Origin of the sequence: Thalassobacillus hwangdonensis (genome assembly GCF_042675915.1) — a bacterium.
GTDB classification, from domain to species: Bacteria; Bacillota; Bacilli; order Bacillales; family Halobacillaceae; genus Thalassobacillus_A; species Thalassobacillus_A hwangdonensis.
Genome location: NZ_JBHTKL010000001.1, coordinates 1,147,387 through 1,205,057 on the forward strand (window position 1 = coordinate 1,147,387; position 57,671 = coordinate 1,205,057).

General features: G+C 44.1%; 61 protein-coding genes (2 of these 61 only partly in view). 9 read left to right on the forward strand and 52 right to left on the reverse strand.

Annotated elements, in window-relative coordinates:
• Positions 1 to 777: the 5' portion of a DEAD/DEAH box helicase gene (locus ACFQ2J_RS06165; RefSeq protein ID WP_386057541.1), read on the reverse strand. It extends 543 nt beyond the left edge of the window; only the first 777 of its 1,320 coding nucleotides appear in the window; the start codon lies at positions 775 to 777; its stop codon lies beyond the left edge, outside the window.
• A gap of 170 nt (positions 778 to 947) precedes the next feature.
• On the opposite strand from ACFQ2J_RS06165, the gene ACFQ2J_RS06170 reads away from it, so the two are divergent.
• On the forward strand, positions 948 to 1,895 hold the full coding sequence (locus ACFQ2J_RS06170; protein WP_386057542.1) for a 4-hydroxy-3-methylbut-2-enyl diphosphate reductase: 948 nt from the start codon (positions 948 to 950) through the stop codon (positions 1,893 to 1,895).
• An 86-nt stretch (positions 1,896 to 1,981) separates the two neighbouring features.
• On the opposite strand, the gene ACFQ2J_RS06175 is transcribed toward ACFQ2J_RS06170, so the two are convergent.
• The 26 genes from ACFQ2J_RS06175 to ACFQ2J_RS06300 all read right to left on the reverse strand — a co-directional run bounded on the left by ACFQ2J_RS06175 (position 1,982) and on the right by ACFQ2J_RS06300 (position 25,928).
• Positions 1,982 to 3,115, reverse strand: coding sequence for a Nif3-like dinuclear metal center hexameric protein (locus ACFQ2J_RS06175; RefSeq protein ID WP_386057543.1), 1,134 nt, complete (start codon positions 3,113 to 3,115; stop codon positions 1,982 to 1,984).
• Positions 3,108 to 3,818, reverse strand: coding sequence for a tRNA (adenine(22)-N(1))-methyltransferase (locus ACFQ2J_RS06180; protein WP_386057545.1), 711 nt, complete (start codon positions 3,816 to 3,818; stop codon positions 3,108 to 3,110). Before ACFQ2J_RS06180 ends, ACFQ2J_RS06175 begins: the two co-directional genes overlap by 8 nt.
• 75 nt (positions 3,819 to 3,893) lie before the next feature.
• A complete protein-coding gene (gene cccA / locus ACFQ2J_RS06185; RefSeq protein ID WP_386057547.1) occupies positions 3,894 to 4,247 on the reverse strand; it encodes a cytochrome c550 in 354 nt (117 codons plus the stop codon).
• Between the two features lie 105 nt (positions 4,248 to 4,352).
• Positions 4,353 to 4,901: a hypothetical protein gene (locus ACFQ2J_RS06190; RefSeq protein ID WP_386057549.1), complete on the reverse strand. Its 549-nt coding sequence runs from the start codon at positions 4,899 to 4,901 to the stop codon at positions 4,353 to 4,355.
• Positions 4,902 to 5,021: 120 nt separating this feature from the next.
• Positions 5,022 to 6,143 (reverse strand): RNA polymerase sigma factor RpoD, encoded by a 1,122-nt coding sequence (gene rpoD / locus ACFQ2J_RS06195; RefSeq protein ID WP_386057550.1) that lies wholly within the window; start codon positions 6,141 to 6,143, stop codon positions 5,022 to 5,024.
• An 88-nt stretch (positions 6,144 to 6,231) separates the two neighbouring features.
• A complete protein-coding gene (dnaG, locus tag ACFQ2J_RS06200; RefSeq protein WP_386057552.1) occupies positions 6,232 to 8,049 on the reverse strand; it encodes a DNA primase in 1,818 nt (605 codons plus the stop codon).
• Between the two features lie 32 nt (positions 8,050 to 8,081).
• Positions 8,082 to 8,549, reverse strand: a complete 468-nt coding sequence (locus ACFQ2J_RS06205; RefSeq protein WP_386057554.1) for a YaiI/YqxD family protein — start codon at positions 8,547 to 8,549, stop codon at positions 8,082 to 8,084.
• Between the two features lie 228 nt (positions 8,550 to 8,777).
• A complete protein-coding gene (locus tag ACFQ2J_RS06210) occupies positions 8,778 to 9,584 on the reverse strand; it encodes a pyruvate, water dikinase regulatory protein (RefSeq protein ID WP_386057555.1) in 807 nt (268 codons plus the stop codon).
• A gap of 27 nt (positions 9,585 to 9,611) precedes the next feature.
• Positions 9,612 to 10,241, reverse strand: a complete 630-nt coding sequence (locus ACFQ2J_RS06215; RefSeq protein ID WP_386057557.1) for a helix-turn-helix transcriptional regulator — start codon at positions 10,239 to 10,241, stop codon at positions 9,612 to 9,614.
• A gap of 80 nt (positions 10,242 to 10,321) precedes the next feature.
• Positions 10,322 to 12,406: a glycine--tRNA ligase subunit beta gene (gene glyS, locus ACFQ2J_RS06220; protein WP_386057559.1), complete on the reverse strand. Its 2,085-nt coding sequence runs from the start codon at positions 12,404 to 12,406 to the stop codon at positions 10,322 to 10,324.
• Complete coding sequence (gene glyQ / locus ACFQ2J_RS06225; protein WP_386057560.1) at positions 12,399 to 13,283, reverse strand: glycine--tRNA ligase subunit alpha; 885 nt, start codon at positions 13,281 to 13,283, stop codon at positions 12,399 to 12,401. Before glyQ ends, glyS begins: the two co-directional genes overlap by 8 nt.
• Before the next feature lie 266 nt (positions 13,284 to 13,549).
• Positions 13,550 to 14,293 (reverse strand): DNA repair protein RecO, encoded by a 744-nt coding sequence (gene recO / locus ACFQ2J_RS06230; protein WP_386057562.1) that lies wholly within the window; start codon positions 14,291 to 14,293, stop codon positions 13,550 to 13,552.
• Positions 14,294 to 14,315: 22 nt separating this feature from the next.
• Positions 14,316 to 14,459: a YqzL family protein gene (locus ACFQ2J_RS06235; protein ID WP_386058363.1), complete on the reverse strand. Its 144-nt coding sequence runs from the start codon at positions 14,457 to 14,459 to the stop codon at positions 14,316 to 14,318.
• A gap of 147 nt (positions 14,460 to 14,606) precedes the next feature.
• Positions 14,607 to 15,512: a GTPase Era gene (gene era / locus ACFQ2J_RS06240; RefSeq protein WP_386057564.1), complete on the reverse strand. Its 906-nt coding sequence runs from the start codon at positions 15,510 to 15,512 to the stop codon at positions 14,607 to 14,609.
• Between the two features lie 375 nt (positions 15,513 to 15,887).
• Positions 15,888 to 16,274 (reverse strand): diacylglycerol kinase family protein, encoded by a 387-nt coding sequence (locus tag ACFQ2J_RS06245; protein ID WP_386057566.1) that lies wholly within the window; start codon positions 16,272 to 16,274, stop codon positions 15,888 to 15,890.
• A complete protein-coding gene (ybeY, locus tag ACFQ2J_RS06250) occupies positions 16,249 to 16,716 on the reverse strand; it encodes an rRNA maturation RNase YbeY (protein WP_386057567.1) in 468 nt (155 codons plus the stop codon). Before ybeY ends, ACFQ2J_RS06245 begins: the two co-directional genes overlap by 26 nt.
• 2 nt (positions 16,717 to 16,718) lie before the next feature.
• Complete coding sequence (locus ACFQ2J_RS06255; protein ID WP_386057569.1) at positions 16,719 to 18,866, reverse strand: HD family phosphohydrolase; 2,148 nt, start codon at positions 18,864 to 18,866, stop codon at positions 16,719 to 16,721.
• A gap of 66 nt (positions 18,867 to 18,932) precedes the next feature.
• Positions 18,933 to 19,904 (reverse strand): PhoH family protein, encoded by a 972-nt coding sequence (locus ACFQ2J_RS06260; protein ID WP_386057570.1) that lies wholly within the window; start codon positions 19,902 to 19,904, stop codon positions 18,933 to 18,935.
• Positions 19,905 to 19,906: 2 nt separating this feature from the next.
• On the reverse strand, positions 19,907 to 21,091 hold the full coding sequence (gene yqfD, locus ACFQ2J_RS06265; protein WP_386057572.1) for a sporulation protein YqfD: 1,185 nt from the start codon (positions 21,089 to 21,091) through the stop codon (positions 19,907 to 19,909).
• A 26-nt stretch (positions 21,092 to 21,117) separates the two neighbouring features.
• Positions 21,118 to 21,399 carry a sporulation protein YqfC gene (gene yqfC / locus ACFQ2J_RS06270; protein ID WP_386057574.1) on the reverse strand — a complete coding sequence of 94 codons (282 nt, stop codon included), beginning with the start codon at positions 21,397 to 21,399 and terminating at the stop codon, positions 21,118 to 21,120.
• A gap of 80 nt (positions 21,400 to 21,479) precedes the next feature.
• Positions 21,480 to 22,043 carry a hypothetical protein gene (locus tag ACFQ2J_RS06275; RefSeq protein WP_386057575.1) on the reverse strand — a complete coding sequence of 188 codons (564 nt, stop codon included), beginning with the start codon at positions 22,041 to 22,043 and terminating at the stop codon, positions 21,480 to 21,482.
• A 28-nt stretch (positions 22,044 to 22,071) separates the two neighbouring features.
• Positions 22,072 to 23,064: a flotillin-like protein FloA gene (floA, locus tag ACFQ2J_RS06280; protein ID WP_386057577.1), complete on the reverse strand. Its 993-nt coding sequence runs from the start codon at positions 23,062 to 23,064 to the stop codon at positions 22,072 to 22,074.
• A gap of 11 nt (positions 23,065 to 23,075) precedes the next feature.
• Positions 23,076 to 24,419, reverse strand: coding sequence for an NfeD family protein (locus tag ACFQ2J_RS06285; RefSeq protein ID WP_386057578.1), 1,344 nt, complete (start codon positions 24,417 to 24,419; stop codon positions 23,076 to 23,078).
• Between the two features lie 196 nt (positions 24,420 to 24,615).
• Entirely contained in the window at positions 24,616 to 25,062 is a 447-nt protein-coding gene (locus tag ACFQ2J_RS06290; RefSeq protein ID WP_386057579.1) for a GatB/YqeY domain-containing protein, read from the reverse strand.
• A 19-nt stretch (positions 25,063 to 25,081) separates the two neighbouring features.
• Entirely contained in the window at positions 25,082 to 25,255 is a 174-nt protein-coding gene (rpsU, locus tag ACFQ2J_RS06295) for a 30S ribosomal protein S21 (protein WP_386057581.1), read from the reverse strand.
• A gap of 106 nt (positions 25,256 to 25,361) precedes the next feature.
• Positions 25,362 to 25,928 carry a flavin reductase family protein gene (locus ACFQ2J_RS06300; protein WP_386057582.1) on the reverse strand — a complete coding sequence of 189 codons (567 nt, stop codon included), beginning with the start codon at positions 25,926 to 25,928 and terminating at the stop codon, positions 25,362 to 25,364.
• Between the two features lie 42 nt (positions 25,929 to 25,970).
• On the opposite strand from ACFQ2J_RS06300, the gene ACFQ2J_RS06305 reads away from it, so the two are divergent.
• Complete coding sequence (locus tag ACFQ2J_RS06305) at positions 25,971 to 26,894, forward strand: Na/Pi symporter (RefSeq protein ID WP_386057584.1); 924 nt, start codon at positions 25,971 to 25,973, stop codon at positions 26,892 to 26,894.
• Positions 26,895 to 26,941: 47 nt separating this feature from the next.
• On the opposite strand, the gene deoC is transcribed toward ACFQ2J_RS06305, so the two are convergent.
• The 13 genes from deoC to gpr form a co-directional block, all read right to left on the reverse strand.
• Entirely contained in the window at positions 26,942 to 27,613 is a 672-nt protein-coding gene (deoC, locus tag ACFQ2J_RS06310; protein ID WP_386057586.1) for a deoxyribose-phosphate aldolase, read from the reverse strand.
• A 205-nt stretch (positions 27,614 to 27,818) separates the two neighbouring features.
• Positions 27,819 to 29,171, reverse strand: a complete 1,353-nt coding sequence (gene mtaB, locus ACFQ2J_RS06315; RefSeq protein WP_386057587.1) for a tRNA (N(6)-L-threonylcarbamoyladenosine(37)-C(2))-methylthiotransferase MtaB — start codon at positions 29,169 to 29,171, stop codon at positions 27,819 to 27,821.
• A 5-nt stretch (positions 29,172 to 29,176) separates the two neighbouring features.
• Entirely contained in the window at positions 29,177 to 29,932 is a 756-nt protein-coding gene (locus ACFQ2J_RS06320; RefSeq protein WP_386057589.1) for a 16S rRNA (uracil(1498)-N(3))-methyltransferase, read from the reverse strand.
• 15 nt (positions 29,933 to 29,947) lie between these two features.
• Positions 29,948 to 30,886, reverse strand: coding sequence for a 50S ribosomal protein L11 methyltransferase (gene prmA / locus ACFQ2J_RS06325; RefSeq protein ID WP_386057591.1), 939 nt, complete (start codon positions 30,884 to 30,886; stop codon positions 29,948 to 29,950).
• A 159-nt stretch (positions 30,887 to 31,045) separates the two neighbouring features.
• Complete coding sequence (dnaJ, locus tag ACFQ2J_RS06330; protein WP_386057592.1) at positions 31,046 to 32,170, reverse strand: molecular chaperone DnaJ; 1,125 nt, start codon at positions 32,168 to 32,170, stop codon at positions 31,046 to 31,048.
• 146 nt (positions 32,171 to 32,316) lie between these two features.
• Positions 32,317 to 34,149: a molecular chaperone DnaK gene (gene dnaK, locus ACFQ2J_RS06335; RefSeq protein ID WP_386057594.1), complete on the reverse strand. Its 1,833-nt coding sequence runs from the start codon at positions 34,147 to 34,149 to the stop codon at positions 32,317 to 32,319.
• A 61-nt stretch (positions 34,150 to 34,210) separates the two neighbouring features.
• Positions 34,211 to 34,753 carry a nucleotide exchange factor GrpE gene (gene grpE, locus ACFQ2J_RS06340; protein ID WP_386057596.1) on the reverse strand — a complete coding sequence of 181 codons (543 nt, stop codon included), beginning with the start codon at positions 34,751 to 34,753 and terminating at the stop codon, positions 34,211 to 34,213.
• Between the two features lie 144 nt (positions 34,754 to 34,897).
• Positions 34,898 to 35,929, reverse strand: a complete 1,032-nt coding sequence (gene hrcA, locus ACFQ2J_RS06345; protein WP_386057597.1) for a heat-inducible transcriptional repressor HrcA — start codon at positions 35,927 to 35,929, stop codon at positions 34,898 to 34,900.
• Positions 35,930 to 36,035: 106 nt separating this feature from the next.
• A complete protein-coding gene (hemW, locus tag ACFQ2J_RS06350; protein ID WP_386057599.1) occupies positions 36,036 to 37,178 on the reverse strand; it encodes a radical SAM family heme chaperone HemW in 1,143 nt (380 codons plus the stop codon).
• Between the two features lie 103 nt (positions 37,179 to 37,281).
• Entirely contained in the window at positions 37,282 to 39,102 is a 1,821-nt protein-coding gene (gene lepA, locus ACFQ2J_RS06355; RefSeq protein WP_386057601.1) for a translation elongation factor 4, read from the reverse strand.
• Positions 39,103 to 39,229: 127 nt separating this feature from the next.
• Positions 39,230 to 39,574 carry a DUF3679 domain-containing protein gene (locus ACFQ2J_RS06360; RefSeq protein ID WP_386057603.1) on the reverse strand — a complete coding sequence of 115 codons (345 nt, stop codon included), beginning with the start codon at positions 39,572 to 39,574 and terminating at the stop codon, positions 39,230 to 39,232.
• Positions 39,575 to 39,598: 24 nt separating this feature from the next.
• Complete coding sequence (gene spoIIP / locus ACFQ2J_RS06365; RefSeq protein ID WP_386057605.1) at positions 39,599 to 40,762, reverse strand: stage II sporulation protein P; 1,164 nt, start codon at positions 40,760 to 40,762, stop codon at positions 39,599 to 39,601.
• Positions 40,763 to 40,858: 96 nt separating this feature from the next.
• Positions 40,859 to 41,956: a GPR endopeptidase gene (gpr, locus tag ACFQ2J_RS06370; RefSeq protein WP_386057607.1), complete on the reverse strand. Its 1,098-nt coding sequence runs from the start codon at positions 41,954 to 41,956 to the stop codon at positions 40,859 to 40,861.
• 161 nt (positions 41,957 to 42,117) lie between these two features.
• Here gpr and rpsT point away from each other — a divergent pair, with 161 nt between their 5' ends.
• Positions 42,118 to 42,378: a 30S ribosomal protein S20 gene (gene rpsT, locus ACFQ2J_RS06375; RefSeq protein WP_386057609.1), complete on the forward strand. Its 261-nt coding sequence runs from the start codon at positions 42,118 to 42,120 to the stop codon at positions 42,376 to 42,378.
• 114 nt (positions 42,379 to 42,492) lie between these two features.
• Here rpsT and holA read toward each other — a convergent pair whose 3' ends face one another.
• Positions 42,493 to 43,539: a DNA polymerase III subunit delta gene (gene holA, locus ACFQ2J_RS06380; RefSeq protein WP_386057611.1), complete on the reverse strand. Its 1,047-nt coding sequence runs from the start codon at positions 43,537 to 43,539 to the stop codon at positions 42,493 to 42,495.
• A 366-nt stretch (positions 43,540 to 43,905) separates the two neighbouring features.
• Between holA and ACFQ2J_RS06385 the strand changes: the two genes are divergently transcribed.
• Complete coding sequence (locus ACFQ2J_RS06385) at positions 43,906 to 44,040, forward strand: YqzM family protein (protein WP_386057613.1); 135 nt, start codon at positions 43,906 to 43,908, stop codon at positions 44,038 to 44,040.
• 79 nt (positions 44,041 to 44,119) lie between these two features.
• Here the strand turns inward: ACFQ2J_RS06385 and ACFQ2J_RS06390 are convergent, their stop codons facing one another.
• From ACFQ2J_RS06390 to ACFQ2J_RS06400, 3 genes are all read right to left on the reverse strand, one after another.
• Entirely contained in the window at positions 44,120 to 46,420 is a 2,301-nt protein-coding gene (locus ACFQ2J_RS06390; protein ID WP_386057615.1) for a DNA internalization-related competence protein ComEC/Rec2, read from the reverse strand.
• Positions 46,417 to 47,001 (reverse strand): ComE operon protein 2, encoded by a 585-nt coding sequence (locus tag ACFQ2J_RS06395; RefSeq protein WP_386057617.1) that lies wholly within the window; start codon positions 46,999 to 47,001, stop codon positions 46,417 to 46,419. Before ACFQ2J_RS06395 ends, ACFQ2J_RS06390 begins: the two co-directional genes overlap by 4 nt.
• Before the next feature lie 75 nt (positions 47,002 to 47,076).
• Entirely contained in the window at positions 47,077 to 47,655 is a 579-nt protein-coding gene (locus ACFQ2J_RS06400) for a helix-hairpin-helix domain-containing protein (protein ID WP_386057618.1), read from the reverse strand.
• 80 nt (positions 47,656 to 47,735) lie between these two features.
• Between ACFQ2J_RS06400 and comER the strand changes: the two genes are divergently transcribed.
• The gene (comER, locus tag ACFQ2J_RS06405) at positions 47,736 to 48,548 is read left to right on the forward strand and encodes a late competence protein ComER (RefSeq protein WP_386057619.1); all 813 of its coding nucleotides are present in this window, start codon (positions 47,736 to 47,738) and stop codon (positions 48,546 to 48,548) included.
• Between the two features lie 104 nt (positions 48,549 to 48,652).
• Here the strand turns inward: comER and ACFQ2J_RS06410 are convergent, their stop codons facing one another.
• From ACFQ2J_RS06410 to ACFQ2J_RS06445, 8 genes are read right to left on the reverse strand one after another with little or no spacing between them, the layout of a single operon-like run.
• A complete protein-coding gene (locus ACFQ2J_RS06410) occupies positions 48,653 to 49,396 on the reverse strand; it encodes a class I SAM-dependent DNA methyltransferase (RefSeq protein ID WP_386057621.1) in 744 nt (247 codons plus the stop codon).
• A gap of 3 nt (positions 49,397 to 49,399) precedes the next feature.
• On the reverse strand, positions 49,400 to 49,750 hold the full coding sequence (gene rsfS, locus ACFQ2J_RS06415) for a ribosome silencing factor (protein WP_386057623.1): 351 nt from the start codon (positions 49,748 to 49,750) through the stop codon (positions 49,400 to 49,402).
• Between the two features lie 21 nt (positions 49,751 to 49,771).
• Complete coding sequence (yqeK, locus tag ACFQ2J_RS06420; protein ID WP_386057627.1) at positions 49,772 to 50,341, reverse strand: bis(5'-nucleosyl)-tetraphosphatase (symmetrical) YqeK; 570 nt, start codon at positions 50,339 to 50,341, stop codon at positions 49,772 to 49,774.
• Entirely contained in the window at positions 50,331 to 50,897 is a 567-nt protein-coding gene (locus ACFQ2J_RS06425) for a nicotinate-nucleotide adenylyltransferase (RefSeq protein ID WP_386057629.1), read from the reverse strand. Before ACFQ2J_RS06425 ends, yqeK begins: the two co-directional genes overlap by 11 nt.
• A 12-nt stretch (positions 50,898 to 50,909) precedes the next feature.
• Entirely contained in the window at positions 50,910 to 51,200 is a 291-nt protein-coding gene (gene yhbY / locus ACFQ2J_RS06430) for a ribosome assembly RNA-binding protein YhbY (RefSeq protein WP_386057631.1), read from the reverse strand.
• A 15-nt stretch (positions 51,201 to 51,215) separates the two neighbouring features.
• Positions 51,216 to 52,046: a shikimate dehydrogenase gene (aroE, locus tag ACFQ2J_RS06435; protein WP_386057633.1), complete on the reverse strand. Its 831-nt coding sequence runs from the start codon at positions 52,044 to 52,046 to the stop codon at positions 51,216 to 51,218.
• Between the two features lie 14 nt (positions 52,047 to 52,060).
• Positions 52,061 to 53,161 carry a ribosome biogenesis GTPase YqeH gene (gene yqeH, locus ACFQ2J_RS06440; protein ID WP_386057634.1) on the reverse strand — a complete coding sequence of 367 codons (1,101 nt, stop codon included), beginning with the start codon at positions 53,159 to 53,161 and terminating at the stop codon, positions 52,061 to 52,063.
• Positions 53,162 to 53,683, reverse strand: a complete 522-nt coding sequence (locus ACFQ2J_RS06445; protein WP_386057636.1) for a YqeG family HAD IIIA-type phosphatase — start codon at positions 53,681 to 53,683, stop codon at positions 53,162 to 53,164. It abuts the gene before it with no gap.
• A gap of 362 nt (positions 53,684 to 54,045) precedes the next feature.
• Between ACFQ2J_RS06445 and sda the strand changes: the two genes are divergently transcribed.
• From sda to ACFQ2J_RS06465, 4 genes are all read left to right on the forward strand, one after another.
• Positions 54,046 to 54,186 (forward strand): sporulation histidine kinase inhibitor Sda, encoded by a 141-nt coding sequence (gene sda / locus ACFQ2J_RS06450; RefSeq protein WP_386058366.1) that lies wholly within the window; start codon positions 54,046 to 54,048, stop codon positions 54,184 to 54,186.
• Positions 54,187 to 54,471: 285 nt separating this feature from the next.
• Positions 54,472 to 56,814, forward strand: a complete 2,343-nt coding sequence (locus ACFQ2J_RS06455) for a Na+/H+ antiporter subunit A (protein ID WP_386057638.1) — start codon at positions 54,472 to 54,474, stop codon at positions 56,812 to 56,814.
• Positions 56,814 to 57,152 (forward strand): Na(+)/H(+) antiporter subunit C, encoded by a 339-nt coding sequence (locus tag ACFQ2J_RS06460; RefSeq protein WP_386057640.1) that lies wholly within the window; start codon positions 56,814 to 56,816, stop codon positions 57,150 to 57,152. Before ACFQ2J_RS06455 ends, ACFQ2J_RS06460 begins: the two co-directional genes overlap by 1 nt.
• Positions 57,145 to 57,671, forward strand: partial view of a Na+/H+ antiporter subunit D gene (locus ACFQ2J_RS06465; protein WP_386057642.1) — the beginning only. The gene runs 955 nt beyond the window's last position; the window shows 527 of its 1,482 coding nt (coding positions 1–527); the start codon lies at positions 57,145 to 57,147; its stop codon lies off the right edge, out of view. Before ACFQ2J_RS06460 ends, ACFQ2J_RS06465 begins: the two co-directional genes overlap by 8 nt.

A 57,671-nucleotide genomic window follows, 5' to 3' on the forward strand; every position in this document is an offset into this window, starting at 1 on the left:
TGCATGTTCTTTACCATTTGTGAAAATAATCGCCAGGTATGGCTGGATTACTTCTGAAATTCGGACGATCATTTCAGCAGGTTCACGATGCTTCAAAGGCACCAGGCGGTGTTCCATCAGTTCCGGCGCTGGTTTGTCATCTTCAATCTGGATGTGCGTCGGGTTCGTCAAATATTTCTTCAGGAATGGGTGCAATCTTTCAGGAATCGTTGCAGAAAAGACCATCAGCTGAATATTAGGATTGGCCCGAACCAAAATCTGATCCACCTCTTCGATGAAGCCTAAATCAAGCATCAAATCTGCTTCATCCAGGACAAAGCTGTTTGCGTGATGAAGGTCAAGCGCTTCTTCTTTCACCATATCCAGGATACGCCCTGGCGTACCAACAACGATATGAGGCTGATCCCTCAGCTTCTCCATCGCTTTCTTTTTGTCCGTGCCGCCAATAAGTAATCTTGCTTTCCAGCGCTCATCCTTGTTGGCATGATGAATGCATTTTCTTACTTCATCATAAATTTGTGTAGCTAATTCACGGGTCGGTGCCGTGATTACACATTGGACATGTGCTTTATTTTCATCGAGCTTATTCAATAACGGCAATAGAAACGCATGCGTTTTCCCGGATCCGGTATGGGATTGCCCGATCAGGCTTTCCCCTCTAAGTGCAGCAGGGATGACCTTCTGCTGGATCGGGGTGGGCTCATTGAACCCGAGTTTGTCAACGATTTCCTTTACAACCGGATGAATCGCATATTGATTGAATGAATGTTTGGTCATGTAATTTCTCCTTTTTCTTCAGAAACAAAATCTCCATCCTCTATTATAGTAGAGGAACGAAGGAATTGCACGATAGTTATCATTGTCTTCTTTGTCAATCAGCCATAGAACCTTTATAATGGAATGGAGATCCAACACTTTATTGGTATGAACAAAGGGGGAACCGATTCATGGAAGTAATCAAAATTGCACCTCGCGGCTATTGCTATGGCGTGGTCGATGCCATGGTGATTGCACAGAATGCAGCGAAGGACCCGAACCTTCCCCGTCCTATATATATTTTGGGTATGATTGTCCATAATACTCATGTGACTGAAGCATTCAAAGAAGAAGGCATTATTACGCTGGACGGTGAAAACCGCCTGGAAATACTGGAAGGAATCAACGACGGCACCGTCATTTTCACCGCTCACGGTGTCTCACCCGAAGTGAAAGAACGTGCAAGAAACAAAGGTTTGACAGTACTTGACGCAACATGTCCTGATGTTACGAATACGCATAACTTGATTCGCGAAAAAGTAGCAGAAGGCTTTGAAATCATCTATATCGGTAAGAAAGGACACCCGGAGCCTGAAGGAGCAATCGGAGTGGCACCTGGAAAGGTCCACTTGATTCAGACAGAAGAGGATGCAGAAAATCTGGACGTCGACCATGACAAACTGCTCGTAACGAACCAGACAACCATGAGTCAGTGGGATGTGTACGATGTCATGCAAAAAGTGAAAGAGAAATATCCTCATGTGCAACTTCATCAGGAAATCTGTATGGCGACTCAAGTGAGACAGGAAGCTGTTTCAGAACAAGCGAAAGATGCCGACCTTACCCTTGTCGTAGGTGATCCCAAGAGTAATAACTCCAACCGGCTTGCTCAAGTTTCCAAAGAAAAAGCTGGAACCATGGCCTACCGTATCGCGGATGTGACAGAAATCGATCTCGATTGGTTGGAGGGTGTCAAAAAAGTAGCAGTCACAGCTGGTGCTTCCACTCCTACACCGATTACAAAAGAAGTAATCAAATTCATTGAAAATTACGACCCTGAAAACGAAGAAACATGGGTGCTGGAATCGAAAGTGGAACGTAAAAAAATCCTTCCGAAAGTCAAAGCGAAGAAAAGATAATATTTTTGTTATAGAAAACCCGAACTTCGCGTTCGGGTTTTCGTTTTTATATTAGCGATTAAATAGCGAATTTTACATTCATCTTATTACCTTTGATTATATAGAAATTGAAATGGCTCCGTATTGGCATTGGATTCGTAGATAGTTAACTGTTTATTTTCAGCATTGAAGCGAGCATCCAAGTACGATTTGACGACCTGTTTCATCACTTTCTCCACATGGTGGCCAGGGTCGATGATACTCAAGCCCATTTCAAGTGCCTCTTGAGCAGGATGAAGTGTCATATCGCCGGTAATATAAACATCTGCACCATTTCGTTTTGCAAGATGAATATACTTTTCTCCACTTCCACCTAGCAATGCAACCTTTTTCACTTTTTTGTCCAAGTTGCCGACTACCCTCAGATTCGGGATGTCATACCCACGCTTCACCTGCTCACTGAAATCCTTCAACGTCATCGGCTCAGGTAATTCACCGATCCTACCTACTCCAATCGAACGCCCTTCATTCAGTAATGGATACAAGTCATAGGCTACTTCTTCATAGGGGTGCGCTTCTTCCATCGCCTGCAGAACTGGTTTTAACAGGCGCTGCGGCAAGATCGTCTCCACCCGCTTTTCTTCCACTTTTTCAAGTTTTCCTTGTTCACCAATGAATGGATCAGATGCATCAGATGGCTTGAATTGTCCTTGACCGTCTATTGAAAATGAACAATGGCTATACGCACCGATATGCCCGGCACCTGCCTGATGGATCGCTTCCTTCAATGCATCTGCATAATCTGCAGGTACGAATACAGTCAGCTTGATCAGTTTTTCTTTATCTGTCTTAAGCAAAGGACTGGTCGTTTCCACACCCACGGCTTTTGCCATTGCATCATTCACACCACCTTCGACCACATCAAGGTTCGTATGGGCTGCGTAAACGGAAATATCATGCTTAAGCAGCTTCTGTATCGCCCTTCCCTTCGGCTGGTCAGGATTGATTTGCTCCAATGGTTTGAAAATGATCGGGTGATGGGAAATGATTAAGTCGACATCTTTTTCAATTGCCTCATCTACGACATTTTCAAGTACATCCAACGTCACCATTACATTGTCCACTTTCTTGTTCAGAGTACCGATCTGCAGTCCAACCTTATCCCAATCGAATGCCAGATGCTTCGGACACCACTCTTCAAAAGCTTTGATAATGTCGTTACCCGTAATCGTATCACCCATTACCAAGTACCTCCTCGATCCAGTGAATTTTTTTCTTAAACTCTTCTACTTTTGATGGATCTGGTTGTTTTGCCTTTTCTATTTGTGAAAGTACACGCTGTTTTTTAGTTAGCTCTTCTTTCCACTTTTCTATGAAAGGTTGCGTTTTTGCACTAGTCAAAAATGGTCCGAAATAAAGCTGCTTTTCTTTATTATCTGGTTCATAAGGGCTTTCCTGGCCATCTGCATCAGCAACAAGCACCTCATAAATATGTCCCGATTCCTCAAGGATATGTTCATCGGTTAACATGAAGCCATTCTGGTCAAACCAACGTCTGCAGGATTCTGCATCGACATTCGGCTGGACAATGATTCGTTTTACTGCACCTAATTTTTCTTTTCCATTTTCGAGGATCGAGCTAATCAATGTTCCACCCATGCCGGCTACGATAATATGATCGACTTCCCCTTCATGAAGCACATCCAATCCATCCCCTTTTCTAACGGAAATGCGATCTTCCAAGTCATTTTTCTCTACTTCATTTACGGCACTCTGAAAAGGGCCCTCATTGACTTCTCCAGCAATTGCTCTAGCCTGTTCGTCTTTCAGGCAAACAAAGCACGGCAGATAAGCATGGTCCGAGCCGATATCGGCAAAGAAGGCTCCTTGTGGAAGGTAAGAGGCTACCATTGCGAGCCGGTTTGATAATACATGTTCATTCATATCGGTTTCCTCCAGTTCTCTCAATCGAAAAAGAAAAGCTTTCTGAATGGTTCCAGAAAGCTTTTCTCTGTGTTCTTATTTCTTTTCAGCAAGCCATTCGGCTAAGATAGAAGCTTCTTCTGCCGGTACCAATCCAGCAGGCATAGCCTGTCCTTTACCATTGATAATGATATCCTGAATTTCATCTTTACTGTACTTACTTCCAATTGTCTTTAAAGACGGTCCATTCGCACCAGACAAATCTGCCCCGTGACAGGATGAACAGTTGTTCTGGAAGATATCTTCAGGATTGGATGAAGCCTGTTCTGTCTCTTCTCCACCGTTCTGGATTGCCTCATGTTGAGAGGTACCTACCCAACCAAGGACAAACATCGTAAGTATACCTAGTACTGCAATGATCCCGAATGGGATAAGTGGGTTTCTTCTCATGTGTCCATTTCCTCCTTATGTACTCCCCTTATGTTACTCAAAACTACAAACTATATTTATTTTACTGCATAATTTGTAGATATAAAAGGGATAACATGTGAAATCTTAAAAAACTAATGAAATTATGAATACTAAAACACCGATAAATCCTCCCACCTTCAAATATTGAAGGTCAAGCTTTCTGCCGATAATGAACCATAGGATACAGTTCATAAGGTGAACCGCTCCTAACAGCCATATTGTACTGAACCAATGGTTGATTGTGTAAATGGAAAGCATTAATAAATTCAAAAGTCCAACGATCAGTGGTATGTGTACATCACGCCGGTATTGGCGGCTTTGGAAGAGCAAATAGAAAGTTCCGAAAGATATGCCTACATTTATCGACAAAATGACTGTTTGCATTATGTAAGTCATTTCAGTAAAATAAATGACAAGAAATGAGAGCGGTAACAAAAAAAGGTTGATCATAAGGATGATCACTCGCTGGAGGCTTGTCCCTCTCCCTTTTGGGCTCTCCTCTTTGACTTCTGTGATTCCGTCACCTTGAGTATAGAGTGCTAATAAGTAATCACAGTACGCTTCAGGCAACATCCGGCTTTCTTTCCAATAGCGTATTTCTTTTATAATGATGGAAGTTCGATCATTTTGCATGACATCACTCCGATATAGCTGAAATTCTGACAGCTTTATATAAGTGAAAAAACAGACCAGGAAACACCACCTTCTGTGCGGCATTCCCTGTGTCCGTTCATTACATATCTGCACTCACATTTATTCCATAAAGTCTTTCAATCGTTTGCTCCGGCTCGGATGACGAAGCTTTCTTAAGGCTTTCGCCTCGATTTGACGGATTCGTTCCCGTGTAACGCCGAAGACTTTACCTACTTCTTCAAGTGTGCGTGTTCTTCCATCGTCCAAACCGAAACGGAGACGCAATACGTTCTCTTCACGATCCGTGAGTGTATCCAATACGTCTTCCAATTGTTCCTTCAGCAATTCATAAGCTGCATGATCGGACGGTGACGTAGCTTCCTGGTCTTCGATGAAATCACCAAGGTGAGAGTCATCCTCTTCACCAATCGGTGTTTCCAAAGAGACAGGCTCCTGGGCAATCTTAAGGATCTCCCTGACTTTGTCAGGTGTAAGTTCCATTTCTTCACCGATTTCTTCCGGAGTAGGCTCCCTGCCGAAATCCTGCAGCAATTGGCGCTGTACACGAATCAGTTTGTTGATTGTCTCCACCATGTGGACCGGGATACGGATGGTACGTGCCTGGTCCGCAATTGCACGAGTAATCGCCTGACGGATCCACCATGTGGCATACGTACTGAACTTATACCCTTTACGGTAATCAAATTTCTCAACAGCTTTGATCAAGCCCATGTTCCCTTCCTGGATCAAATCCAGGAATAACATACCTCGACCTACATAACGTTTGGCGATACTTACAACAAGTCGAAGGTTCGCCTCTGCCAATTGGCGTTTCGCTTCTTCTTCGCCTTCTTCAATACGTTGTGCCAAGTCGATTTCATCAGCAGCCGAAAGCAGGTTTACTCGACCGATTTCTTTCAAGTACATCCGTACCGGGTCATTAATTTTCACCCCAGGCGGTACACTTAAGTCATTAAGGTCGAATTCTTCTTCCTTATTCAGTTGCTGCATATTCGGATCCTCTTCTGAATCACCGATCACTTCTACCCCTTGCTCACCAAGGTACTCATAAAATTCGTCCATCTGCTCTGATTCCAATTCATAATTGGAGAGCTTTTCAGCAACTTCTTCATATGCTAAAGCACCACGCTTTTTCCCCATTTCAAGCAATTGTTCTTTCGCCTGCTCAAGCGTGAGTTCGTTTTCTGTAGTTTCTTTAGAACTTGATGGCTTATCTGCCATGAGTCCCCCTCCTTCCAAACAAATCCTATCTAAAAAGTATGAATTTCATGCATTATTTTATATAAAAGCTATGAAAGCATTTATTAACTTAATGTTGTTTCTTCAAATCTTTCTTCATCTGCAGTATTTGCATTGCGATTTCCGCAGCTTTGATCGGATCATTTCTCTTTTCTGCATCTTTCTGCTGTTCCTGCAGAGATCGGATGTCCGACTTATCACTTTGCTCCGCTCTGATCAGACGTATATAATCGTTGATTTCACGATCAGATATATCGTCCTGTACATGCATCATCGCAAGTTGGATTACCAGGCTTCTTAAGTCCGGATCGGGCAGCTTTTCGATAAACAGGCTGGCATCAGGTTCATTGCCCTCTTCAAAATATGCGTAGAGGTAAGTGACAATGACTTGATGATCACTAATATTGAAATTTCCACCAAGCTCATGCTGTACTTTATCAGCAATCGTCGCATCCCTTAACATGTATGCAAGGAGTGCACGTTCAGCATTGTGGAATGCCGGTAAGAGCTTCGCTTCACTATTTTGTCTTTGTATCGAATTAGTATACCTGTTCTCCTTGGTGTTATCCCTTTTACCTTGACGTTTACTGAGTTTAGCGACCTCATCCTTCAAGGTATCCATCGAAAGTTCGAATTCATTCGCCAGTTCCTGCAGGTAGTGCTCTCTTTCAATTGCACGATCCACAGTGGCGACTTCCTTCAATACCTTTTCGACATAAGTGATTCTATCCCCTTCTAAATTCAGATTGAATTCTTTACGAAGGTGACGCATGATGAATGCGACATAGGTATCACTTGCACCGATCACTTCATTTTGAAATCGCTCCGCCCCATAAGCTTTGATGTAATCATCCGGATCCATTCCATCGGGAAGCCTTGCCATTTTGACCTGACAACCAGTTTTCATTAGGAGTTTCGCCGCTTTCAAGGAAGCTTCGATACCAGGGCGATCTCCATCGTAACAAACGATGGCCTGATCCACGTACCTTCGGATCAATTTGGCCTGCTGCTCCGTTATCGATGTTCCGAGTGTACCGATCCCATTTTCCACCCCTGCCTGATTGGCAGCGATGACATCCACATAACCCTCAAAAAGAATGACGCTACCTTTTTTCCGAATGGCGCTTCGGGCCAAATCGAAATTATACAATAGCTTTCCTTTTTGAAAGAGCTCTGTTTCAGGACTGTTCAAGTACTTGGGTTCCTGATCGAATATCGCCCTTCCTCCAAACGCAACGGTCTTCCCAAGGTGATTCCGAATCGGGAAGATGACCCTCCCCCTGAATCGATCGGAATATTCACCATGGTCGTTGACACTCAGCAAGCCAGCTTTCACCATCGCCTGGGGATGAAACCCTTTCTTTTCGAGGAAACGTACAACGAAGTCTTTTGAGTTGGGTGCATATCCCAGCTGAAACCGGTCGATGATTTCATCAGTAAAACCCCGTTCAATGAGGTATGCATACCCTTCCTTACCCTCTTTCGTATTCCTCAAAAGGTGATGGTAAAGCTTCATCAGCCAATTGTTGGCATCGAGAACCGTTTGATCTTCTTTACTGGATGATTGGCTTGAGTCACTTGAACGAACTTCTTCTGGCAAGTGATAGCCACTTTTGTCAGCAAGGTGCCGGATCGCTTGGATAAACGTATAGCCTTCCATTTCAATAAGAAATGTAATGGCATTCCCGCCCTTTCCACATCCAAAGCAATGAAAGATCTGCTTGTCAAGAGACACGGAAAAAGAAGGAGTCTTCTCACCATGAAATGGACATAAGCCGAAGTAATTTCTGCCTTGCTTTTTCAATTGGACGTATTCGCCGACTACATCAACGATATCATTTGATCGACGGATTTCATCGATCGTTTCCTCTGGAAGATGTCCTGACATATGAATCACCATCTAATTTTATTCTAGAAAGTCTAAAAAATACCTTCATTGTTCGACAAAAAATTCTCAAGCTGCATCTCGAACCTTTTTTTGTCTTCATCTGTCAGCGCAGACGGGCCTTTGATACGGTTGCGTGCTTTCTGGTTCTTTTGCCGCAGATACTTACGGTAAAGAATCTCATCTGCATCTGCTTCTGCTATCAGTTTACCTCGAGGAGTCAGTGCATAAACCCCTTGGCCCATCAGTAGTACTGCAAAGGAGAGATCCTGGGTGATCACCAGGTCGCCTTTTTCGACTTTATTCAAGATATACAAATCGACGGCTTGATCATCCGGATCGATGATTCTCCAATTATCATTATCTGCATCAGGACTGTAATGATTGAATGTCGACACAAAAACAGGCGTAACAACATGCTTCTGACAGACACGCTGGATTTCTTCCTTGACTGGGCAACTATCGGCATCTACATAAACGATCGGCTTTTGATTTTTCAACATACTTCACTAATTCTACAACATCCTGCAGAATCCTTCCGAATGGTCAATGTTTTATTATTCAGAATAATCGATAGGTTGATTCCTACCTTCATCTATGAATCATTTTTTCACAAATAAATATTATAATACATGTAAAAACCAAAAGCTACTGTTTTTTTTTGAAATACGCTCATCAAAAGTGAAAGTCGCACCATGCATGACATGGTGCGACTTTCGGTATTTATCGTTCTATGATTGATTCCTCATCATATTAATAATGACGTTCGCTGTTTCTTCGACTGCTTTATTGGAAACATCGATTACCTTGCAATCCAGACGATCGACTAGTTTGTTGAAATGGTCCAATTCCTGTTTGATCCGCTCCATATTGGCGTAACTGGCCTGATCGCCCAACCCTAATGCTTTCAATCTTTCTCTTCGGATATCATTAAGTTTTTCCGGGCTGATCTTCAAGCCGATGCACTTCTTCGGGTCAACGTGGAACAACTCTTCAGGCGGTTCCACTTCCGGTACGATCGGAACGTTTGCGACTTTCAATCGTTTATGCGCGAGATACTGGGATAACGGTGTCTTTGAGGTCCGCGAAACACCTATCAGAACAATATCGGCTCTGGCTATACCCCTCGGGTCCCTTCCGTCATCATATCGCACCGCAAACTCGATTGCTTCGACGCGTTTGAAATAGTCTTCATCCAGTTTGTGAACAAGACCAGGCTCAAGCTTTGGTTCCTTATTAAAGAACCGTTCCATCGCATCCATCATCGGTCCCATGATATCCACACACTCAACACCGTTTTCTTTCGCCTGCTTCAATAAATAACTTCTGAATTCCGGCGAAACCAATGTAAACCCGATCATCGCATTTTTTTCTTTCGCCTGTACCAATGCTTCATCAAGTGTTTCTTTATCTTCGATATAAGGAATCCGCTGGATATCGAAAATCCCATCATTGAACTGACTCAAGGCTGCTTTGACAACAAGCTCAGCAGTCTCCCCCACGGAATCTGACAATATATAAATCAACGGTCTATTCATTTCACCCCTCCTCCATCCATTTCTGAATCATAAATGTTCATCACGTGCCAATTCGACAAGCGCTTTAGTGATATTCGTCTTCGTAATCCGACCTGTGACCTCAAGGCCCTCTTCTACGTCTTTTACGATCGGCAGGCCATCGATTTGTTTTTCGATCAGCTGCTGTGCAGCATCCAGCAACAGGTCATCTTTACGGCACACGGAAATATTCGGCATCCGTGTCATAATGATATGCACTGGAATCGAGTTCAAATCCTGGTTGCCGATGCTGGCACGTAAAAGGTCTTTTCTAGATAATACACCGACTAGAAGCGATCCTTCTTTAACAACGAATAATGTTCCGACATCTTCAAGGAACATTGTGATGATTGCATCATACACGGATACATCTTCTTCGACGACTATCGGTATGGACTGGTATTCATGGACTTTGAACTTCTTCAGCTTCTCTGTCAAAAGCTCCGATCCTGTCTTTCCAGTATAGAAATAACCTACTCTCGGCCTTGCATCGAGAAAACCGGCCATGGTCAATATTGCAAGATCAGGCCGTAATGTAGCTCGCGTCAACGATAACTTTTCGGCAATGCTTTCCCCTGTTATCGGACCATTTTCTTTGACGATTTCGATGATCTGCTCTTGTCTATTCGACAATTCCATTCTTTCACCACCTGATCACTGACTGTGACATACTATTCACCCATTATACATCATTTATATGGCAGGTAAAAGAATGTTCTCTAAAACTGCTGTTTCCACTGGATAGCATTGAAATCTGCGAAGCGATGGATGTCCGCTGCAATCCGTTTAAGAAGTGCCAGTCGATTGTTCCGCACAGCTTCTTCCTCCGCCATGACCATCGTATTGTCGAAGAATTCATCAATTGGATCTGCCAGTTCAGCCAGAATACGAAGTGCCTCTTCCGGTTTGTGACTTTCCAGCGCATCATTGTACTTCTCTGTCGTTTCTTTGTAAGCATTGTAAAGCGCGCGTTCTGAATCATTTTCAAAAAGTCCGTTGTCTACCGAATCTGTCTTACCTTTTTCAGCCAGATTCAAGACACGGCTTAACGATTCCTGGGTAGATTTGAAGCCTTCATCCTGTCGCTTTGCAGCCAGTAATTCCGCTTTCCTAACCGTATCTGGATAGAATCCGATTCCTGAAGTCAACACTGCTTCGATGACATCATGTTCTACTCCAGTGGTTCTGAGCAAATACCCAGCACGAACTGCAAAGAATTCCTGCAGGTCCTTTTTCACATCTTCTTCGGAACGGTTTACCAGACCGGATGCAACATACACCTGCAAGGATTCATCCAACAATGCTTCAAGCTCGATTTCCCACGCTGTCGCTTGAAGTATTTGTAAAATGCCAATCGCTTGTCTCCTCAAACCGTGCGGATCCTGTGATCCTGTCGGAATAAGGCCAATCGAAAAACTACCGACAATCGTATCAAGCTTATCTGCAAGACTAACTACTGATCCTACATCACTTTCCGGCAGTTCACCATTTGCATGGGTGGGCATGTAATGCTCTCGGATCCCCCGTGCAACTGCTTCTTTTTCACCAAACAGGTTCGCATATTTTTCACCCATAATTCCCTGTAGCTCAGGAAATTCATCCACCATATGTGTGACAAGATCGAATTTACTGATTTCAGCTGCCCGGATTGCATCTGTTTTCGTCTGCTCATCAACATTCACACGATTCGCAATCTTATCAACCAGTTTGACAGTACGGGAGATTTTATCTGCGAGAGTTCCCAACTCCTCCTGGAATACCATGCGCTCAAGCTTCTTGACACTTTCAGCGATTGAACCTTTCTGGTCCTCTTCATAGAAGAATTGTGCATCCGCAAGTCTCGCTTTAAGTACTTTCTCATTCCCTTTTGCTACAGTGTCGATATGCTTGTCATCGCCATTTCGTACAGCAACGAAGTATGGAAGCAGGCTCCCATCAACAGAACGGACCGGGAAGTACCGCTGATGCTCTTTCATAGAGGTGATCAGTGCCTCTTCAGGTACTGTCAGGAACGCTTCATTGAAAGAACCATGGAACACTGTAGGATATTCAACAAGATGATTGACTTCATTCAATAATGCATTGTCCATCAGAATGTTCCAGTCATGTTGACTTCCAAGCTTTTCAATTTGCTCGACAATCATTTGTTTACGTTGATCTGCATCTGCAATCACAAACTGATCTTTCAATTGGTTTTCATAATCTGAAGCAGCGGGTATTTCTACTTGCTCCCCAAGGAACCGGTGACCGTATGTGGTTCTGCCTGTTTCCACACCTAAGATATTGAACGGGAGGACTTGATCATTGAACAAGGCCACCAGCCAGCGAATTGGACGAGCGTAGCGAAGGTCATTGCCGCCCCATCTCATGTTTTTCGGGAAATTCACTGAAAGGATGATATCTTTGAAACCTGACAGTAGCTTACTCGTCTTTTCCCCTTCAATGAACTTATTGATATGCACGTACTCGACACCTTTTATCTCTTTGAAATAGATATCCTCGACAGATTTTCCTTGTCCCTTCGAAAATCCGATGGCAGCTTTCGTCCAATTCCCTTCCTCATCCAATGCGATTTTTTTCGCTGGTCCTTTTGCTTCTTCTTCAATATCAGGCTGCTTATCTGCAACACCTGTGATTTGAATGGCAAGGCGTCTAGGAGTTGCGAATGTCTTCACTTCCCCATAAGGGATCCGGAGCTCTTCCAGCCACTGTCTGGTGTTTTTGGATAATTGATATGTTGCATCATCAATGAAACGGGAAGGCATCTCCTCCAAGCCGATTTCAAACAATAATGTATTACTCATTGGATTCACCCTCCTTCAGCATCGGGAAGCCTAATCGCTCTCGTTCTTCCACATACGTTTTCGCAATTTTCCGTGCGAGGTTCCTTACTCTTGAAATATACCCTGTCCGCTCTGTTACGGAAATGACACCCTTGGCATCCAGCAGGTTGAATGTGTGGGAACATTTCAACACGTAGTCATACGCTGGAAAAACCAGCCCTTTTTCCATGATTCGTGCTGCTTCCTTTTCATAGGTAGAGAAAAGATTAAACAGCATGTCCGTATCCGATTCTTCGAATGTATATTTGGAATGTTCATATTCCGGCTGGCCGAAGATATCCCTTACAGTCACACCATCCGTCCATTCAAGTTCAAATACATTCTCCTTGTCCTGGATGTAAGACGCCAGACGCTCAAGACCATAAGTGATCTCAGCAGCTACAGGCTTCGCTTCCAAGCCGCCGATTTGCTGGAAGTATGTGAACTGAGTGATTTCCATCCCATCCAGCCATACTTCCCATCCTAGTCCAGCAGCGCCAAGCGTAGGGTTTTCCCAGTTATCCTCTACAAATCGGATATCATGCTTCAGAGGATCGATTCCCAAAGCTTTCAGCGACTCGAGATACAATTCCTGAATATTATCAGGAGATGGCTTCATGATCACTTGAAACTGATGGTGCTGGTATAATCGGTTCGGATTTTCACCAAAGCGACCATCTGCAGGTCTACGGGAAGGCTCCACATAGGCAACATTCCATGGTTCCGGTCCTAAACTTCGCAACAGCGTCATCGGTGACATCGTACCGGCACCCTTCTCGACATCATAGGCCTGCATCAATAGGCAACCCTGTTCTGACCAATGTTTCTGCAAGGTCAAAATCATATTTTGTATATTCATCCTTCATCCTCCATTTTCGATATAAAATAAAAATCCCCGTCCCTATGCCTGAGGCATAGGGACGGGGATAACCCGCGGTTCCACCCTACTTGCTTCCACATGGAAGCCACTTTCAAAATGGTTGCTCCGGAATGCCTTCACTGGACCCTCACGCCTGTCTCCCACCATCACAGGCTCGCTTTTGTTTGGATGATCAGTTACTACTTTCCTTCCACGCACTGTTCATTTGTACTAGCATCATACTTAAAAAGTCAGCTGTTTGTCAATCATTTAAATAAGTCCAGCTGATCAAGGAATTTTTTTGACTTGATGAAATAACCGCCGTACTGGTCATAATATGCATCAATCAGCATCCGCAAACGCTTTTTGTTTTCATCTTTTACAGAGATGTTTCCTAGCCTCGCAACGTCCATATGCTTGAATACCCGAAGCAGTTTTGCCAGATTGTCAGGCAGTCCATAAGCTTCAGGATCAATGTGCTTACAACGGACACACAAAAAGCCCCCTTCTTTAATCGAAAATGAAAAGGGACTCTCCGTGCTCCCACAATTCACACAGCTGTGAACGTGTGGGGCAAATCCGGCTTTGGTGTAAATTTTAAGTTCATACATCATCGTCAGTACTTCTGCATCTTTTCCGTCGTTGATCAACAGAAGTGTCTGCAGGAATTGTTCATAAATGAACGGATCCGGGCGCTTTTCTTCCATCAATTTATCTGTAAGTTCAGCAAGGAATGAAGCGTAAGCCGTCTTCACGATGTCCTCCCTGATTCCCCTTAGGGAGGACATCATCTCACCTTGACTGAGCGAACCAAGTCCTGAACCGATCTGAACCAGATATAATCCGTGTATGAAGGGTTGTGTAATCGAAGACATCCGGCTTTTAGGCTTTTTTGCTCCCCTTGCCATCACTCCGATTTTCCCCTTCTCTCTTGTCAATAACGTAATGATCTTATGGGTTTCTCCATAATCCCTCGAACGAAGGACTACTCCCTCAATTTTATCAAACAAAAGCATTCACCTTTTCCGAATACTAGGAATTCGCCTCTTGAACAGGAACGGAGTCATTCATGCCGCTCTCAGTTTCACCGTTTTGCTGCTGTTCCATTTCTTTCATGAGTAGATAAGTTTCTATGTTTCCTGTCTGACTAAACACTTTCCAAGGCAAGTCGATCACAAGAAACACCGCCTTTCCTGTTAATAAAAGATAAAAAACTCATCACCAGCGGATGGATGACAGAACGTCAACTTCACATAATAATTAACTGCTTACGTATAGCTTGTTCCCGATTGATGTAATCAATAAGTATTAATATTTACCAGATTAATACTCGTCATCGCGATAACCGAATTCACTCAATTGAAGCTGCTTGTTTCTCCAATCTTTCTGGACTTTCACCCAAAGCTCCAAGAATACTTTCGAGCCCAACAATGCTTCGATATCCTCTCTTGCACGTTGGCCGATTTCTTTCAGCATGCTGCCTCGTTTACCGATGATGATCCCTTTTTGGGAAGATCGTTCAACAATGATGACGGCTTGGATATCGACCATATCTTTGTCCTCTCGACGTTTGATCCCTTCAATGACAACTGCGATCGAGTGCGGCACTTCTTCGCGCGTCAGATGGAGTGCTTTTTCTCTGATCATTTCGCTGATGATGAAACGTTCCGGGTGGTCTGTCACCTGATCTTCAGGGTAGTATTGCGGTCCTTCCGGCAACTCTTCTTTCAGCACCTTCAGCAAATGATTCACATTGTTTCCTTCTAATGCAGAGATAGGGATGATTTCCTGGAAGTCAAGTTTTTCCTTATATTGATCAATCAATGGAAGTAGATCATCCGGGTGGACTCTGTCTATTTTATTGATGATCAGATAAACCGGTTTGTCCACGTTGCTCAGACGATCGATAATGAACTGGTCACCTCTGCCATAGCCTTCCTCAGCATTGATCATGAACATGATCGCATCCACTTCATTCAAAGAGTGTTCAGCCATCTTCACCATGAAATCACCAAGCTTATGTTTCGGCTTATGGATTCCTGGTGTGTCTATGAATACGATTTGACTTTCTGCGTCTGTATAAACACCTTGAATTTTGTTACGTGTGGTCTGAGGTTTATCACTCATAATCGCGATCTTTTGTCCGATCACTCTGTTCATGAACGTGGATTTACCTACGTTCGGTCTGCCGATGATTGCAATGAATCCTGATTTAAATGAATCTGCCATGTTGTGTTTTCCTCCATCTGTGTAACGTTTCTTAGTACTGTCTATTCTACTACAAAACCTTTATGATTTCATTCACTCGACAAAAGCTCTCAATATTTATTTCCATCATGTTTCTTTTTGCTGAACAAAAGCGCAAGCGCCTTGTCCACCCCCGAATAGCTTAAGACAAGCCTCGTCGTGACGAGCTTTGTCACAGGGAGGATTGACTTAAGACCTCGAGGGGGTAGGCGCTGGAGCTGGATGACAGAACAAAAGCGTAAGCACCTTGTCCACCCGGTCTAGCTTAAGACACATAAAAAAGGAATCGTTCTTTCATATCGATGTTCCGCTGCCATTCAGCTGGTCACCAATCTGAAAAACGATTCCAAGTCATATTCAAAATAAGATACTCGTAAGTTTTGGCAGGAAGATGATCATGCCGATGATGATGGAAAAGATAGCCGCTACAAGAACAGCTCCGGCGGCTACATCTTTCACTGCACCTACTGCAGGATGGAATTCAGGTGAAAGATGATTCATTACACGTTCAATACTTGTATTGATCATTTCGAGGCTTAGTACCATTGCAATGGTTAGAAGCAGAACTGTCCATTCAAGCAGCGAAACTCGAAGCAACAATCCAGCAATGATCACGATTGCACCGGCCACCAGGTGGATTCTGAAGTTCCTTTCATTACGAATCACAAGTATTATGCCTGCACATGCGACTCTGAACCCGATCCACCCTTTATTGGAATTATTTCCTTTCAAGTCCGAACTCATCTAGAATAACCTCTTGTCTTTGAAACATTTGCTCTTCTTCATCCTTCTCAATATGGTCATAGCCGACCAAATGCAGAAAGCCGTGCAAAGCAAGAAATCCAAATTCCCTTTCAAGCGAGTGCTTGTAATCTTCCGCCTGTTCCTTTGCCTTGTCCACGGAAATGACGATATCACCAAGAATCAGCGGCATCTCATCACCTACGATTTCAAGCTCTCCTTCCCCTTCTTCCTGCATCGCGAAAGAGATGACATCGGTCGGAACATCTTTTTGACGATAATTCCTGTTCAATTCCTGTATTTCTTTGTTATCAACAAAGTTTACGGAAACCTCTGATTGCTCAGGGATTCCTTCTTTACCAGCTGCAAATGTCAGCAGTCGTTGTATAAGGTCGGTGAAAGCTTCATCTACGGAATTTGTTTTATCATGAAAATCAATATGCATCGTCATTTTGCCTCCTTGATCAAATTTTTGCCCGTTTCCGGATATTGTATCCTTGAATGGAAGAAACCTTGCAACGTTTCACAAATTGCATTCTGAACACTTGTAAGTTCACGGAATGTCAACGTACACTCATCAAGTTGGCCATCCATCAAACGGTCATGGGTGATGTTTGATACGATTTCTCTGATTTTTTCGGTTGTTGGTTCATCCATCGATCGCACAGCAGCTTCCACTGAATCACAAATACAGATGATGGCAGCTTCCTTCGTCTGTGGTTTCGGTCCAGGATACCGGAACTCCTCCGCATTGACTTCTTTATGTTTTTCCTTTGCTTTGTAATAAAAGAACTTCAATAACGTTGTCCCGTGGTGCTGCTCTGCAATATCTACAATTTCTTTCGGAAGTTTTTCCTCCCGTAGCATCGCTGCACCGTCATACGGATGTCGGATGATGATTTCCGCACTTTGCTCCGGATCAATGAAATCGTGGGGATTTTTCATTCCCATCTGATTTTCAATGAAGAAGTGCGGACGGACAGTCTTCCCAAGATCATGATAATACGCGGCAACCCTCGCCAGCAAACCATTGGCACCGATTGCTTCACATGCTGCCTCACTCAAGTTCGCCACCATCACACTGTGGTGATAGGTGCCAGGGGATTGCGTCAACAGCTTTCGAAGCAAAGGATGGTTGGGATTCGATAAAGTCAGCAGCTTACTGTCTGACAAGATACCAAAACCAGTCTCAAAGAATGGGAGTAATCCTAGAGCCAGGACAGATGATAAAAATGCTGATGCAATTCCATACCCGCTTTGAAGGAAGATATCACCTATTGTATATTTTTCGAATGAAATAAACAAAAACAACAGCACCGTCAAAACGTTGATGGCAGCTACCCCTGCACATGCTTTCAGAATAGCCAGCCGATCCTTGAGATTATAAAGAAAGGCTACTCCCGCCAATTGGGAAAGTCCAATATATATTCCTGCTTCTGCATTCAGTGAACCGGCAATTTGACCGTTGAAAAGGAAGGAACCAAGAACCGCCATCACTCCTGCAAGTACAATTGCCAGACGTTCATCCACAAGCACTTTTATCAGGATTGCAGCCGCCGCAACAGGAACAAGGTAATACAACGGCATCCCGTCACTGACGAAGAAACTGGCCATTTTTAGAAATGCCAGCATTCCCAAGGAAATGAGAAGGACTGCTGTGACTTTCTGAATACTCATCTTCCCTTTCCGATCCAGCCTGTACAACTCATAGAATAAAACAGCTCCCAACAACAATGCGAGCAATCCAAGGCCGAATACAGGGAATAGGTTCCTCTCGTTATTCAAAAGGCCGACAAGTTTAAGCTTTTCAAACGCTGCTTTATTGATTGTAGCACCTTCATTGACGATTACTTCTCCTGCACGGATGGTGACAGGTTCTACACTTTCTGCAGCCTGCTTCCTTGCACTTGCCGTCTTTTCTTCATCAAAGAAAGAATTCGGGACAATGGCAAACTGGCTCAACCTTATGATGGATTCTTTCAGTTCATTATGTAATGTGGAGTACTGGAGGCTTAATTTCACTTGCTGTTCTGCCTCTATTTCATCCTCCGCTTTGATCCCGTCATTGAATTGATCATAGAGACTGGTTTTCAACAGTTGATAAGCGACATCCCGATCGTTCGCAGGCGCGGCTACGATGGATTCTAACACAGCACGGTCCACTTCCACTGTAATCTCTTTTGACAGTAGCTGCTGGAGGCGCTGAGTCTTGTCAAGTGTACTCAGGTTTTTGGGTTCATCTGCGTCTTCCGCTTGTTCATTCGACTCGATGTTTTTCAAAGCATCAAAGATCTCATCTATATAGGCAATCCGCTCTTGTGTTACTGCTACAGATGTAGAAAAGCGATCCTGTACAGACTGGGATGCTTCCCGGATTTCTCTTTCAGTACTCTCTTTATCTTCAATCGTGATCGGTGATCGAATTGTTTCTTGGGCAGTACTGAACAATTCCAGATCATACGTCTGGGTAAATACGTTGGAAAGGGTGAACAGGAAAAAGAAAACCCCGGCAATAAGGGATGGGATCAACAACCGTACCATAGACTGATAACGACTGAAGTAGGATTTAATTCGTTTTTTGTTGGAATTCTTCATAGAATCAGCCCCTCATTACAAATCTTTCCAACAGACAATATAGAAATAAGACCCTTCGCCCGGGTCTTACTCCGAATCTTGCTTAGCTTTGTCATAAGCATCGATGATACGCTGCACTAGCGGGTGACGTACGACATCCGTCTGATCCAAACGAATGAAAGAAGCACCTTTGATGCCTTTCAATTTGGTTTCCGCCGTGCGAAGTCCTGATGTAACACCTTTCGGCAAGTCGATCTGGGTAATATCCCCCGTGATCACCATTTTTGAACCGAATCCGAGACGTGTCAGGAACATTTTCATTTGTTCAGGTGTGGTGTTCTGTGCTTCATCCAGGATGACAAAAGCATCGTCCAACGTTCGTCCACGCATGTAGGCAAGTGGCGCAATTTCAATGGTCCCTCTTTCAAGCAGACGTGTCGTATGCTCGGTGCCAAGGACATCATGCAGGGAATCATACAAAGGGCGTAAATAAGGATCGACCTTTTCTTTAAGATCCCCTGGAAGGAATCCTAAACTTTCTCCCGCTTCAACCGCTGGTCTCGTCAAGATGATCCGCTTCACCTGGCCATACTTCATCGCATTGACAGCCATCACGACAGCCAGGTAGGTTTTACCGGTTCCAGCAGGACCGATCCCAAATACGAGGTCATTATTCCTGATAGCAGAAACATAGGTTCTCTGCCCAAGCGTCTTGACCCGGATTGACTTACCTTTTGCGTTCTTCGTAATGATATCTTCGAACAATATTTCAAATTGGCTGATTTTACCCTTTTTCGCCAACTCAACCGCATAAACGACATCGCGCTCGGTAATAGTAATGCCTTTTCGTATCAAGTGCAGGATTGCGTCAAGGACATCTTCCACCAGCTGGACATGTTCTGCTTGTCCAGATACACGAATATGTTCTCCCCTAGTTATGATCGTCACCTTAAGGTTCTCTTCAATCTGTTTCAAGTTGCGGTCTTCTGTCCCGAACAGCGCCAGAGCTTCTCCGGGATTATCCAATTGTATATCGATTGCGTTCAATTCTTCTGACATATTCAGACTCCTTGAGGTACATTCTTATTTACTGCAATATCTTCATTAACTTTGAAGAATAGGATTAATTTTACTTTACCATTCTCCTCCCCTTCGTGCAAAAGATTTTCGTCAACGATGACAGAGTCTTTCGGCAATTTTTTCAGAAGCTCCATCCTGGCTTGTTCCTTTGCCACATCTAATGTTTCTTTCTTTGTTCGTTCGTGCTTGGAAGCATTCAATTCATAATAGGTGGCTTTCTCCCAGAAGATCGGCAGCTCCTTTTTGAACAGCTTCCACTGGGAAGTTTCTTCATCCTTGTTCACCAGGCGATAATCTATTTTCCCCCAACCCCATACAGGTAATTCAACGTTGAATACCCTCATTCTGTATTTGTTTTCCGACTCCCCCGTTGCAGTATAAATTGTCTCTACTTTTGGCGTAGTGACCTCGACCTTGTACCACGTTTCGGCAATCACTTCCCCCTCGGCTCGAACAAGGGTTTCATCATTTTCATCCAATTGTGCAGAAGCGAGGATTTCTCCTTTTTTGACGTAATCATTCACTGTCACCATCGGTCTCCCCTGTGAAATATAGATTCTCGTAATCAACCCTTTTTTACCTGCGATAAGATTGGAAGGTGTCTCGTCTTTTTCTTTATCGACCAATGTCTTCTCAACCCCGTGCAGCACATAGGCTGTCCCCTTTTTCTCCACTCCGATCCATAACAATTCGGGAACATCATCCAGCAATTTCTGCTGAATGGTGGGTGGATCATCCAGCTTGAAGGAAAAAGCGCCAGGTACAACACCGTGATCGGAAAGACTCTTTTCCACTTTCCTCTCCAAATCTTCAGGCAATCCATTGATGTGGACGGACCATACGACATTCGATAGGAAAATCAAAAACCCGATTGTGAGGAATAGGGCAAACCACAATGGTTTCTTACTCTTGAAACGACCAAACAGGAAAGGAATTCCTTGTCCACTTTTCAGACGGACTTTGTAGGAAAAACCTTTCCTTAATGCTTTGATCTGTTTCAAGTCGGTAAGAAAGATGGTCGCTTCCACCTTCGTATCGGAAATCCTTTTCAGATTCCAGATTTTGATTCCATTTATCGAACAACGATTCAAGAAGAACTCGGGGTATTCCCCTTCTACAATCATTGTCACTGTCCCTTTCAGAAATCTTCCCTGCAGTTGCTTCATAAGAACCTCCCCATTCTGCGTATTCCTTACTCGTACACAAAAGCGATCGTCTGAACTTTTCCTTCAACGAGAATTTCTTCGGCGAGCATCATTTTCAGCGTGAATCCCGATCCGTTCAACCGAACGTGACCTTTGCTGAACTTCAGTCGGATTTCTTGTTCTGTGAATTTCAATAATCCTTGATGGTTTTCGATATATACATGAAAATCACCGATGGTAGTGATTCTTGGCAGATCCAACATGACATCAGAAGGAAGCTCTAAGTAGTTGGCCAGCCACGTACGGATGTGGGTTTGAAGTTTTTTCATCCAATGCCCTCCCTCTTCCCTTATATATACGAAAAACGCACGGATTGTATCACTACAATCCGTGCGTTTTATAATGTTTATCATTTATTCCTGTCAAACATCTGATGGGGTTTATGTGCCCTGGGTGGTCCAAGGATCTCCGCCATCATGATGCTTTCAGACAGCTTCTTCCGATTCAGATTACGAGTTACTGATAACGAAGGAGCTGGTTTCTTTTTGCTTCGGGCTTTTGATTTGTGTCTGTAATCAGGTATCGCATTGTGGATGTCCTGATTCGGTGTTTCGTAACCTATCGTGTAACCTGTGATTGAATCGTCACCGATCGCACCTTTGGTGTGTTTATTAACACCTGTAGAAAGCGTTTGTGTGGCTTCTTCCACTTTTTCTCGGTAATAGTCTTCCATCTTCTTGCCACTCTTATCTTCCTTAGGCTGACGTTCCGAACGAACCGGTTCAGGCCTGCGGGCAGGACCAGAGGGCGTAGGGGAAGGGCTGGGTTCTGATTTCTGCTGCATCGGCCGCTTTTGCGGCTGGCGTTTTTCTTTTTCGTCGCCCTGCATTCCTCTGAACCAGCTGATAAGTCCCCCGACGATTGCGATGACGATCAGCATGTTACTAAAGATCAAATCCAGTAACGCTTCCATGATTCATCCTCCTTCTGATCAGAAGGGTTTATTTATCCTCTTCTCCCCCATCTTCTTTGGAGAGTTTCCCTAGAGTATCACGCATATCCGTGTCTGCATTGATGTTACGGTAGTTCATATAATCCATGACACCCATTTTTCCAGAGCGTAATGCCGCTGCAAGTGCCTGTGGAACTTCTGCTTCTGCTTCCACAACCTTCGCCTGCATTTCTTCAACCTTGGCACGCATTTCCTGCTCCTGGGCAATCGCCATAGCACGACGCTCTTCCGCCTTCGCCTGTGCGATATTCTTGTCTGCTTCTGCCTGGTCAGTTTGAAGGATGGCACCGATGTTCTTGCCGATATCGATATCTGCAATATCAATGGACAGAATTTCGAACGCAGTACCTGCATCCAGTCCTTTTGAAAGGACGTTCTGAGAAATGCGGTCAGGGTTTTCCAAAACTTTACCGTGGTTATCGGAACTACCGATCGTCGATACGATTCCTTCACCAACACGGGCGATGACCGTATCTTCACCAGCACCACCTACCAGGCGGTCGATGTTCGCACGTACGGTAATACGCGCTTTGGCTTTCACTTCGATTCCATCCATCGCCACACCAGCAATGAACGGAGTTTCAATCACTTTCGGGTTTACACTCATCTGAACGGCTTCAAGTACGTCACGGCCGGCTAGATCAATTGCTGCTGCCCTTTCGAAGCTGAGCTCGATATTGGCACGTTGAGCTGCAATCAATGCATTGACTACCCGATCGACGTTACCGCCTGCCAGGTAATGACTCTCCAGCTGGTTCGTATTGACGTTGACACCTGCTTTGTGAGCTTTGATCAACGGATTGATAACTCTTGATGGAATAACCCTTCTCAATCTCATTCCAATAAGTGTGAAGATACTGATTTTTACTCCTGCTGCCAATGCACTGATCCACAACATCACTGGAATGAATGTGAAAAGTACAGCGACAACGATTACGATGATACCGACAATGATTATCGGCATAAGTTCATTTAATGTCATCCTTTTTCCTCCTAAGTATTATCTTTTTTGATTTCCCGCACAACAATGCGCGATCCTTCAGTTTTTATGACTTTTACAGTTGCACCATTCGGAATGAACCCGCCTTCTGTCACAACATCCAAACGTTCCTCATCAAACACTGCAGTACCTGCTGGCCTTAGAGGTGTGACCGTTTCTCCTTCCAGACCAATCAATTCCAACCGGTTGGCAGATGAGACATATCCCTGATCGGTCGATGTCGAATCTTTCAGTATGATATGACGGAAAAGTCCTTTTTCCAATCCGATGAACTTGAACAGAATCACGGATGCAATGATGGCAACAAGCAATGCAATTCCGATGCTCATCGTCATATGACCCATATCATACGAGGAAAGCATCAATGCGGATACGATGGATACAATACCTGCAATTCCTGCTATACCTCCAGGCAGGAAGAATTCGGCGATGATCAATCCAATCCCTAATACGAGAAGGATGATCGCTTCATAGCCTGCGAGCCCTGCTACGATATGACCGTAGAAGAACAACACGAGAGAAACAAGTCCCATCGTTCCGGGAATACCAAACCCTGGTGAGTAAAGTTCGACGATGAAACCGAGACTGGCCACCGATAGTAATATCGGTACAACAACCGGATCTGTTAGGAATCTGGCGATATTTTCTGCGGCTGTAGGATTCTGTTCCACAATTTCCGCATCAGAAAGCCCCAGCTCATATAAGAGCTCCGTGCGATCGCTGACTACTCCTTCAGCATACCCGACTTCTTCGGCTTCGGAAGGACCGAGGGTCAAAAACTCCCCTTCAGGTGCTGCATATTCAGGTAGATCGATCGATGCATCCGCCATCGCTTCAGCATAAAGCGGATCACGATCGTTGGATTCAGCCGCAGCTCTCATCGCCGCTTTCCATGCCGACTGGGCTTTTTTATTCGCAGCATTTCCGTCTCCAGTAATCACACCTGATGCACCCATTGTCGCAGAGGGCTTCATATAGATCTGATCTGCATTCAATGCTATGTACGAACCGGCAGATAAAGCCTGTGTCGTTATGAATGCTGTATTATCGATGTCAAGATCCTGGAATAGTTCCCCGATAGCCCCCGCAGCATCTACTCTGCCGCCTGGTGTAGCGATTTCAAAGATGATATGATCGACGCCTGCTTCATTAGCTTCTTCAATGGTACGACGCAGAAATGCTTCCATCCCGCGTTCTACATTATCTTCGACAGGAACGATATAAACAAGCTTTCCGCCTCCATCCGCATGAAGAGAAGCATCGTCATTAGTAAAGAATGATAGCGTCATGACAGTAATAAGTACAGCCAGAAACCCTAATCGGAAGATTCGCTTCATCGATCTGCTCCTTTCTATGAGGCTCATGGTATATGTACGTATAGGATTTCCAAGAAGTTTCAACATTTTCAATTAATTTTAACACGTGTGGCATTTTCTATGTAAAAAACTTTCAAAGCAGCTGTATGAACATGGAACCAAAAAATATTTTTTGAGAATTGAAAAAGGCCTCCCGTTCGAACGGAGGCCTTCAGGTTCAAGATAAATGTTTCATAACCAGTTTATTCACTTTGGATCCATCAGCCTTGCCTTTGACTTTAGGCATGATGGCACTCATGACTTTTCCCATATCTTGTTTGGAAGAAGCCCCAGTTTCAGTGATTGTTTCTTGAACGATCTGTTCAAGTTCTTCATCAGAAAGCTGTTTCGGCATATATGCTTGTAAAATCTCAATTTCACGATCAAGTTTTTCTACAAGGTCTTCGCGTCCAGCTTCTTTGAACTCGTGGAGGGAATCTTTCCTTTGTTTTAACTCTCTGGTCAAAACAGTAAGTTCTTCTTCCTCTGATAAATGGTCTTTCCCAAGCTTGATCGCTTCATTCTGAATAGAAGCTTTCACAAGGCGGATCTGAGTCAAGGTTTCCTTGTCTTTGTTCCGCATCGCTTGTTTCATATCCTGGTTAAGACGCTCCAGTAATGACATTCTCTCTGCACCTCTTTAATTAACGACGCTTTCTAGCAGCCTCAGATTTCTTCTTACGGCGTACACTAGGCTTTTCGTAATGTTCACGCTTACGGTATTCAGATAACGTACCAGATTTGGACACGCTGCGTTTGAAGCGACGAAGAGCATCTTCAAGAGACTCGTTTTTACGAACGCGAGTTGAATTTGACATGCTATTTCCCTCCCTCCGAAGCATAAAACCAGATTCTTCAATGCATATATAGTTACTATACATGCCTTTGACAATTATATTATAAGGCTTAATATGAGTCAATTTATTATTTATAATTTAATGGATCTTTTATATCCATCTTTTTCACATGGCCTTCCAAAGGCACATATGTAGACCTTCCCAGATATAACGGAATGTGGAGCTTTTCAAAATCAGGCAGGCCATCCGTACCGAACTTATCCTCTATGTAATAGCATGTTTCAATATCCCCGACTACCCAGTCATGATCTCCTGTAGGAATCATCGTACCCCGTATGCATTCATAACTGAGGTAGGCATTTTCCAAAATCGGGTTACCCTTATCACTGATGAAATAGGCTTGTCCAAATTCTCCACATTTATCTTTGTCCCTTCCAGATACAGTTCCGGCATATTGGATGAAAGCAGCGTGTTCTGCAGGAAGAAAATTGATGGAATACCGTTCAGAACGCTGAAGCAATTCATAGGTGTATCGTTCTTTTCCTACCGCTACACCATACATGGGAGGATCGATGGATAAATAGGAATGCCAGCCTGCCGCCATGAAGTTCGGTGAAGCTTCGCCTCGTACTCCTACAACTGCTACCATTCCGGGATAACTATGCATTTTTACTTTCGACATTTTTTTCAACATGAATTCACAACCTTGTCCATATAGTATTATGAGGTGTTGCTGATGATGGAATTGATATCTAAGATGGTTGTTCTCATATTAATGTTTCTATTCGGTTTGCAGTGTTTAAGAATCGGCTTATATCAGTTGTCTTATCAACGATCCAAAGACATACTTCATCGCTTTTCACGAACACCCCTACTTGCTATTGTAACAGGATTTGCAGCAACTTGTTTATTACAAAGCAGTTCTGTAGTCATCGTGATTGCGATGGGATTGATCACGACGAAATACATGACGATACGCCAGGGAATCGGCATCATGCTCGGAGCGAATTTAGGTACGACATTGACCGGGGAAATCCTTAGTATTTCCTTTGATCCACCTTACGCTTTATTACTCGCTGTAGGTGCTGTTCTTATTATGATGCAGAAAAGAAAGTTATTTGCGAGCGGGACGATCATATTCGGCTTATCCGCAATCTTTCTTGCCCTGGATAATTTCAGTGGATTTATTGAAGAAGTGATGAGATGGCCGCTGGCAGCAACCCTGCTATTGCAAATGAATGAGTCGAATTTAGCTGCCCTGTTGTTCGGAATCATCGGTACAGCCATCATTCAGTCATCTTCGGCTATGTTCGGAATCACCATCAGCTTACTTCAGGCAGATGTGATATCCATGACTGGGGCATTTGCTATCCTTCTCGGCTCCAATATCGGAACATGCATCACCGCAGGTATTGCTGGGCTGACGTTGGACAAACAGGCACGTGTCATCGCATCCAGCCACCTTTGGTACAATGTAATCGGTGTAATCCTCGCCCTTCCACTACTGGCTTTCATCGATCGATTCAGTGGACTGCTTGCTGATGATCCTGCCAAGCAATTGGCACACCTTTCTGTACTATTCAACACACTCACCATTCTCCTGTTCTATCCTTTCCTTCATTTATTTGAATCTTTTTTGACCCGAAAACTTCAGGAATAAGAACAAAAAAAGACCGGATCCACATTGGACCCGGTCTTTTCATACTATTAATAATCCGATTGTCCTTGTTCACCTTTGACAATCGCCATTCCAGAGCTTGCGCCGATTCGTGTTGCACCTGCATCGATCATTGCTTTCGCTCCTTCATAGTCGCGTACGCCTCCTGAAGCCTTAACGCCTAGTTCAGGCCCTACAGTCGCGCGCATCAAGCGGATATCTTCCACTGTTGCTCCACCACCAGAGAAACCTGTGGATGTTTTCACGAAGTGAGCACCTGCTTTAACTGACAATTCACATGCTTTCACTTTTTCATCTTTTTCCAATAGAGAAGTTTCAATGATGACCTTCACGATTGCATCATTTCCAGCTTCACGAACGACAGCTTCAATATCTGCCTGTACTGTTTCGTAGTCCTTGGACTTAAGTGCACCAACGTTGATGACCATGTCAATTTCAGTTGCACCATTTTCAATTGCCTGCTTAGTTTCATAGGCTTTTACTTCTTTTGTATTCGCTCCAAGCGGGAAGCCGATGACTGTACATACTTTAACATCTGTATCTTTCAACTGCTCCGCACTATACGTTACCCAGAAAGGGTTGACACAAACGGAAGCGAAGCTGTACTCTTTTGCTTCCTTGCAGATTTGTTCAATTTTTTCTTTCGGAGTATCCGGTTTCAATTGTGTATGATCAATCATTTTTGCTAAATTTTTGTCCATATGTTCTCTCTCCTTCAATTTCGATAAGTTGTCCGTACCTCTAACCATCTTATCATGAACCGTTTTCAAATGCTAGCCGAATCATGGACAACCCGCATTTTGTTATTATTACCAACTTTACATAAACAAATGTGAGAACATTTATCGCGCGTGAAAAAAGCTCGAAAAGAATCGGAATTCTCTTCAAGCTCTGTATTTCTTTCATTTAAGATATTGCAGTGACTTGTTCTGTCAAGTTGGGTTGATCCATGATGCGGACGAATCGGCCTTCATTGTATGGATATCCCGCTTTGGTGATTTTGACTTTGACAATTTGACCGATCATCTCTTCGGTGCCTTGGAACTTCACTTTCATATAATTGTCAGTGTAACCAACAAGCACACCTTCTTCACCTTCGAACTGCTCTTCAGGAATGACTTCAAGCACTTCGTCTTCATACATAGACGCATATTCTTTCGCCTGCTGATCAGACAGTTCGATCAAACGGTGAACACGCTCATTCTTGATCTCTTCATCGACCTGATCTTCCATTCTTGCAGCCGGCGTACCTGTACGTTTCGAGAATGGGAAAACATGAAGCTCAGAATAACCGACTTCTTTGATGAAGTTATAGGTTTCCATGAACTCTTCTTCCGTTTCCCCCGGGAAGCCTACGATGACGTCTGACGTAATTGCAAGACCAGGAAGTGCTTCTTTGAGGCGGTCGACACGCTCTTTATAGAACTCCATGGTGTACTTCCTGCGCATCCTCTTCAACACGGTGTTGGAACCGGATTGCAATGGTACGTGCAAATGGCGGACAATCTTGTCCGAATCATTCAGTACTTGAATCACTTCATCTGTAATCTGACTGGCTTCAATGGATGAGATACGGATGCGTTTCAATCCTTTTACCTTTGCATCCAATTCACGAAGCAGCATCGCCAGATTATAGTCTTTCATATCTTCACCGTAACCACCTGTATGAATTCCGGTCAGTACGATTTCTTTGTAACCGGCATCAACGAGCTGCTGTGCCTGCTTGATGACATCCTCCGGATTACGGGAACGCATCAGACCGCGCGCCCAAGGAATGATACAGAAAGTACAGAAGTTATTGCATCCTTCCTGTATTTTCAGTGATGCACGAGTACGGTCGGTGAATGCTGGTACATCAAGCTCTTCATAGACTCGATTTTTCATGATGTTGGTGACACCATTGATCGGCTGACGTTCTTGCTTGTACTGTTCGATATAATCGAGCATTTTGACACGATCCTGTGTCCCGACGACAATGTCCACACCAGGAATATTCATGATTTCGGCAGGTGAAGTCTGCGCGTAACATCCGGTAACACATACGACACCATCCGGATTTTTACGGATGGCACGACGGATTACCTGACGACTTTTCTTGTCACCTGTATTCGTCACCGTACATGTATTGATGACGTAAACATCGGATTCACGATCGAAATCCACACGTTCATATCCTTGTCCTTTGAACAATTGCCAGATCGCTTCTGTTTCATAATGATTCACTTTACAACCTAATGTATGAAATGCCACTGTAGGCATTTTCTTCACCTCATCTCTTCAAATTGATAAGAAACACATGCTAGCAAATAAAGAGGCGCTGTTTCCATGCGTAGAATTCTAGGTCCAAGCCGGACCGAAATAAAGCCGGAGTCGTTCAATTTCTGTACTTCATTGTCAGAAAAACCGCCTTCAGGACCAATGAAGACAATCATCCTCTGACCTGAATCGAGCGAGGCAATTGCATCAGATAATGAATGGAATTGCTCTGTTCTGGCTTCATCTTCATATGCGAAAATTTTCAAATCATAATCGCTGCTATGTTCAAGGATCTGTTCCATCGACTGGACATCACTGATGCCGGGGATTACATTCCTATGTGACTGCTCACTGGCTTCTTTAGCAATCTTTCTCAGCCGCTCGACTTTTTTGCTGGATTTTTTCATATCCCATTTTACAACAGAACGATCTGCTTGGTAAGGGTAAAAATAGGCAGCACCCATTTCTGTCCCCTTCTGGACTACGGTTTCTAGTTTATCGCCTTTTCCGAGAGCCTGGACGATGGACACTTCTACAGGTAGCTCACTGTTCCCTTCCAACCACTCAGATACTTCACATTGAACGACATCAGGGCTGATTGATTCAATTACACAGGAGGCTGCCTTCCCACTAGGGTGATTACAAATGATTTCATTTCCTTCTTTCATCCGCATCACCCTGGTGATGTGATGGACATCATCTCCTGTAACCCTGACCTTATCCCCTTGCCAATCCTCTTCTCTGATAAAATACCTTTGCATCATCAAGCACCTGCTTTGCTACGCTTTTTTTGCAATGATGGCGATCCAATCTTCCATCTGGTTCACTTCAACGATTTCAAAGCCTGATTGCTGAAGTCGTTCTTTCACAACATCTTTCTTCCCTTGGATGATCCCTGAAGTAATGAACATCCCACCCGGCTTCAGCAATCTGTATGCATCGTCTGTAAATTGGACGATGATTTCAGCAAGAATATTCGAGACGATGACATCCGCTTCCATCTCCACGCCCTTCAACAGATCATTCTGCTCTGAGTGGACGATATGCTGGACATTGTTCAGCTTGGAATTGATCGATGTACTCTTCACTGCTACGTCATCCAAATCGTAGGCATGAACCGTTTCTGCACCTAAAAGCGCGGATGCAATGCTGAGCACACCTGATCCGGAACCTACATCAATCACGCTTTCGCCTTTCTCCAGATACTGTTCAATTGCCTGGATGCTAAGTACCGTCGTCGGATGAGTCCCCGTCCCGAACGCCATTCCCGGGTCCAGTTCGATGATCAGTTCATCACTGGAAACAGGCTCATACTCTTCCCAAGTCGGTATGATCGTAATTTTCTCTGAGATTTTCACCGGCTTATAATACTTCTTCCAGGCAGTCGCCCATTCTTCTTCATTGACTTCGCTGATGGTGATATTGTTCTCACCAAGGTCGATATCATATACGACCAGATTATTGATAGAGTGTTTGATTTCATCTACCGTTTCTCCAAGAAAGCTGTTCACTGGCAGGTAGGCTTTCACGTACACGCCATCTTCAGGATAATCAGCCGGATTGAGTTCATAAACTTCCCCGAAAAAAGAATCACGCTCTTTAACCATATCCTGCGGGTCTTCGATGACCACGCCGCTCGCACCTGCTTCATGCAGAATGTTGGATACCGGTTCGATCGCTTCGTTGGTTGTGTGAATACATAGTTCTGACCACTTCACTAGGATCAACTCACTTTACTATTTTTTAAGGACCCTGACCACGCTTAAAACATATGTAGAGGATGCCTCTAAAGGCGACTCCCATATTCAATGAAATGGATGGGTCTCCATTTCATCTTAAGGGCACTCCGTTCATCCTTAAGAGACATCCTCTTTCCATCAATCCCCTTTGAACGCCCGCTTCATTTTTTGAAAAAAGCTGCCATGCTGTTCATCGGTTGCATCGTTACCACTGATTTCATTGAACTCACGTAACAATTCCATTTGTCGATCTGTCAGATTCTGAGGAGTTACAACCCTGATCTGTACATGCTGATCTCCCTGACCGTAACCGCGTACATTCGGTGCACCTTTCCCTTTCAGGCGGAAGGTTTTACCGGTTTGTGTTCCGGATGGTACTTTCAATTTGACTTTACCGTGTACAGTAGGTACTTCCAATTCGTCACCTAAAGCTGCTTGAGCGAAAGTGACTGGAAGCTCGCAGAAGATATGATCTCCATCCCGCTCGAAAAATTCGTGTGGCTTCACGCGGATGACAACGAACAAGTCACCTGCAGGACCTCCATTAGCACCTGCTTCACCTTGCCCTGGAACACGGATCTGCTGTCCTTCATCAATACCTGCAGGAATGTTCACATGTATTTTCTTGCGTTTCGTTACGCGTCCATCTCCGCCACATGTGCCACATTTTTCTTTAACGATCTTACCGCTTCCTTGACAATGATGACAGACACGGCGGTTCACTACTCGGCCGAACGGTGTGTTCTGCTCCTGGTTCACCTGACCCTGACCATTACAATGCGAGCACGTTTCTGGTGATGTTCCCGGCTTCGCTCCGGAACCGTCACAAGTTTCACATTCTTCTTCTTTAGGAATCTGGATATCGGTTTCTTTACCAAAGATCGCTTCTTCAAAATCAAGCGTCATCGTGTACTGTAGGTCCGCGCCTTTACGTGGTGCATTCGGATCTCTTCTGCGGCCACCGCCACCAAAGAACATATCGAAGATGTCTCCGAACCCTCCGAAGTCTTCTCCACCACCAAAACCTCCAAAGCCTTGACCTTGTGGTCCTGCATGGCCGAATTGGTCATACTGGGCGCGCTTCTGTTCATCACCTAGTGTCTCGTAGGCTTCTTTCGCCTCTTTGAATTTATCGGTAGCATTTTCTTCTTCACTGACATCTGGGTGATACTTTCTTGCCAGCTTACGATAAGCTTTCTTTATTTCATCCTTGGATGCATCCTTCGATACTCCGAGGACCTCATAATAGTCTCGTTTACTCACTTGACAATCACTCTCCCGGGCACTATTGCATAAAGTTAATAATAACACTGAAACGGTTCGTTAATCAAACATACGTAGAAAAAGTCAAAGCCAAGGATATCCTGACTTTGACTTTTCCACTTACATAGGCTGCTTTGCTTCAGCCTTTATTTTTTCTCGTCTTCGTTCACTTCTTCATAATCAGCATCTACAACATCATCGTCAGATCCTTGATCGCCTTCTGCACCCTGCTGAGCTTGCGCTTGCTGCTGTGCCTGCTCATACAATTTAACAGATAGCTGCTGTACGATTTCTTCTAATGCTTCTTTCTTTTCTTTGATCTTGTCAAGGTCTTCACCTTCTAGGACCTCTTTCAATTCATCCTTGGCAGCTTCAGCTTTTTGTTTCTCTTCTTCTGAAACCTGCTCTCCAAGATCCTTCAATGTCTTCTCAGTAGTGAAGATCATTTGATCCGCTTCGTTACGAAGTTCTACTTCTTCACGGCGCTTTTTATCTTCTTCAGCATTTTCTTCTGCTTCTTTTACCATTTGATCTACTTCTTCATCAGAAAGACCGGAAGAAGACTTGATCGTAATGGACTGCTCTTTGTTCGTACCCATATCCTTCGCACGTACGTTTACGATACCATTCGCATCAATATCGAAAGAAACTTCGATTTGAGGTACACCACGCGGTGCTGGTGGGATGTCCGTCAATTGGAAACGGCCAAGCGTCTTGTTGTATTGAGCCATTTCACGTTCCCCTTGCAGGACGTGGATATCAACTGCTGTCTGGTTATCTGCAGCAGTAGAGAACACCTGGGAATGGCTTGTTGGAATCGTAGTATTACGTTCGATCAGCTTCGTGAATACGCCACCCATTGTTTCGATTCCTAGGGAAAGTGGTGTTACATCAAGAAGGACGACGTCTTTGACATCACCTTGAAGCACTCCACCCTGGATTGCTGCACCAAGTGCAACTACTTCGTCCGGGTTGACACCTTTGGAAGGATCTTTACCGATTTCTTTCTTGATCGCTTCCTGTACTGCTGGAATACGAGTGGATCCACCTACAAGGATGACTTTATCAATCTCGCTTGCAGAAAGACCAGCGTCCTTTAATGCCTGACGAGTCGGCTTCATGGAACGCTCTACCAAGTCAGAAGAAAGTTCCTCGAATTTCGCACGAGTCAAGTTCATTTCCAAGTGAAGCGGTCCTGCTTCTCCTGCAGTGATGAATGGTAGTGAGATTTGTGTCTGAGAAACACCGGAAAGGTCTTTCTTAGCTTTTTCAGCAGCATCCTTCAAGCGCTGAAGTGCCATTTTATCTTTGGAAAGATCGATTCCGTTTTCTTTTTTGAATTCAGAAACCATGTGGTCGATGATGACTTGGTCGAAGTCATCCCCACCAAGGCGGTTGTCACCTGCTGTAGAAACTACTTCGAACGTACCGTCACCAATATCAAGGATGGATACGTCGAATGTACCGCCACCAAGGTCGTAAACAAGGATTGTCTGATCTTCATCTTCTTTATCGATACCATATGCAAGTGCAGCTGCAGTTGGCTCGTTGATGATACGCTCTACTTCAAGTCCTGCGATCTTACCAGCGTCTTTCGTAGCCTGACGCTCAGCGTCATTGAAATATGCAGGAACAGTGATGACCGCTTTATCTACTGTGTCACCAAGGTAATCTTCTGCATAACTCTTGATGTACTGAAGGATGATTGCGGAAATCTCCTGAGGTGTGTGTTCTTTACCTTCGACTTCCACCTTATAGTCCGTGCCCATATGACGTTTGATGGACTGGATCGTGTTCGGGTTCGTAATTGCCTGACGCTTCGCAACTTCCCCAACCTGGCGTTCACCATTTTTGAATGCTACGACGGACGGTGTCGTGCGATTCCCTTCAGGGTTAGGAATTACTTTGGACTCGCCGCCTTCCATTACTGCTACACAAGAGTTTGTCGTTCCTAAGTCGATACCGATAATTTTACCCATTGTCATTTCCTCCTTAAAAGATGTTCCATTTATGCATAAGTCTATTTACATGATCAGTGATTTACTGATTGACTTTTACCATTGATGGGCGAATGACCCGATCTTTAAGTTTATAACCTTTTTGAAGCTCTTCGATCACTACATTCGATTCATAATTCTCATCTTCTACCTGCATGACCGCCTGGTGGAAGTTAGGGTCGAATTGTTCTCCCTCTGCAGGGATTTCCTCTACGCCTTCCTTTTCCAGGGCTGCTTTCAATTGCTGGTAGACCATTTTGATTCCATCTACGAATCCTTTGGACGAATCATCCGATACTTCGATCTTCAATGCCCGATCGAAGTTATCCAGCACAGGTACCAGCTCTGTCACTAAGTCCTGTGAGCGGTATTTCCTGTCCGCTTCCCTGTCTTTCACCGTTCTGCGTCGGAAGTTATCGTAATCCGCCTGTAGCCTTAAGAGACGGTTCTGAATTTCATCTTTCTCCTGTTTCAGTCGATCCATTTCGGAAGTATCTTCAACTGCAGCATCATTTTCAGTTGTTTCTTCCGCTGCGGAGTCATTTTCTTCATCCACCAATTCCTGTTCGTGTCTTTCCTCTGCCATGTCGACACCTCCTAAGTTCTGTTCACCGTTAATGACTATAACATGACTGAATGCGTTAGCAAAACAATAACACCAAGCGATGATACTGAACATAAAGAAGCGATGGGCAATGATTCTCCCACCCACTCCCATCTATTTCCGCATTCATTCATTTTGATACCATGATCGGAATGTTTCCGTCATTTGACCTGACAGTACATCGATCAGCTGGATGACGCGATTGTATTCCATACGCGTCGGTCCTAATAGAGCAATCGTACCGATCTGCTCATCACCTAGTGTGTAGGTAGCAGTAATCAAACTGCAATTGTGCATGGCATCCGCTTCATTTTCATGACCGATTTTCACTTGGATGCCAGGATGATCGCTGCGGAGCAAGTGTGCAATTTCAGATTCTTTTTCGATCATCGAGTAGAGTGACCGGACCTTATCCAGGTCTTTGAATTCTGGCTGCATCAAAATATTGGTCTTTCCGCCAATGTATAATTTTGTCGGCTGTTCTTCAAGCAGGGCAGCGTGAAGATACTTGAATGCATGATCATAGTTCTCTGTATGGGATTTGATCAGATCTCCGACTTCCCGATACAGCTTCTCATGCAATTGGACCAACGGCACTCCATATAGTCGATCATTCAGGATGTTCACCATTTTCTCAAGATCCGACGCATCGATTTCAACTGGTATATTGAAAGAACGATGTTCGACATGCCCTGTGTTCGTGACCAGGATCGCCACTGCAGTCTGGTTGGTCAAAGGTACGATCTGAAGCTGTTTCAGCTTCGTTTCGAACACTTCTGGACCGAGGATGATCGACGTATAGTTCGTCAACTCAGACAAAATCCCTGCAGACTTCTGCACGACACGTTCGAATTCAAGCATCTGATCCTTAAATGCATGCTGGATGGAATGTACCTCAGAGCCAGAGAGACGTGTCGGTGTCAATAAATGATCCACATAGAACCTGTACCCTTTTTCAGAAGGTACTCTCCCTGATGAAGAATGGGTCTTTTCGATGTATCCCATTTCTTCAAGGTCGGCCATTTCATTCCGGATCGTAGCTGAACTGAATGTCACCTCGTCCTTTTTTGAAATGGACCTCGAACCTACAGGAAGTGCTGTCTGGATGAACTCATCAATTATCACTTGCAGAACCAATAGTTGTCTATCTGTCAACATGATGATCACCTCTGTTAGCACTCATGTCTGTCGAGTGCTAAATCTAATAATAAATTACCAAATGACCATTTAAATGTCAACGTGTTTGAACTTGAAATTATTCGAATCAGTTTTCTTCCAGAATGAATTCCTGAAAGACTTCATTCCCTAGAAGGCGCCCTTTTTCGGTCAAACGGATATGAGAGTGATCCACTTCGATCAGGCCACGCTCCTTCAGTTGCGGAATCGCATCGCTGAATACTTCGTCCATCTGCACTCCGTATTTGTCATGGAAGCGCGCCAATGATACTCCCTCAGCTTTCCTCAACCCAAGAAACATCTCTTCTTCCATCTGTTCCTTCTTTCCGATCGGCTCTTCATTCAAGATTGGCAGGCCATCCTTTTCTGCTTGCTTTACATAGGCAGGAAGCGGGCGAAGGTTGATGATCCGTTTCCCAGGTAGATACCCATGTGCCCCTGCACCGAAACCATAATAGAATTCATTATTCCAATAAGTGAGGTTATGCTTGCTCTCATACCCCGGTTTGGCAAAATTACTGATTTCATATTGGACAAGGCCATGGTCTTCCATCTTCTGCTGCAGCAGTTCGTACATTGCAGCTTCTGTGTCTTCAGGCGGCTTTGAAAGTTTCCCTTTCTTATAACGCTGATAAAAGACGGTTTTCGGTTCGATTTGCAATGAATAGGAGGAATAATGAGGCAAGTCGAACTTCAGCGCCTCATCCACTGTCTGTTCAAACTGTTCCAATGTCTGATTCGGCAAAGCATAAATCAAGTCCAGGCTGATGTTCGTCAGACCAATGGAAAGCAGCCTGTCAACATTGGTATAGACATCTTTGACTTTGTGCACACGACCGATTTGTTCGAGCATCTCATCATCGAATACTTGTACTCCTAGAGAAATGCGGTTTACGCCGAAATCGTGTAACAGTTTCACTTTATCTTCATCGAGGTCTCCAGGGTTCGCCTCGAATGTGTATTCCATTTCCGTGGATATGTGAAACTTCGAATCGATGATCCGCAGCAGCTTCTCCAACTGCTGGGCGTTCAAAGCTGTAGGAGTACCCCCACCTACGAAAATTGTTTTTGGGGTAGCCTTCTCATCTGGAATATAGGCATCCATTTCCTTTTCCAAGGCATTCAAATAGTCATCTGCCATCCCTTCATGGTAGAAAAACTTCGTAAAATCACAGTAATGACAAATCTGCTGACAAAATGGGATGTGAATATATGCGGAAGGTATATACATACGATCTAACCTTTCTTGAGAACAGCCGGTGCTCCAGTTGTTCTATAATGATTCCCTTAACTGACGAAAACCGCAAGAGAAATTCTCCTGCGGTTTCATCCTATTATTTATCGTCGTCATTCATTTCAAGTACAGACATGAACGCTTCCTGAGGCACCTCGACAGAGCCGACCATCTTCATGCGCTTCTTACCTTCTTTCTGTTTTTCAAGAAGTTTACGCTTACGTGAGATGTCTCCTCCATAACATTTGGAAAGGACGTTCTTACGCATGGCTTTGATCGTGGACCTTGCAACAATCTTGTTTCCGATTGCTGCCTGGACAGGCACTTCGAACTGCTGTCTAGGGATAAGGGCCTTCAGCTTTTCAACGATTTGTTTCCCACGTTCATAAGCGAAATCACGGTGAACGATGAACGATAGCGCATCGATCGTATCTCCGTTAAGCAGAATGTCCATTTTCACCAGGTTGGATGCTTTATAACCGATCAATTCATAATCGAAAGAAGCATATCCCTTTGTCTGTGATTTCAACTGATCGAAGAAATCATAGACGATCTCCGATAATGGAATGTCATAGACGACATTGACACGGTTTTCGTCCAAGTATTGCATATCAATGAAGTCTCCGCGTTTCTTCTGACAGATTTCCATTACAGGACCGACAAAATCATTCGGCACCATGACCGTCGCTTTGACGAATGGTTCGCGGACTTCCTGGACTTTTTGACTGTCTGGCATCATGGATGGGTTGTCGACGCGCTCTTCGGACCCATCCGTGAGAGCGACCTGATAGATTACACTTGGCGCAGTCGTAATCAAGTCGATGCCGAATTCACGTTCAATCCGCTCCTGGATGATTTCCATGTGTAGCATTCCGAGGAACCCACAACGGAAACCGAAGCCTAATGCCTGGGATGTCTCCGCTTCATACTGCAGGGAAGAGTCATTCAGCTCCAACCGTTCCAGCGCCTCTCTCAGGTCATTATAATTAGCTGCGTCGACGGGGTACATTCCACAAAACACCATTGGATTCATGCGTTTATAACCCGGTAACGGCTCAGCTGCCGGATTATTGGCAAGCGTGATCGTATCACCGACACGGCTGTCTCCGACGTTTTTGATGGAAGCTGTCAGGTAACCAACGTCGCCGACGGTCAATTCCTTCAGTTTCTCCGGTTTCGGACGGAACACTCCGACCTCGTTAACTTCGAATTCCTTACCGGTAGCCATCATTTTGATTTTATCTCCGACTTTGACGGAGCCTTCTTTAATACATGTATAGGCAACGACACCTCGATAAGGATCATAAAGTGAGTCGAAAATCAGCGCTTTCAATGGATCTTTGACTTCACCAGTCGGCGGTGGAACATCCTTTACGATACGTTCAAGGATTTCATCGATCCCCTTACCTGCTTTAGCACTCGCAAGGATGGCATCGGATGCATCGATGCCGATGACATCTTCGATTTCCTGCTTCACGCGCTCAGGATCGGCACTCGGCAAGTCAATCTTATTGATGACAGGAATGATTTCCAGGTCGTTTTCCAATGCAAGATAGACGTTCGCCAGTGTCTGCGCTTCGATTCCCTGTGCAGCGTCCACTACGAGGATCGCACCTTCACAGGCAGCGAGGCTTCGGGATACTTCGTATGTAAAATCGACGTGTCCCGGTGTATCAATCAAATGGAAGATATAATCTTCTCCATCATTTGCAGCATAATTCAATTGGACAGCATTCAACTTGATGGTGATTCCACGTTCTCTTTCCAAATCCATCGCATCAAGGAACTGTTCTTTCATTTCACGTTGTGTCAACGCCTTCGTCTTCTCCAAAATCCTATCGGCAAGCGTCGATTTGCCGTGGTCGATGTGAGCGATGATCGAGAAGTTACGCACACGTTGTTGTCTGTTGTTACTAGTCAAATTCAATCCACTCCTACTATTTTAACCAACAATAACTAGGATAGATTATAGCAATAGCACGATGATTATTCAATGAATTTCAAAAGGGACAGCCGCTTCCGACCATCCCTTTGGTTGCCGTTCACTTCTAAAATAACGGTTCCACAAGTGCTGCCATCGAATCGATTACGACGTTATAGACCGTATTCACTCCTTTTTCCAACACCTGAGCCACTTTGACGCTGGAATGGGTTGCCTGGTCTTTGTACTGTGTCATCTTTTCCTCGAGCCCTTCCTGTTCCAAAGGCACTCCCATGACCGTCACTTCATAGGCATCTGAATCCTGCTGTTTGATCTCCAGTGCATCCTGGAGGCTGTCGCTCGTATAGCCTCGCGTCTGGATGACACCTTCACTTGCCTGATTGATTCCGAACAATGCTCCTCCAAGAAACAGCACCATCATGAACAGGATAAAAGCGATGTAGCGAATCATCCTACCACCTCCAGAATGAATTTTTTATTCCGTAGAAACTTTCTCCGCATCCCAGTAATACTCACTGAACACTTCAGCGAAAGCGTCAGCACTTCTGTAAAGCTCTTCGAACGAGTTGTCTACCCCACCAAATTCTAGCAAGACGGCATTTTGAGAAAGATCCTGATTATACTTACCATCGACATTGCTGCCTTTTTTTCTGATTACCCCTCGGCTCAGTCCTGGATATTTTTCTTCGAGCAATTGATGAAGCTCTGTAACCAGCTTGAGGTTCTTTTCGTAATTAGGGTGTTCTTCTCCTACGACAAAGATGGTTTTAGCATAAGTTTTGCCATCAATTTCTGTAGTGGTGACATCCTTGCCCATGCTGTCCCGGTGTAGGTCGAATATGAATTGCAAATCATTATTCGAAGCCATCGCTTCGGTTACAACGGTCCGACTGGCATCATAAGATTTCCAGAACTCCCATCCTTTGTTTTGCAATATTGTAGTGATGTCGGTATGGTCCACATGGGTTCCGATTCCATGCGCTTCCAGAGCTTTGCCGAGTCGATCACCCACTTTGGTGATATTCACTTCACGATGATATGCCTCATTCGGCTCTGTTCCTTCCGGCAGATTTGGCAAGAACGATTCTCTATTATGGGAGTGATAGATGAACACGACGTCTTTTCCACCGGTCGTAGGACCATCCGATTCTTTCGGCTCATCCACCTGTTCTTCCTCACCAGTATCTACAGCTTCCCTATCCTCCAACACAACGTCAATCGGTGCTTGTGACTCTATCGGCAGGTTTGTGTAATTTGTCCCTTCACCAGCAATGATGATTTCTGCATGATACCTTGATAACCCGGGAATTTCCCTCCCAAGCAGGCTGCGTGGATCATTCGGAGTCAATGAAGTCGCCAGTTGAAAGGACAACGTGGACAGATCCGGTGGTTCCAGGTCAGATGGATATGCCTCTTTGAAGGCACGGTGTTCCAGACTGAATAAATAAAGGAAAGAAGCACCTTTGATCTGACTCGTCCACTTTTGCATCGTGTCAGAATAAAGCCGATAAGTCGGTTTGACACTGGTCAATGCGCCGATGACCAACAAAAGCACAAGCATCAGCGCAATTCCCGCACCTACATGTTTATATATTTTTTTGAACCAGCCGCTCTGTAAAGGGAGCTTCTTTTTGAGCATCCTACATTCCAGCCTTTCATAAACATCTCGTATAATAGAGTCTATGAGAGGCATGAAAAAATAGAACCACTCTTCTACTAAGCTTCTATCAAATCATCATCTTGTGAAAGATTGTGATTCGTCCCCTTTTACGCGCTCGTGGAGTGCTGCATTGATTCCAGCTGCAAGTACATGGGCCATATCCTTAATGAATCCGTCTACTTCTTTCGGAGTCACCATCAGATTATGTCCGATCGGTGATAGAACCTCTTCAATCAATTTGCGCTTTTCATGGCTTTCAAGCGAACCGACCATCCCTAAAATCGCTTGTCTCTGATCAAGCCCCGGCATATCTTCTTCGCTCAGCGTACGATCGCCGAACGTCATGCTTGCAGGGGTGAGTGATTTGGACGGGTCATCCTTTTCCTTCCATTCTCTGCCCATATGTTTCAACAGGTAGTCGATCGTATCATTCGTGATCGTCACTGCATCTACGACTGTCGGAACCCCAATGGCTATGACAGGGATGCCGAGGGTATCTTTGCTCAATTCTCTCCGTTTATTACCTACACCTGACCCAGGATGGATACCTGAATCGGAAAGCTGAATCGTTGCGTTGATCCTGTCGATGGAGCGTGATGCAAGTGCGTCGATCGCAATGACAAAATCCGGTTTCGTCTTTTCGATGATTCCCATGATGATATCGCTTGTCTCCACGCCCGTCACACCCATGACACCTGGGGTGATCGCTGATACTGGCCGATACCCTTCTGCAACGGTTTCAGGATGCAACTTGAATAAGTGGGTCGTAACCATGATTTTTTCCATCGCCAATGGACCAAGAGCATCCGGAGTGACATTATGGTTGCCAAGTCCAACGACAAGGCAGGTTTGGTCCGGTTGAATGTTATTCAGCTGCTGGAGCCGTGCCAATTCTTCACCAAGTACGACAGCAAGCCGTTTCTGCATCTCTGTATCCTGATGACGGATCGCTTTTGATTCAAGCGTGGTATAGTTCCCCGCTTTCTTCCCGAGCTTCTCTTCTGCAGAAGGATCGATCGTGACATAAGTGATGTTGATATCTTCTACAGATTTCTCTTCTACTTCAACACCAGAAGGGCTCTGCTGTGTCTCTTCATTCTCTTCGACGTAAGCATTTCTGGCTTCGATCGCCAGGTCTGTACGGATCGTATAGTTAAGATCATTTTCGCTCATGGGCGTCACCTCTTTTTTAACTAGCTTGATACTTGCGAAAATATTTTATACGTTTTCTGGCACTGCATCGATAAAGTTATTGAAAACTCGGTGTCTCTTTGGTAAAATGTCTCTTGTTCGATTATGAATGAGTCTGATGATTTTACCTGGGAGGTGAAACCATGCCAAATATTAAATCTGCGATCAAACGCGTTAAAACAAACAACGATGCTCGTGCTTTGAACCAAGCCTTCAAATCTGACATGCGTACTGCTGTTAAGCGTGTAGAAAAACTTGTTGAAAGCAAAGATGCAGAGAACGCGAAAAGCGCTCTACCAGTTGCTGTTAAGAAAATCGACAAGGCCGTACAACGTGGAGCGATCCACACTAACAACGGTAACCGTAAAAAATCTCGCCTAACAAAAATGGTGAACGGACTATAAGAGCCGAACCATTATTTATGACCAACAAGCGGCTCTCACCAGGGTCGTTTTTCATTTTCACGAAAAAAAGACAGGCGGTTCAGCACTATTGGCTGAACCGCCTGTCTTTTTTGATTAACTGATTTGTTTCGTTTTCTTTTTTATGTTGATCATACGATAGAGAAGCAGTTCGAATGCAAGTTCCTTTTCTGCTTTCCCCTGTTTGATTTCATGGTCGGTTTCTGTCAACAGATGCATGATCATTTCCAGTTCATCCTGTGTGAAATGCTGTTCACGCTTCATCGCCATCTTGATGACATAAGGATGTGCCTTGATATATTGCTGCATCTGATTTTGTGCATAGCCTTTCTTTTTCAGGATTTTTGCCTGCAAAATGATTCGGAACTGGGAAGCGAGCAGTGCTGTCAGTGCAATCGGTTCTTCATTCGTTTGCATCAATCCTCGGAAAATCCGGATCGCTTTAGTTACATCCCTTTCCATTACGGCATCTACAAGCTTCAAACCTGATGATTCTGAGCTGTGTGATAAAAGTTCCTCGGCCATCTCTTTCGTCACTAAGCGGTCTTCTCTTACGTTCAACGCCAGCTTCTCAAGCTCACTTTTGAGGACAAGCAGGTTTGTACCTACCTCTTCAATGATGAAATCATGCAACGATTTAGGAATTTCGATATGTAAATCCGATGCAATCGAATTGATCCACTCGGCCATGTTCCATTCCTTCACTGGCATGCATGAAACGACTTCTCCGTGCTTTTTGAACTGTTTGAACAACTTCTTACGTTCATCAAGCTTTTCATATGGAGCAACAATCACAAGTGTGGAATAATCCACGGGATCTTCCAAATAGCGCTGTAACGCCTCCACTTCATGTTCAAAAGGAAGCTTGTCCGGCTTCGCTTTCATAAATACAGGTTTTTCAGCAATGATGATCTTTTTTTCCCCGAAGAACGGATAGGTCTCTGCATCTGTCACAACATTCTCAATCGGCGTCTCTTCCAAATCATATGTAGAAACATTCACGTCCTGATCTTCTTCCGGCAACGATTTGTCCAATATTTTTTGTTTTATATCCTGAATCATATAGGATTCTGTTCCATATAATAGATATACAGGGGAGAACTGCTTCTTATTGATTTTTTTCAGGATTTCCAAATAACTCATTTGTCCCACCTCTAAACTCGTCCTGTCAAAAAAGTAACAGGCACCTCATTCCACTTGCATAAAATATACTCAATGGTAACATTTTATGCTTGTAAGCAAGCCTTGTCAAAATCGATTCTTCAACCGAGAGGCTGAGGTGCCTGAAGGATCTATATAAACGCCGTTTCAGCAATCCCGGAAATTGGTGAAACGACGATATTGACCTTTGATTTTAGAATGACCCAAATGACGCCGTACTATCTATGACAACTCTTGCTAATCAAGGGAATAGGTGAAGGGAATAAGAAATATCGGGACAGTTTTCAATGTATCTGGATTTTTATTTCTGTATCGCTTATACTAATTAGTGATATAGGAGGGGTTAATGTGAACGAATTCAAAAAAGAAATCCAATCTAAAAATAATGATGTAATCGACTCTGGGTTAGGGTTTGTATTTTCTTTCTTGTTCTTTTTCATCATTTTCGGTATCGGTGTAGCAATCAGTGTATTTGGAATGTAATCCATATGAAGGAAAGGCTGCTTTCAGGAAGCAGTCTTTTTTTGTTGGACCAAAAAATATCGTTCCAGGCATGAAGATATTATTTTAAATTCGTTTCGCTTTTGTTTGTAGTATACGGCAGGAATGTCTGAAACGTTCCACCTTCTTTTCCGAAATGGTATTGGACGGCACCGTGATGATCTGTGCGGAACTGCTTCGAATCATATCGCTCCAATACATCAAGCACCTCTGCATGAGGGTGACCATATCTGTTAGCCCTGCCAGCAGATATAAGGCTGATGGAGGGGTTGGCTTTTTCAATGAAATCCCCTGAAGTGGATGTCTTACTCCCGTGGTGAGAGACTTTCAATACATCAACTTTCATATCCGGAAACGCCTCGATCGTCGCTTCTTCGACCGCTTTTGAAATATCACCCGTAAAAAGCCATCCTAATCCCCCGACCTCAGTCTGGATGATAAGGGAATTGTCATTCGATTCATTATGATCGGTTGATGGACCCACTACTTTGAAAGGTTGCCCTCCAAGCATGATCGTGCGATTGAATCCCTCTCTGACCAGCCTTGTCTGACTTCCCTCCATCGCTTTTACCAGCTCAGGAGGCGACTGGAAATACTTACTGACGATGATTTGTCTTATTTGCAGATGGTCGAATAAGTAAGGAACACTTCCGATATGGTCGTGATCCTCATGCGAAAGTATCAATGCATCCAGCCTACTGATCCCTTTAGATTTAAGAAATGGCACAATCGTCTGCTCCACCACTTTCGCTTGATTCCCCGAAAATTTATCTGCACCTGCAGCATCGATCATGATGACACCTCTCCTGTATGGTAATTCGATGATGAAACTATCCCCCTGACCGACATCGAGCATCGTCACCGTTCCTTGCGGAGAAAAGTAAGGGATCAGAGACCAGCCAACGAGGACGAGCACACAACCTGCGCCAGCGAAAAAGCCATGCTTCAGCCTGTCCTGTTCCAAACACACGAACATCAGATACAGGAACAAATAAAACACAAGAATGAACGGAATAGGAATTTCGCCTGTGACCCATGAAATCAAGCTTTGTTCATCGATATAAATCAGGACTTTCATCATCCAAGGATGAAAAACTTCAAACATTTTCACAGGTAAAGATACAAGTGGCGGATAGATGATAAGAAGAAAAAGCAGCGAGAACATCAGCGGGATGACCACAATTGAAAAATATGGCACGTAAAGAAGATTGGCAATGATCGATAAAGGGTTGAACTCATAAAAATGCTTCAGCTGCAAAGGCAGAATGACCATTTGACTGATGATACTGACTCTAAGCAACAGGAAGAATTTCGTTGTAGAAGCAGCTAACCATTTAAAAGAAAAAATCAGTGAGAAGGTAACAAGAAAGGAAAATTGAAAACCAAGATGGTAAATGTAGAGAGGCTTGATGAAAAGGAGGGATAAAAATAACAGGCTTACTATATCCGACATCTGAATTTTAAGTTTCATCTTTATCAGAATCAGGCTGACCACAACCATTGATGAGGCCCGGAGGACGGATGGTGCACCACCTGCAAGGAAGGTGTAAAAAGGAAGAAGAAATAGGAGGATCCAGCCACTCTGCTCTTTCGTTACTGCACCTGACCTTATCATGAACAGAAATGCAAAGCCCACGAACAATCCGATATGTAATCCTGATATGGCTAGAATGTGGGACAAATTCCACCTGCGGAATCTTTCAATCGTTTCGTCAGGGAGCTCACTCGTATCCCCTAACGCTAAAGCCTTCAGCCAGGCTCTGGTCTCTTCAGGTATCACTTGCTGCATCCGATCACCAAGAGAGAGACGGTAGGTTGATAAACCGGCAAGAATGGATTCACCTTCGCATTGAACCATACTTTCATCATCAATGATGGTCTGATACTGAATCCCTGACTTCAATAAATACTCACGGTAATCGAATGTGCCAGGATTAGTAGCTCGTGGAGGAAGGTCTGCTGATGTAAACACCAGACAGGATGCACCACTTTTCCAGCTTTTTAGGATGCGCTTATCCATATTAGGATCATTATTTTGCCGGAAAAATACTAGAAGAACTTTTTGTGATGTCTTACTTTCTTTTAATACAGCTTCTATTTTATCTTGTGCGACCTTCACAGAAGATATCTTGCCTTGGAAAGGCATATCGGAGATAGGGTCGGTGGGGAATGAATGAGGTACGATAAAGTAACCTGACGTAAAGCCAGCAAACATAACGAAGAGCATCAATCGCCTTTTTCTAAAGAGATAAGTCAGGGAGAAGAAAAGAAGTAAAAAAACGATTGCCGAAGTTTTTGTTTCTGAATGACTTAATGCACCTAAAACAAATGCCCCGGCAATCATATGCCACTGTCCTCTCATAACAGCGTTGTTGGGTCTTGAATGTCAAACAAATGCTTCGCTTTCCGCTTTAAATCAGCAGATGCTTTCGGGTCGTTCGTGGATCGGTCGAGTTCCATCATCAACTCTTCAATAAGCTCCCTTTTCTCTTCTCCTCTAGAATCTAAGGAGAACGTCTCCAGTTCTACTTTCTCAGTATGTACACCTGCATCTTCAAATAACTGGATGGCATACGGATGATTGCGATAATCCTTGCTGTAATAGACGGTCTTGATACCTGCCTGAATAATTGCTTTACAGCAGTGAAGACAAGGGAAGTGAGTAACGTAAATTTCTGCTCCCTCTGTTGCAACTCCGAATTTAGCACACTGTAGAAGGGCATTCATTTCTGCATGAATCGTTCTGACACAATGGCCATCAATAACATAACATCCTTCGTCGATACAATGCACATCTCCGGATACACTACCATTATAGCCACCGGCAATCATCCGTTTATCTCTTATGATGATGGCCCCGACAGACAACCTTTCACAAGTACTCCTCATCGCCAGAAGATGACTTTGAGCCATAAAATACTGGTTCCATGATATACGTGCCACTATTGCCCCTCCTTCGTTCTATTGAACACTCGATTAAATCTCAGTTTACCGATGTCGTTTATATTCGTCAATCTTCTACGGAATTTGTAATTGTTTCTCGATTTTTTCAAGTGTTTTTTCTCCGATCCCAGATATCTGAAGCAGGTCGTCCGCACTCTTGAACAACCCATTTTCTTCACGGTATTGAACGATTGCTTTCGCTTTCGAAGCACCGATACCATCAAGCTGCTGGATTTCACTCTCTGTCGCATAGTTGATTCTGATCAGATCTCCACTTGCGGTCACATGATCACCATTCTCTCCCTCATGCTTTGACAATACAACTACCATCATTTCATCCTGAAGCTTCTGAGCGAGGTTGACCGTTGTCGGATCCGCATCTTCTGTAAATCCACTAGCCATGTTTATGACATCTTCCATTCGTTCACTCGAAGTTACCCGGTATACACCCGGTGAATGAACCTCTCCTTTGATATCGATGAACACTTCATTCCCATCTCCCCCTTCGTCTACCTTTGTTTCGTCAGCGTCAGATAATTCTTGGTCAAGCCCTAAACTGGTCGGTGCCTTTTCCTGCTCCGGCGCACCGAAGAACACCCATAAGGCAATGCCTGCGGGAATAATTAGCCATCCATATTTTTTAAAACGATACATGATTGTTCACCTGCTACCTTTCATAATTAGTAATGGAAAAGCGTATAGATTTAACGATGGAAAGAAAAAGGAGGGTCCGCATGAATTGGGGAATCATTGGCATAGGAAATATGGGGACGATATTGATCGAGTCTCTTATCGAAAGTGGTGCGTTGGACCAGAAAGCGATCACGATCACTAACCGGACGATTGGAAAGGCTTTAGCCATACAGGAAAAATATAAGGGAATTCATGTAGAGGAAGATGCAGTGGAAGTGGCTCGGAAGGCAACCGTTCTGTTCATTTGTACAAAACCGAAAGATATGAAGCATGTATTTGAACAGATTGAGCCTGCGCTGACAAAAGACCATTGTGTCATATCGATTACAAGTCCGCTTGCAATCGACTACCTGGAAGAACATCTGCCATGTCAGGTGGGAAGAATCGTACCTTCCATTACAAATCGCGCATTTGTAGGCGTCAGTTTATGCAGCTTCAGTTCAAACATGAAACCAGAAATGAAAGCACTGTTGATGCAAACCTTCAAATTCATTTCAAAACCAATCGAAACAGATGAGAACGTGATCAGGGTATCGTCTGATATCGTTTCCTGCGGGCCTGCGTTTCTCAGTTTTTTAATGGAAAAAATGATGGAAGCATCCACCGAGGTCACCGATCTGGATAAAGCGAGAGCGACGGCTTTGACAACGGAAATGTTGAAGGGGTATGGGGAATTATTATCCAAAAACCATTACACACTGCAAACGTTGAGAGAGAAAGTGAGTGTCAAAGGCGGGGTTACCGGAGAAGGGTTGAAGGTACTCGAAGCAAACATCGGTGATTTGTTCCATAAACTTTTTGAAGCTACTCAGCAGAAGCATCTGAAAGATAAAGAGGAACAGAAGTATTGGTGATCGATCCTCTTATATATTCTTCAACAAGTACGTTAAATCCTTCAATAAAAAAAGAAAATCAACTGGTCAGAATAAACATCTGTTCCATTTGATTTTCTTTGCAGTTATTTCTTTCGACAGGCGAAAAAGATCCTGTCTCCGTCATCGTCTTTTGTTATTGGTGCATCTTTAAAGTCAGCAGTCATGGCCTCCACTTCAAAACCTGCATCATGCAACCAGGACTGTAACTCTTCAATCAAGTAGCTTTGCTGAACATGAATTTCGTCAGCACGACGATAAATATCTCCGTCCTCGATGAAGAAGGTCAAATCATGTTCCAACCTGCCTGGTACTTCCGCAGCTCTGCAAAACCAGATATAGGAGACTTCATCATACACTTCCGCAAATGTCTGTCCTTCCATATGCTCTACAAAATGATGGCGGGAGTGGACATCGAACAGGAAAATCCCGCCTTGTTTCAGGGCTTCAGAAACACGGGAGAATACGAGTCTGATATCTGCTTCTTCGGTAATGTAGTTCAACACATCGCAAAAGCTGATGACGGCATCGGTCCCGCCGAAGCCTTCGAGATATCTGATGTCCTGCTGCACCCATGTTACGTCATCTCCAGGTTTTGTCTTACTTTGGGCAAGTGTCAGCATGTCAGGCGAAAGGTCGACACCAGACACCCTGTAGCCCGCTTGTGAAAGGCGGAGGGAAACCTCCCCAGTCCCACATCCAAGATCAAGTACGGTTGAGATATCTTCTCCATAGTGCAAAAACATTTTCTCCGCGTATTTTGACCATTCATCATAGGGAGCATCTTTCATAAGCTCATCATACACCAGTGCCATTGTTCCGTAAGACATTGATCAGAGGATCCCTTCCAATCCTACGGTCGGGGCATCTCCCCAAAGTCTTTCCAAATTATAATAATGCCGTTCATCCTTATGGAATATATGGCAGACGACACCATTCAAGTCCACAAGTATCCAGCGTGCCTGGTCGAAACCTTCCATACGGCTCACTGCCATTCCATTTTCTTCAGCTTTTTCCTTCAATTCACGGGCAATTGCTTGCACCTGACGTTCATTGGATCCTTCACAGATAAGAAAATAATCTGCAATCAGCGACACGTCAGACATATCAAGTACGACAATGTCCTCTGCTCTTTTATCATCACAAGCTTGAGCTGCAAGCTTCACTAATTCTTTCCCTTCCATATCCTTTCCCCTTTCAATCCTTCAATGTTTAGTCAGTAAATCGTTGTATGCATGAAATGTATCCGGATACACTGCCTGATTTTTACTCATTAAAAATCGGATGGTATTGCGAGATGCCATCAGACAGGCTTCATTCAAATCGGATTCTGCTGCTTTCCTGACATCCTCTACACCGGGAAACTTCCTTCCAGGCTCGATATAATCTGCCAGGAAAACGATCTTGTCCAACATGCTCATGTTTTTCTTACCCGTAGTATGGCATGAAACAGCAGATAAAATCGCTGCGTCGTTTACACCAAGCTCCCGCTCGACAAGAAGTGCTCCCACTGGTCCATGCCAAAGCTCATGATGGTAATCAAGGAGGTCCTTCGGAAGTCGATGATCTTTTAGAATCCAACGCCTCATTTCTTCCCTGTCCCTGTATTTGGCATAATCATGAAGAATGGAAGCAAACTCTGCCCTGTAGACATCTGCATCATTGCGTTCAGCCAGTTCAATAGCAGTCTTCACGACACGTTCGGTGTGTTCATACCTTTCTTTCTTCAGTCTGCTTTCCACTGCTTTCCAGGCAGTTTGCCTATCAAGTTTCATAAAGATGATTCCCCTTTATATAGTGGATCACTTCATCCGGCAGTAAATAGGTGGCATTTCTCCCCTCTTTCATCCGGTTTCTGATATCTGTAGAAGACACTTCAATCAATGGAACTTCGACCTCCAGGACCGGATACGGGGATGAGAGCGGATGCCCTTTTCTGTTCACCCCGACAAAGTGGACCAGTTCCAATAGCTTATCGATGGCATGCCACCGTGGAAGGTACTCCACCATATCTCCACCTATTATAAAGTAGATGGAAATCGAAGGATACCTTTCTTTAAGGTGATAAATCGTATCATACGTATAAGATTTCCCCTCACGTTTCAGTTCAAAATCAACTGCCCGAAAATGTGCATTACCCTGAATAGCAGCCTCCACCATCTCCAGCCTGTCGGTCCCGCTTGCCATGGCATTTGATTTATGTGGAGGTTCATTGGATGGCATGAACCATACTTCATCCAACCCTAACTCCTGATAGACTTCTTCAGCGATAATCAGGTGGCCGATATGCGGTGGATCGAAGGTTCCGCCAAGGATTCCGATTTTCTTCATATCTACTCTCCTTTATGGGAGGTTGATCTGTTTGTTTTCTTCAGACTCTTTATAGAGGACGATGGTATTGCCGATCACTTGAACTAATTCAGCCCGTGCACCTTCGGCAAGCTCTTTCGCCACCTCATTTTTATCTTCCATACAATTTTGGAGAACACTGACTTTAATCAGTTCTCTTTTTTCAAGTGCTTCATCAATTTGAGCAATCATGTTCTCGTTGACACCCGTTTTACCGACCTGAAAAATCGGGTTCAAATGGTGTGCTTCTGAGCGTAAAAATCGTTTTTGTTTTCCTGTAAGCATGCTGGATGCTCCTTTCTAACTCAATTTAACTTTCAATTCGTTTATCAGTAAACCTGGATCTGGGCGAACACCTGTCCAAATCTCAAAGGCATATGCTGCTTGGTACACAAGCATTTCGTGACCATGATGGATACGTGCCCCTTTGGTTCTGGCATCTGTCAAAAAAGCGGTTTGCAACGGCTGGTAAACGATATCGCTGACCACTGCACCTTTTTTCAGGCCATTAAGAGAGATGATCTGATCATCAACCGCTGGCTTCATTCCGACAGAAGTCGTCTGGACGATCAAATCGTATTCTCCAAGCGTCTGCTCAGCGTCCGCAAGTGTCATCGCCTTCATCTGACTGTGATTAGTATGAAAGGCTTCAATTAGGTCCGATGCAGTCTGCAATGTACGGTTTGCAATGGCAAGACGGTCTACCCCTTCACTCATGAGCGCATGGACGATTCCTTTTGCTGCGCCCCCTGCTCCGAGGACGAGCACACGAATCCGCTTCAAATCCATTGTTGGGAAGGATGCACGAATGGAACGGACGAACCCTTTCCCGTCTGTATTATATCCTGTCCAGCACCCGTTTTCATTCTTCACCGTATTGACCGCTCCAATGATTTCAGCTTCTCTGTCAATACGATCAAGATAAGGGATGATTTTTTGTTTATATGGAACGGTCACGTTAAAACCGTCCAAGCCAAGTTCTTTAAATGCTGCCACCTCGTCACTGAAATGCTGCAGTTCCAGCTCGTACAATTCATATGCTCCGATACGTCCGCTTTCTTCAATGAACCGCTGGTGTATCCACGGAGATAACGAATGGCTGATTGGATACCCGATCAGTCCTAACTTCAAATGCTCTCCCTCCATTAAATCAGAGATTCTCGCACAGAAACTTTTACCCCTTCAGGAGCGTAAGCTGACACAGAAATCGATCCTTCAGGAACCGTCACCCATCCGAGTCCAGAAAAAACGATATCTGTCTTGTCTTCACTAATTCTGAAGGTATGCTGTTTCAAAGGAGGCATCTTATCCAAGCTTTCTTCGTCCGGCGGGCTGAGCAGCTCACCAAGATGATTCGCGTACAGCTCATCCGCTTTCTCAAGCTTCGTGCGGTGGATGTTGATGTCGTTCGAGAAGTGACATATGAAGGAAGTGCGCTCCCCTTGTTCGAAGTCCAATCTCGCCAGCCCTCCAAAAAATAGGGTCTGCTCTTCATTCAACTGGAATACTTTCGGTTTGATTTCCTTCTTCGGAGTGATCAGCTTCAAATCCTGTTCTGACACATAGTGAGCCATCTGATGTCGATTGATTACTCCAGGAGTATCGAACATGGACGACTGGTCATCCAATGGTATATCGATGAACCCAAGCGTAGTACCAGGGAAGTAGGAAGTCGTAATCGCATCTTTTACGCCTGAAGTCTCATTGATCAGACGATTGATGAACGTGGATTTTCCTACATTCGTTGTTCCTACCACGTACACATCACGGCCTTGTCGGTATCGTTCGATTGCTTCCGATAATTGCTCCATTCCATGTCCCTTCGCAGCGGAAATCAGGAAGACATCTTTGACCTGGAGTCCGTACTCCTTGGCAGTTCTGCGCAGCCATTGTTCCACTTTCTTCGGATTGATGGACTTTGGCAGTACATCCAATTTATTTCCTACAAGTATGATCGGGTTGTTTCCGGTCAGTCTTGCAAGTCCGGAGATGACACTTCCATTAAAGTCGAAGAGATCGATCAGGTTGACGATCAGGCTCTTCGTTGATCCGATCGAGTTCAGCATCCTAAGGAAATCGTCATCATTATATGGAACGTCCTGAACCTCATTATAATTTTTCAAACGGAAGCATCGTTTACAAATGATATCTTCGCGTTCAAGTGCAGAGGCAGGTGCATAACCAGGCTGATCAGGTTGATCGGTTTGTATCTTTACCCCACAGCCCTGACAAATAAATTCGCTCATTTAAGACTTATCCTCCCATGTGATTTTTCCTTTTCGTCTCATATAATTCATGATACGTCGTTCAATTTTCCGATTGAACTTCGTCCAGAAACCGTCCGTTTCCACAATTGGCACGACAAGAATCGTATGGAAACCGGCGAAATTGCCTCCAAGTACGTCAGTCAGCAATTGATCACCGATGACGACGATTTCTTCTTTTTGCAATTTCATCTGCTTCTGAGCTTTTTTAAAAGCTTTCGATAAAGGTTTACGTGCACTATAGATATACTTCGTATCCAATGGTTGAGAAAAGACGCTGACACGTTCTTCATTATTATTGGAAGTAATGGTCACTTTGATGTCATTCTCAGCCATCAATTTGAACCATTGCGATATTTCCGGAGTAGCTTCCTCCACATCCCATGCAACCAGTGTGTTATCCAAATCAGTAATTATACCTTTGATCCCACGCTCTTTCAATTCCTCAGGCCGAATCTCGAATATACTCTCTACATGTTCGTCCGGCAAAAAATTCTTAAACACCTTGCTCACCTCATTCAATGTACTGAATCGTACGCCCTATTAACTCCTTACCCATCATATACAAATTCATGTCCAGATTCAAAATTATCTTTCCATTGAATATTCAAAGAATCGTTCGACATTTTCTCCTATCTTTTTCCCTGTGGATAGGTTATTCACAATTTCCACACCCATTTATCAAACCTTAGCAGAAGATATATGAATTTTATACACAAGTTATCTACACCCTCTGTGTATAAGTGGCTAGTTGTGAGGGAAGCCCATTCGTGATAAAGTTGTCTTACAACTTAACACAAACACGATCCACATCATACATTCTCCCTGAATCAGGAGGTGAGGTCACGATTTATCGTGACTCGATTATGGAACATTTGTCGGACGTATTATTGATAGAATCATACCACAAAGCGAAAGAATTGAAATTGAGTAAGGAATTCATCCAATTGATTGAAGAAGAACTATTCAGAAGATCTTTGCATCCTTCTATGAGAAAGACAAGTTAACGATGAAATAGGCACGGATATGTGACTGCTTCTTTATATATAAAGAAGCAGTCTTTTTTTGTTAAATTTTGTTCATTATCTTCAAATGAGGGAAGACTGGAAGAATACATTTTCTGCCTATTCGCTTCCTAATATTTCAAGAACAAATAAAATTGTTTCAATATAGTGAACATCAGTTGAATGTTGGGTGTTTTTTTGATTACAATTGAGTGACTAAGTTTGTCATTTAAAAAAAAGCCTGCGGCAAGGCTTTCCAATAAATCATTTTCAGGGAGGAACAACTAGATGCTCTACGCCGTTCTACTACCATTCATCATTTCCATTATCATCCCTTTTGTCAGTAAATTCAAAGACAAGGTGCATACTGGATATTTTGTAACCATTGTACCTTTGGTGGTTTTCATCTATTTCGTACGGTTTATCGGTGAAGGTTTTTCACCTGTAACACGTAACTACAACTGGATTCCATCCATGAACATCAATATCGACTTTTACATGGATGGATTAAGTCTGTTATTCGTTCTATTGATCAGTGGAATCGGTACGCTGGTAGCCTTATACTCCACCTTCTACTTGCATAAGTCAGAGAAGCTTGGCAACTTCTATGTATATTTCCTTCTATTCATGGGGTCTATGCTTGGAGTCGTGCTATCCGATAATGTATTTGGACTATACACATTCTGGGAATTCACATCCCTATCCTCTTTTCTTTTGATCGGATATTGGCACCATCGTGAAAAATCACGTTATGGCGCTCTTAAATCAATGATGATTACCGTATTCGGCGGACTAAGCCTATTGGGTGCCCTGATCTATATGAGTGTTATTACGAACACTACCAGCATCCAGGGGATGATTGCACAGAAGGAACTGATTCTGAATCATGAATTCTTCCCATTGATTATGGTTCTGCTGCTACTTGGTGCATTTACGAAATCTGCACAATTTCCCTTCCACATCTGGTTGCCGGATGCGATGGAGGCTCCTACACCGGTAAGTGCATACCTGCACTCAGCAACGATGGTAAAGGCGGGTATCTACTTAGTTGGACGATACATTCCGATCTTTGCTGAATCGGACTGGTTCTTCATTGCAGTAAGCGGATTTGGAATCATTACACTATGCTGGGGATCCTTCATGGCTGTTAGACAGACAGACTTGAAGGGGATTCTTGCATTTTCCACGATCAGTCAGCTTGGAATGATCATGGCGATGCTTGGATTCGGTACGAGCGTAGCAATCTTTGCTGCTGTCTTCCATATTCTTAACCACGCCACTTTCAAAGGAAGCTTGTTCATGATTGCAGGTATTGTTGATCACGAAACGGGAACAAGGGACATCCGAAAGCTTGGTGGGCTGATGACATTGATGCCGATCTCGGCGACACTTGCAGTCATTGCAGCATTCTCGATGGCCGGGCTGCCTCTACCATTCCTGAACGGCTTCTATAGTAAGGAAATGTTCTTCGGTGCAACACTTGAATTAGGTGGAGGCTCAGGTCTTGTCTATAATCTGAAAATGATCCTTCCTTACCTGGCTGTGTTAGGAAGTATCTTTACGTTCGTCTATTCGATGTACTTTTTCTTTGGAACATTCTATGGGAAAAAACCTCAGGAAGACTTGCCGAAGAAACCTCACGAGGCACCGATTGGAATGCTTATTCCACCAGCAATACTTGTTCTTGGTGTCATCCTTATCGGATTGATTCCTGAACTGATCAATAAACCATTCATCGCTCATGCAGCAGAGGCTATCTACGGAAAAGAAGTGGATAAGCATATTTATTTCTGGCATGGATTCAAGTTGCCATTGATCATGTCGCTGACTGTAATCGCGTTCGGAACGATCCTTGCGCTTTCCAGGACGAAATGGTCCAGCATATATGGCATCATTCCAGGAAAGCTCAGCATGAACAAAGTTTATGACGGGTTCATGGAACGACTTGTTTCCTATTCAGGAACTGTCACAAAAGGATACATGAATGGTTCACTCGGTAGATATGTCCGCTGGATCCTTCTGGCGATCCTTGTCGTCACATTCAGCGTATTTGGAATCACTGGAGGGTTCGCTTTAAGTTTTGACAACGTCTCCCCTATAGACGTTTCTGCTTTACCAGAACTTCTGGTAGCCATCATGATGGTGATTGCAGCGGTTGGCACAATCATTACCAATAACCGGATTGCAGCCATTCTTATCTTAGGGGTAGTCGGATATGGATTGGCGATATTATTCGTCATTTACAGAGCCCCTGACCTGGCGCTGACGCAACTGATTGTAGAAACAGTGACGGTAGCATTGTTCCTACTTGTTTTCTACCACTTGCCACAGCTCGAAAAACGGAATGATTCAATCGGAACAAAAACTTTCAATATAGCTATTGCAGCTGGATTCGGTCTTCTGATGATGATGGTCGGAATCACTGCTCACAGCAGTAAATATTTCGATGTCATCTCTGATTACTTCCTTAAAAACTCCTATAAATTAGGAGGAGGAGACAACGTGGTCAACGTCATCCTAGTAGACATGCGTGGGCTTGATACATTGTTCGAAATCGGCGTACTCGGGCTCGCTGCGCTTGGCATTTATGGAATGGTAAAACTACGGAATGAACGGAAGGAGGACTCCTAATGGAAATCATCATGTGTATCTTAGCCGGAATACTGTTTGCCACAGGAGTGTACAACCTTCTTCAGAAACAGTTGCTGCGAATTGTCATCGGAACAGGGCTGATCTCTCACGGAGCCCACTTGTTCATATTGACGATGGGAGAATTGAAAAGGGGTGCCCCTCCGATTCTTGTAGACGGAGTCGAAAGCTACACCGACCCCCTACCTCAGGCTCTTATCCTGACATCCATCGTCATCAGTTTCGGTGTGACCAGTTTCCTGTTAGTTCTGGCGTACCGTGCTGCCAAAGAAAATGGCACAGACAATATGGAACAAATGAGAGGTACTGAATATGAGTAATTTAGCAATTTTACCAATCGTCATCCCACTGATCGTGGGAGTCCTGCTTGCTTTCTTCAATAAGAGGCTCCCGATTGTACGTACATTTGCAAAAATCTTTGCTATTGCTAATCTCGCAACTGTCGCCTATATCTTTTATACAGTAAAGACACAAGGCTCAATCATACTGGAAACAGGTGCTTGGAAAGCACCATACGGCATCATCATTGTCGCTGACATGCTCTCGATCACGCTTGTACTCACAACGAACATCATTGCAGTTGCGGCAGCATTCTACGCACCGAAATCGTTAAGTGATAAGCAGGAGTCGTTTTACTTCTACACCTTCTTCTTCTTACTGATTTCAGGTGTCAGCGGGGCTTTCCTGACAGGTGACCTGTTCAACCTTTTCGTATTCTTCGAGGTACTGCTGATGGCTTCTTATGCCCTGATTGTTTTGGGCGGCGGCAAAGTACAGCTTAGGGAATCGATCAAATATGTTCTTTTGAATCTGTTTTCCTCCATGCTGTTCGTTACGAC

Bases quoted from the DNA above. Each gene is read 5' to 3' on its own strand.
- floA (WP_386057577.1), bottom strand. From the start codon at position 23,064: ATGACATTAAATGAACTTATGCCGATAATCATTGTCGGTATCATCGTA.
- ACFQ2J_RS06410 (WP_386057621.1), bottom strand. From the start codon at position 49,396: ATGTCTTACGGAACAATGGCACTGGTGTATGATGAGCTTATGAAAGAT.
- rpoD (WP_386057550.1), bottom strand. From the start codon at position 6,143: ATGGCAGATAAGCCATCAAGTTCTAAAGAAACTACAGAAAACGAACTC.
- ACFQ2J_RS06425 (WP_386057629.1), bottom strand. From the start codon at position 50,897: ATGAAGAAAATCGGAATCCTTGGCGGAACCTTCGATCCACCGCATATC.
- holA (WP_386057611.1), bottom strand. From the start codon at position 43,539: ATGAGTTATTTGGAAATCCTGAAAAAAATCAATAAGAAGCAGTTCTCC.
- ybeY (WP_386057567.1), bottom strand. From the start codon at position 16,716: ATGCATATTGATTTTCATGATAAAACAAATTCCGTAGATGAAGCTTTC.
- yhbY (WP_386057631.1), bottom strand. From the start codon at position 51,200: ATGCTTACAGGAAAACAAAAACGATTTTTACGCTCAGAAGCACACCAT.
- yqfC (WP_386057574.1), bottom strand. From the start codon at position 21,399: ATGAAAAAACTTCAAACCCACATCCGTACGTGGCTGGCCAACTACTTA.
- ACFQ2J_RS06215 (WP_386057557.1), bottom strand. From the start codon at position 10,241: ATGGAATTGTCGAATAGACAAGAGCAGATCATCGAAATCGTCAAAGAA.
- yqeK (WP_386057627.1), bottom strand. From the start codon at position 50,341: ATGAAACTTGATAGGCAAACTGCCTGGAAAGCAGTGGAAAGCAGACTG.
- ACFQ2J_RS06460 (WP_386057640.1), top strand. From the start codon at position 56,814: ATGGAAATCATCATGTGTATCTTAGCCGGAATACTGTTTGCCACAGGA.
- ACFQ2J_RS06455 (WP_386057638.1), top strand. From the start codon at position 54,472: ATGCTCTACGCCGTTCTACTACCATTCATCATTTCCATTATCATCCCT.
- ACFQ2J_RS06290 (WP_386057579.1), bottom strand. From the start codon at position 25,062: ATGTCATTACTGGAGCGTCTTAACCAGGATATGAAACAAGCGATGCGG.
- glyQ (WP_386057560.1), bottom strand. From the start codon at position 13,283: ATGAATATACAAAATATGATTTTGACCTTGCAGAAACATTGGTCAGAA.
- ACFQ2J_RS06285 (WP_386057578.1), bottom strand. From the start codon at position 24,419: ATGAAGCGAATCTTCCGATTAGGGTTTCTGGCTGTACTTATTACTGTC.
- ACFQ2J_RS06255 (WP_386057569.1), bottom strand. From the start codon at position 18,866: ATGAAGAATTCCAACAAAAAACGAATTAAATCCTACTTCAGTCGTTAT.
- era (WP_386057564.1), bottom strand. From the start codon at position 15,512: ATGGCAGATTCATTTAAATCAGGATTCATTGCAATCATCGGCAGACCG.
- rpsT (WP_386057609.1), top strand. From the start codon at position 42,118: ATGCCAAATATTAAATCTGCGATCAAACGCGTTAAAACAAACAACGAT.
- glyS (WP_386057559.1), bottom strand. From the start codon at position 12,406: ATGAGTAATACATTATTGTTTGAAATCGGCTTGGAGGAGATGCCTTCC.
- ACFQ2J_RS06260 (WP_386057570.1), bottom strand. From the start codon at position 19,904: ATGTCAGAAGAATTGAACGCAATCGATATACAATTGGATAATCCCGGA.
- ACFQ2J_RS06170 (WP_386057542.1), top strand. From the start codon at position 948: ATGGAAGTAATCAAAATTGCACCTCGCGGCTATTGCTATGGCGTGGTC.
- mtaB (WP_386057587.1), bottom strand. From the start codon at position 29,171: ATGCCTACAGTGGCATTTCATACATTAGGTTGTAAAGTGAATCATTAT.
- spoIIP (WP_386057605.1), bottom strand. From the start codon at position 40,762: ATGCTCAAAAAGAAGCTCCCTTTACAGAGCGGCTGGTTCAAAAAAATA.
- sda (WP_386058366.1), top strand. From the start codon at position 54,046: ATGGAACATTTGTCGGACGTATTATTGATAGAATCATACCACAAAGCG.
- ACFQ2J_RS06175 (WP_386057543.1), bottom strand. From the start codon at position 3,115: ATGGGTGATACGATTACGGGTAACGACATTATCAAAGCTTTTGAAGAG.
- ACFQ2J_RS06300 (WP_386057582.1), bottom strand. From the start codon at position 25,928: ATGTTGAAAAAAATGTCGAAAGTAAAAATGCATAGTTATCCCGGAATG.
- dnaK (WP_386057594.1), bottom strand. From the start codon at position 34,149: ATGGGTAAAATTATCGGTATCGACTTAGGAACGACAAACTCTTGTGTA.
- cccA (WP_386057547.1), bottom strand. From the start codon at position 4,247: ATGAGAAGAAACCCACTTATCCCATTCGGGATCATTGCAGTACTAGGT.
- hemW (WP_386057599.1), bottom strand. From the start codon at position 37,178: ATGTATATACCTTCCGCATATATTCACATCCCATTTTGTCAGCAGATT.
- gpr (WP_386057607.1), bottom strand. From the start codon at position 41,956: ATGAGCGAAAATGATCTTAACTATACGATCCGTACAGACCTGGCGATC.
- ACFQ2J_RS06210 (WP_386057555.1), bottom strand. From the start codon at position 9,584: ATGAATAGACCGTTGATTTATATATTGTCAGATTCCGTGGGGGAGACT.
- grpE (WP_386057596.1), bottom strand. From the start codon at position 34,753: ATGGCAGAGGAAAGACACGAACAGGAATTGGTGGATGAAGAAAATGAC.
- yqfD (WP_386057572.1), bottom strand. From the start codon at position 21,091: ATGAAGCAACTGCAGGGAAGATTTCTGAAAGGGACAGTGACAATGATT.
- ACFQ2J_RS06245 (WP_386057566.1), bottom strand. From the start codon at position 16,274: ATGAGTTCGGACTTGAAAGGAAATAATTCCAATAAAGGGTGGATCGGG.
- ACFQ2J_RS06180 (WP_386057545.1), bottom strand. From the start codon at position 3,818: ATGAATGAACATGTATTATCAAACCGGCTCGCAATGGTAGCCTCTTAC.
- ACFQ2J_RS06390 (WP_386057615.1), bottom strand. From the start codon at position 46,420: ATGAGAGGACAGTGGCATATGATTGCCGGGGCATTTGTTTTAGGTGCA.
- ACFQ2J_RS06305 (WP_386057584.1), top strand. From the start codon at position 25,971: ATGATGGAATTGATATCTAAGATGGTTGTTCTCATATTAATGTTTCTA.
- ACFQ2J_RS06360 (WP_386057603.1), bottom strand. From the start codon at position 39,574: ATGATTCGCTACATCGCTTTTATCCTGTTCATGATGGTGCTGTTTCTT.
- hrcA (WP_386057597.1), bottom strand. From the start codon at position 35,929: ATGTTGACAGATAGACAACTATTGGTTCTGCAAGTGATAATTGATGAG.
- ACFQ2J_RS06400 (WP_386057618.1), bottom strand. From the start codon at position 47,655: ATGTATCGTTTTAAAAAATATGGATGGCTAATTATTCCCGCAGGCATT.
- ACFQ2J_RS06275 (WP_386057575.1), bottom strand. From the start codon at position 22,043: ATGGAAGCGTTACTGGATTTGATCTTTAGTAACATGCTGATCGTCATC.
- ACFQ2J_RS06205 (WP_386057554.1), bottom strand. From the start codon at position 8,549: ATGTTGAAAAATCAAAAGCCGATCGTTTATGTAGATGCCGATAGTTGC.
- dnaG (WP_386057552.1), bottom strand. From the start codon at position 8,049: ATGTCAGGACATCTTCCAGAGGAAACGATCGATGAAATCCGTCGATCA.
- yqeH (WP_386057634.1), bottom strand. From the start codon at position 53,161: ATGAGCGAATTTATTTGTCAGGGCTGTGGGGTAAAGATACAAACCGAT.
- ACFQ2J_RS06190 (WP_386057549.1), bottom strand. From the start codon at position 4,901: ATGCAAAATGATCGAACTTCCATCATTATAAAAGAAATACGCTATTGG.
- rpsU (WP_386057581.1), bottom strand. From the start codon at position 25,255: ATGTCAAATTCAACTCGCGTTCGTAAAAACGAGTCTCTTGAAGATGCT.
- comER (WP_386057619.1), top strand. From the start codon at position 47,736: ATGAATTGGGGAATCATTGGCATAGGAAATATGGGGACGATATTGATC.
- deoC (WP_386057586.1), bottom strand. From the start codon at position 27,613: ATGGACAAAAATTTAGCAAAAATGATTGATCATACACAATTGAAACCG.
- rsfS (WP_386057623.1), bottom strand. From the start codon at position 49,750: ATGGAAGGGAAAGAATTAGTGAAGCTTGCAGCTCAAGCTTGTGATGAT.
- ACFQ2J_RS06320 (WP_386057589.1), bottom strand. From the start codon at position 29,932: ATGATGCAAAGGTATTTTATCAGAGAAGAGGATTGGCAAGGGGATAAG.